This is a genomic window from Nocardia xishanensis NBRC 101358 (assembly GCF_001613365.1).
GTDB classification, from domain to species: Bacteria; Actinomycetota; Actinomycetes; order Mycobacteriales; family Mycobacteriaceae; genus Nocardia; species Nocardia xishanensis.
Map to the genome: position 1 here is coordinate 57214 of NZ_BDCF01000005.1, position 57671 is coordinate 114884.

Annotated in this window: 52 protein-coding genes, 1 pseudogene and 1 riboswitch (2 of these 54 only partly in view); of the genes and pseudogenes, 27 read left to right on the forward strand and 26 right to left on the reverse strand. The window is 68.4% G+C overall.

The window, feature by feature from the left end:
• Nucleotides 1-318, reverse strand: the 5' portion of a protein-coding gene (locus tag NX1_RS05645) for a GMC oxidoreductase (protein WP_068054858.1). 1377 nt of this gene lie to the left of the window's left edge; only the first 318 of its 1695 coding nucleotides appear in the window; the start codon lies at nucleotides 316-318; the stop codon falls past the left edge of the window.
• Nucleotides 319-447: 129 nt separating this feature from the next.
• Here NX1_RS05645 and NX1_RS05650 point away from each other — a divergent pair, with 129 nt between their 5' ends.
• The 7 genes from NX1_RS05650 to gcvP all read left to right on the forward strand — a co-directional run bounded on the left by NX1_RS05650 (nucleotide 448) and on the right by gcvP (nucleotide 7777).
• Nucleotides 448-1089 carry a CDP-alcohol phosphatidyltransferase family protein gene (locus tag NX1_RS05650; RefSeq protein ID WP_373864864.1) on the forward strand — a complete coding sequence of 214 codons (642 nt, stop codon included), beginning with the start codon at nucleotides 448-450 and terminating at the stop codon, nucleotides 1087-1089.
• Between the two features lie 42 nt (nucleotides 1090-1131).
• Nucleotides 1132-1530, forward strand: coding sequence for a glycine cleavage system protein GcvH (gene gcvH, locus NX1_RS05655; RefSeq protein WP_068054861.1), 399 nt, complete (start codon nucleotides 1132-1134; stop codon nucleotides 1528-1530).
• Nucleotides 1531-1694: 164 nt separating this feature from the next.
• A complete protein-coding gene (odhI, locus tag NX1_RS05660) occupies nucleotides 1695-2180 on the forward strand; it encodes an oxoglutarate dehydrogenase inhibitor Odhl (RefSeq protein ID WP_067839009.1) in 486 nt (161 codons plus the stop codon).
• Nucleotides 2181-2250: 70 nt separating this feature from the next.
• Nucleotides 2251-3054, forward strand: a complete 804-nt coding sequence (gene ftsR / locus NX1_RS05665; protein WP_157119567.1) for a transcriptional regulator FtsR — start codon at nucleotides 2251-2253, stop codon at nucleotides 3052-3054.
• A gap of 215 nt (nucleotides 3055-3269) precedes the next feature.
• Nucleotides 3270-3743 carry a bifunctional nuclease family protein gene (locus tag NX1_RS05670; protein WP_068054869.1) on the forward strand — a complete coding sequence of 158 codons (474 nt, stop codon included), beginning with the start codon at nucleotides 3270-3272 and terminating at the stop codon, nucleotides 3741-3743.
• Nucleotides 3744-3943: 200 nt separating this feature from the next.
• Nucleotides 3944-4537 (forward strand): MerR family transcriptional regulator, encoded by a 594-nt coding sequence (locus NX1_RS05675; RefSeq protein WP_068054870.1) that lies wholly within the window; start codon nucleotides 3944-3946, stop codon nucleotides 4535-4537.
• 133 nt (nucleotides 4538-4670) lie between these two features.
• A riboswitch (glycine riboswitch) is annotated at nucleotides 4671-4769 on the forward strand.
• A gap of 185 nt (nucleotides 4770-4954) precedes the next feature.
• The gene (gene gcvP, locus NX1_RS05680) at nucleotides 4955-7777 is read left to right on the forward strand and encodes an aminomethyl-transferring glycine dehydrogenase (RefSeq protein ID WP_068054873.1); all 2823 of its coding nucleotides are present in this window, start codon (nucleotides 4955-4957) and stop codon (nucleotides 7775-7777) included.
• Between the two features lie 70 nt (nucleotides 7778-7847).
• Here gcvP and NX1_RS05685 read toward each other — a convergent pair whose 3' ends face one another.
• Nucleotides 7848-8435, reverse strand: coding sequence for a TetR/AcrR family transcriptional regulator (locus NX1_RS05685; RefSeq protein ID WP_245668338.1), 588 nt, complete (start codon nucleotides 8433-8435; stop codon nucleotides 7848-7850).
• Nucleotides 8436-8506: 71 nt separating this feature from the next.
• On the opposite strand from NX1_RS05685, the gene NX1_RS05690 reads away from it, so the two are divergent.
• Nucleotides 8507-9982: an ABC-F family ATP-binding cassette domain-containing protein gene (locus NX1_RS05690; RefSeq protein ID WP_068055228.1), complete on the forward strand. Its 1476-nt coding sequence runs from the start codon at nucleotides 8507-8509 to the stop codon at nucleotides 9980-9982.
• The gene (locus tag NX1_RS05695; RefSeq protein ID WP_068054880.1) at nucleotides 9975-10832 is read left to right on the forward strand and encodes a virginiamycin B lyase family protein; all 858 of its coding nucleotides are present in this window, start codon (nucleotides 9975-9977) and stop codon (nucleotides 10830-10832) included. The genes NX1_RS05690 and NX1_RS05695 overlap by 8 nt, the downstream gene beginning before the upstream one ends.
• A gap of 24 nt (nucleotides 10833-10856) precedes the next feature.
• On the opposite strand, the gene NX1_RS05700 is transcribed toward NX1_RS05695, so the two are convergent.
• The 5 genes from NX1_RS05700 to NX1_RS05720 form a co-directional block, all read right to left on the reverse strand.
• Nucleotides 10857-12470, reverse strand: coding sequence for a VWA domain-containing protein (locus tag NX1_RS05700; RefSeq protein ID WP_245668340.1), 1614 nt, complete (start codon nucleotides 12468-12470; stop codon nucleotides 10857-10859).
• A 171-nt stretch (nucleotides 12471-12641) separates the two neighbouring features.
• On the reverse strand, nucleotides 12642-12914 hold the full coding sequence (locus NX1_RS05705) for a WhiB family transcriptional regulator (RefSeq protein WP_068054888.1): 273 nt from the start codon (nucleotides 12912-12914) through the stop codon (nucleotides 12642-12644).
• A 24-nt stretch (nucleotides 12915-12938) separates the two neighbouring features.
• On the reverse strand, nucleotides 12939-13484 hold the full coding sequence (locus tag NX1_RS05710; protein WP_068054892.1) for an HNH endonuclease: 546 nt from the start codon (nucleotides 13482-13484) through the stop codon (nucleotides 12939-12941).
• Between the two features lie 327 nt (nucleotides 13485-13811).
• A complete protein-coding gene (locus NX1_RS05715) occupies nucleotides 13812-14360 on the reverse strand; it encodes a DM13 domain-containing protein (RefSeq protein WP_068054895.1) in 549 nt (182 codons plus the stop codon).
• Nucleotides 14361-14476: 116 nt separating this feature from the next.
• Nucleotides 14477-15616, reverse strand: coding sequence for an acyl-CoA dehydrogenase family protein (locus tag NX1_RS05720; RefSeq protein ID WP_068054901.1), 1140 nt, complete (start codon nucleotides 15614-15616; stop codon nucleotides 14477-14479).
• Between the two features lie 93 nt (nucleotides 15617-15709).
• On the opposite strand from NX1_RS05720, the gene NX1_RS05725 reads away from it, so the two are divergent.
• Complete coding sequence (locus NX1_RS05725) at nucleotides 15710-16402, forward strand: winged helix-turn-helix transcriptional regulator (protein WP_068054904.1); 693 nt, start codon at nucleotides 15710-15712, stop codon at nucleotides 16400-16402.
• A 13-nt stretch (nucleotides 16403-16415) separates the two neighbouring features.
• On the opposite strand, the gene NX1_RS05730 is transcribed toward NX1_RS05725, so the two are convergent.
• From NX1_RS05730 to NX1_RS05755, 5 genes are all read right to left on the reverse strand, one after another.
• Nucleotides 16416-17297, reverse strand: a complete 882-nt coding sequence (locus NX1_RS05730; protein WP_068054909.1) for a hypothetical protein — start codon at nucleotides 17295-17297, stop codon at nucleotides 16416-16418.
• 496 nt (nucleotides 17298-17793) lie between these two features.
• The gene (locus NX1_RS05740) at nucleotides 17794-19083 is read right to left on the reverse strand and encodes an acyl-CoA dehydrogenase family protein (RefSeq protein WP_068054915.1); all 1290 of its coding nucleotides are present in this window, start codon (nucleotides 19081-19083) and stop codon (nucleotides 17794-17796) included.
• Nucleotides 19084-19085: 2 nt separating this feature from the next.
• Entirely contained in the window at nucleotides 19086-19721 is a 636-nt protein-coding gene (locus tag NX1_RS05745) for a TetR/AcrR family transcriptional regulator (protein ID WP_068054918.1), read from the reverse strand.
• Nucleotides 19718-20767, reverse strand: a complete 1050-nt coding sequence (locus NX1_RS05750) for a zinc-binding dehydrogenase (RefSeq protein WP_068054921.1) — start codon at nucleotides 20765-20767, stop codon at nucleotides 19718-19720. Before NX1_RS05750 ends, NX1_RS05745 begins: the two co-directional genes overlap by 4 nt.
• Before the next feature lie 40 nt (nucleotides 20768-20807).
• On the reverse strand, nucleotides 20808-21548 hold the full coding sequence (locus NX1_RS05755; protein ID WP_068054923.1) for an SDR family NAD(P)-dependent oxidoreductase: 741 nt from the start codon (nucleotides 21546-21548) through the stop codon (nucleotides 20808-20810).
• A gap of 267 nt (nucleotides 21549-21815) precedes the next feature.
• Between NX1_RS05755 and NX1_RS05760 the strand changes: the two genes are divergently transcribed.
• Entirely contained in the window at nucleotides 21816-23996 is a 2181-nt protein-coding gene (locus NX1_RS05760) for a malate synthase G (RefSeq protein ID WP_068054925.1), read from the forward strand.
• 53 nt (nucleotides 23997-24049) lie between these two features.
• Here the strand turns inward: NX1_RS05760 and NX1_RS05765 are convergent, their stop codons facing one another.
• From NX1_RS05765 to NX1_RS05780, 4 genes are all read right to left on the reverse strand, one after another.
• Entirely contained in the window at nucleotides 24050-24520 is a 471-nt protein-coding gene (locus NX1_RS05765; protein WP_068055231.1) for a hypothetical protein, read from the reverse strand.
• Nucleotides 24521-24548: 28 nt separating this feature from the next.
• Entirely contained in the window at nucleotides 24549-26999 is a 2451-nt protein-coding gene (locus tag NX1_RS05770) for an FHA domain-containing protein (protein WP_068054928.1), read from the reverse strand.
• A 556-nt stretch (nucleotides 27000-27555) separates the two neighbouring features.
• Entirely contained in the window at nucleotides 27556-28473 is a 918-nt protein-coding gene (locus NX1_RS05775; RefSeq protein WP_068054931.1) for a universal stress protein, read from the reverse strand.
• Nucleotides 28474-28675: 202 nt separating this feature from the next.
• Nucleotides 28676-29218, reverse strand: coding sequence for a helix-turn-helix domain-containing protein (locus NX1_RS05780; protein WP_068054934.1), 543 nt, complete (start codon nucleotides 29216-29218; stop codon nucleotides 28676-28678).
• 101 nt (nucleotides 29219-29319) lie between these two features.
• Here NX1_RS05780 and NX1_RS05785 point away from each other — a divergent pair, with 101 nt between their 5' ends.
• Nucleotides 29320-30120, forward strand: a complete 801-nt coding sequence (locus NX1_RS05785) for an aldolase (protein ID WP_068054936.1) — start codon at nucleotides 29320-29322, stop codon at nucleotides 30118-30120.
• Nucleotides 30117-31001, forward strand: a complete 885-nt coding sequence (locus NX1_RS05790) for a dihydrodipicolinate synthase family protein (protein ID WP_068054938.1) — start codon at nucleotides 30117-30119, stop codon at nucleotides 30999-31001. Before NX1_RS05785 ends, NX1_RS05790 begins: the two co-directional genes overlap by 4 nt.
• A gap of 96 nt (nucleotides 31002-31097) precedes the next feature.
• Here NX1_RS05790 and NX1_RS05795 read toward each other — a convergent pair whose 3' ends face one another.
• Nucleotides 31098-32438 carry a wax ester/triacylglycerol synthase family O-acyltransferase gene (locus NX1_RS05795; protein WP_068054940.1) on the reverse strand — a complete coding sequence of 447 codons (1341 nt, stop codon included), beginning with the start codon at nucleotides 32436-32438 and terminating at the stop codon, nucleotides 31098-31100.
• 303 nt (nucleotides 32439-32741) lie between these two features.
• Between NX1_RS05795 and NX1_RS05800 the strand changes: the two genes are divergently transcribed.
• On the forward strand, nucleotides 32742-33659 hold the full coding sequence (locus NX1_RS05800; RefSeq protein ID WP_068054941.1) for an ABC transporter ATP-binding protein: 918 nt from the start codon (nucleotides 32742-32744) through the stop codon (nucleotides 33657-33659).
• Nucleotides 33656-35263, forward strand: a complete 1608-nt coding sequence (locus NX1_RS05805; protein WP_068054942.1) for an ABC transporter permease — start codon at nucleotides 33656-33658, stop codon at nucleotides 35261-35263. Before NX1_RS05800 ends, NX1_RS05805 begins: the two co-directional genes overlap by 4 nt.
• Before the next feature lie 62 nt (nucleotides 35264-35325).
• Here NX1_RS05805 and NX1_RS05810 read toward each other — a convergent pair whose 3' ends face one another.
• Nucleotides 35326-36198 carry a universal stress protein gene (locus NX1_RS05810; protein ID WP_068054945.1) on the reverse strand — a complete coding sequence of 291 codons (873 nt, stop codon included), beginning with the start codon at nucleotides 36196-36198 and terminating at the stop codon, nucleotides 35326-35328.
• A gap of 253 nt (nucleotides 36199-36451) precedes the next feature.
• Between NX1_RS05810 and NX1_RS05815 the strand changes: the two genes are divergently transcribed.
• On the forward strand, nucleotides 36452-37420 hold the full coding sequence (locus NX1_RS05815; protein ID WP_068054948.1) for an Acg family FMN-binding oxidoreductase: 969 nt from the start codon (nucleotides 36452-36454) through the stop codon (nucleotides 37418-37420).
• Nucleotides 37421-37517: 97 nt separating this feature from the next.
• Here the strand turns inward: NX1_RS05815 and NX1_RS05820 are convergent, their stop codons facing one another.
• Nucleotides 37518-39218: a sensor histidine kinase gene (locus NX1_RS05820; RefSeq protein WP_157119560.1), complete on the reverse strand. Its 1701-nt coding sequence runs from the start codon at nucleotides 39216-39218 to the stop codon at nucleotides 37518-37520.
• 396 nt (nucleotides 39219-39614) lie between these two features.
• On the opposite strand from NX1_RS05820, the gene NX1_RS05825 reads away from it, so the two are divergent.
• From NX1_RS05825 to NX1_RS35080, 6 genes are all read left to right on the forward strand, one after another.
• Nucleotides 39615-40949, forward strand: a complete 1335-nt coding sequence (locus tag NX1_RS05825; protein WP_068054949.1) for a phosphoribosyltransferase family protein — start codon at nucleotides 39615-39617, stop codon at nucleotides 40947-40949.
• A complete protein-coding gene (locus tag NX1_RS36020; protein ID WP_157119561.1) occupies nucleotides 40946-41086 on the forward strand; it encodes a hypothetical protein in 141 nt (46 codons plus the stop codon). The genes NX1_RS05825 and NX1_RS36020 overlap by 4 nt, the downstream gene beginning before the upstream one ends.
• Before the next feature lie 154 nt (nucleotides 41087-41240).
• Entirely contained in the window at nucleotides 41241-41621 is a 381-nt protein-coding gene (locus NX1_RS05830; RefSeq protein WP_068054951.1) for a hypothetical protein, read from the forward strand.
• Nucleotides 41622-41732: 111 nt separating this feature from the next.
• Nucleotides 41733-44027 (forward strand): heavy metal translocating P-type ATPase, encoded by a 2295-nt coding sequence (locus NX1_RS05835; protein WP_068054954.1) that lies wholly within the window; start codon nucleotides 41733-41735, stop codon nucleotides 44025-44027.
• Nucleotides 44028-44205: 178 nt separating this feature from the next.
• Nucleotides 44206-44661 carry an Hsp20/alpha crystallin family protein gene (locus tag NX1_RS05840; RefSeq protein WP_068054957.1) on the forward strand — a complete coding sequence of 152 codons (456 nt, stop codon included), beginning with the start codon at nucleotides 44206-44208 and terminating at the stop codon, nucleotides 44659-44661.
• 143 nt (nucleotides 44662-44804) lie between these two features.
• The gene (locus tag NX1_RS35080; RefSeq protein WP_245668342.1) at nucleotides 44805-45101 is read left to right on the forward strand and encodes a DUF1918 domain-containing protein; all 297 of its coding nucleotides are present in this window, start codon (nucleotides 44805-44807) and stop codon (nucleotides 45099-45101) included.
• Nucleotides 45102-45200: 99 nt separating this feature from the next.
• On the opposite strand, the gene NX1_RS05845 is transcribed toward NX1_RS35080, so the two are convergent.
• From NX1_RS05845 to NX1_RS37730, 5 genes are all read right to left on the reverse strand, one after another.
• The gene (locus tag NX1_RS05845; RefSeq protein ID WP_068054960.1) at nucleotides 45201-46583 is read right to left on the reverse strand and encodes a wax ester/triacylglycerol synthase domain-containing protein; all 1383 of its coding nucleotides are present in this window, start codon (nucleotides 46581-46583) and stop codon (nucleotides 45201-45203) included.
• A gap of 58 nt (nucleotides 46584-46641) precedes the next feature.
• Entirely contained in the window at nucleotides 46642-47301 is a 660-nt protein-coding gene (locus NX1_RS05850; protein WP_068055236.1) for a DUF2267 domain-containing protein, read from the reverse strand.
• A 179-nt stretch (nucleotides 47302-47480) separates the two neighbouring features.
• Nucleotides 47481-47927: a CBS domain-containing protein gene (locus NX1_RS05855; RefSeq protein WP_068054963.1), complete on the reverse strand. Its 447-nt coding sequence runs from the start codon at nucleotides 47925-47927 to the stop codon at nucleotides 47481-47483.
• A gap of 131 nt (nucleotides 47928-48058) precedes the next feature.
• Nucleotides 48059-49039, reverse strand: coding sequence for a 1-phosphofructokinase family hexose kinase (locus NX1_RS05860; RefSeq protein ID WP_245668343.1), 981 nt, complete (start codon nucleotides 49037-49039; stop codon nucleotides 48059-48061).
• A gap of 87 nt (nucleotides 49040-49126) precedes the next feature.
• On the reverse strand, nucleotides 49127-49912 hold the full coding sequence (locus NX1_RS37730; RefSeq protein ID WP_245668344.1) for an AAA family ATPase: 786 nt from the start codon (nucleotides 49910-49912) through the stop codon (nucleotides 49127-49129).
• A 33-nt stretch (nucleotides 49913-49945) separates the two neighbouring features.
• Here NX1_RS37730 and NX1_RS37735 point away from each other — a divergent pair, with 33 nt between their 5' ends.
• The gene (locus NX1_RS37735; protein ID WP_245668345.1) at nucleotides 49946-50476 is read left to right on the forward strand and encodes a hypothetical protein; all 531 of its coding nucleotides are present in this window, start codon (nucleotides 49946-49948) and stop codon (nucleotides 50474-50476) included.
• A 172-nt stretch (nucleotides 50477-50648) separates the two neighbouring features.
• On the opposite strand, the gene NX1_RS05870 is transcribed toward NX1_RS37735, so the two are convergent.
• Nucleotides 50649-52052, reverse strand: a complete 1404-nt coding sequence (locus NX1_RS05870; RefSeq protein ID WP_068054967.1) for a wax ester/triacylglycerol synthase family O-acyltransferase — start codon at nucleotides 52050-52052, stop codon at nucleotides 50649-50651.
• A 219-nt stretch (nucleotides 52053-52271) separates the two neighbouring features.
• On the opposite strand from NX1_RS05870, the gene NX1_RS05875 reads away from it, so the two are divergent.
• Nucleotides 52272-53615, forward strand: coding sequence for a nicotinate phosphoribosyltransferase (locus NX1_RS05875; RefSeq protein WP_068054969.1), 1344 nt, complete (start codon nucleotides 52272-52274; stop codon nucleotides 53613-53615).
• Between the two features lie 83 nt (nucleotides 53616-53698).
• Here NX1_RS05875 and NX1_RS05880 read toward each other — a convergent pair.
• A pseudogene (locus tag NX1_RS05880) lies at nucleotides 53699-55077 on the reverse strand (erythromycin esterase family protein); the annotation flags it as partial.
• Nucleotides 55078-55400: 323 nt separating this feature from the next.
• Here NX1_RS05880 and NX1_RS05885 point away from each other — a divergent pair.
• The 3 genes in view from NX1_RS05885 to NX1_RS05895 are tightly spaced (at most 35 nt apart) and all read left to right on the forward strand, a layout consistent with a single transcriptional unit that may run on beyond the window.
• Nucleotides 55401-56153, forward strand: a complete 753-nt coding sequence (locus NX1_RS05885) for an SDR family NAD(P)-dependent oxidoreductase (protein WP_068055242.1) — start codon at nucleotides 55401-55403, stop codon at nucleotides 56151-56153.
• Nucleotides 56154-56163: 10 nt separating this feature from the next.
• Nucleotides 56164-57153 carry an Acg family FMN-binding oxidoreductase gene (locus NX1_RS05890; RefSeq protein ID WP_068054974.1) on the forward strand — a complete coding sequence of 330 codons (990 nt, stop codon included), beginning with the start codon at nucleotides 56164-56166 and terminating at the stop codon, nucleotides 57151-57153.
• A 35-nt stretch (nucleotides 57154-57188) separates the two neighbouring features.
• Nucleotides 57189-57671, forward strand: partial view of a universal stress protein gene (locus NX1_RS05895; RefSeq protein WP_068055245.1) — the 5' portion only. The gene runs 411 nt beyond the window's last position; the window shows 483 of its 894 coding nt (coding positions 1-483); its start codon is at nucleotides 57189-57191; the stop codon falls past the right edge of the window.

The following is a 57671-nucleotide window of genomic DNA, read 5'->3' on the forward strand; positions in this document are numbered from 1 at the left end:
CTGCTTGTCTGTGTAGAAGTTCGGCAGCGGCTCGTAGAGGGTGTTGCCGTAGATGAGCGAGCCGCCGCCCACCCCCGCGCCGGAGAACACCGCGCACTTGCCGAGGATGCTGATCCGCTGCGGTCCGGTCAGGCCGAGGCGGGGGGCCCAAAGTGATTTGCGCACGTTCCAATTCGTGCTCGGCAGGTCGTCGGCCGTCCAGCGCCGCCCGGCCTCGAGCACGCCCACCCGGTACCCCTTCTCGGTCAGCCGCAGGGCGCTGACGCTGCCGCCGAACCCGGAACCGATCACTACCACGTCGTAGTCGAATGCGGGCATGACATCCTCTCCTCACCTATCGATGATGAGATAGTTTCATAGTCATTCTTTCAGGGTGGGCATTGTGGCGTGAAACCGACAGCGAGCCCGGATGGCGCCGCCGGGGGTTCGTGCGGTAGGCAATGGCTTGTGACAACGGAATCGGGGACCACCGAACCCGGCGAGCGCGCCGACGCCGGCGGCGGCGTGTTCGACGACCGCATCCTCACCGTCCCGAACGTGCTGAGCGTGCTGCGGTTGATCGGCGTGCCGGTGTTCCTGTGGCTGCTGCTCGTCGAGGAGGCCGACGGCTGGGCCTTCGCGTTGCTGGTCGCGAGCGGCGTGACCGATTTCCTGGACGGCAAGCTGGCCAGGCTGCTCGATCAGGGATCGCGGCTCGGCGCGCTGCTCGACCCGTTCGTGGACCGGCTCTTCCTGGTGACCACCTTGCTGGCCTTCGTGATCCGCGGTCTGCTCCCGTGGTGGGTCGCGCTGCTGCTGGTCGGGCGAGACCTGATGCTGACACTCACGCTCTCGGTCTACAAACGGCGGGATCTCGACCCGCCCGAGGTCATCTATCTGGGCAAGGCCGCCACCTTCGCGCTCATGTCCGCGCTGCCCTGGTTGCTTGCCGGACAGATGGATTGGGCACTCGCCGGTTTCGGCCGGGCTTTCGGCGGGGCATTCCTCGTCTGGGGCACCGCGGTGTATCTATGGACCGGCGTGCTCTACGCGGGCAAGGCCATTGCGGTGGCGCGAGCGATACCGGCTGTGGGGCACCGTCGCCCATAACGGATAAGGTTGCGTGCAACGTTCACTACGAAAGGACGCCCAGTGTCCCTAACCCCCGAGGATCTGCGGTACACCGAGGAGCACGAATGGGTGCGCCGGATCGCCCCGAACCGGGTGCGGGTCGGCATCACCGATTACGCGCAGTCGCAGCTCGGTGATGTCGTGTTCGTGCAGCTGCCCGACGCGGACCGGCAGGCGGACGCGGGCGAGGGCATCGCCGAGGTCGAGTCCACCAAGAGCGTCTCGGACATCTACGCCCCGCTGGCCGCGAAAGTCGTTGCGGTGAACGAAGAACTGGCCTCCGCGCCGGAGACGCTGAACACCGACCCGTATGGTGCGGGGTGGCTGTTCGAGCTGGAGGTGGAGGACGCCGGCGGACTCGATGTCACGCTGGGTGAACTGCTGGATGCGGCAGGTTATCAAGGAGTTATCGGGGGCTGACGCGGCCTTCCCAGTTCTCCCTGCACGGGCACGCCCCGGCAGGGTACGGTCAAAGCCAACAGATGTACCGGCAGCCGATGCCGGTGTTCTAGCGACACGACCGGTCGTGTCGGCGAAGCATCACCTGCTTGCATGGATAATCAGGTTCGAGGAGGAGAGAAACGGTGAGCGAGAACAAAGACCCGGGTTACCAGGAGACCGCGGCCGAGACGACGTCGGTCTTCCGCGCGGATTTCCTGAACGAGGTCGACGCGTCGCGCTCCGGTGAGCAGACCGGTGAGCAGCCGGTCCAAGGGGTGGAGGGCCTGCCGGTCGGCGCCGCCCTCCTGGTCGTCAAGCGCGGGCCGAACGCGGGATCGCGGTTCCTCCTGGATCAGCCGACCACTTCGGCGGGGCGTCACCCCGACAGTGACATCTTTCTCGACGACGTCACCGTCAGCCGTCGGCACGCCGAGTTCCGCCAGGACGACGACACGTTCCAGGTGGTGGACGTGGGCAGCCTGAACGGCACCTACGTGAACCGCGAGCCCGTGGACTCCTCGGAGCTGCAGAACGGCGACGAGGTTCAGATCGGCAAGTTCCGGCTCGTGTTCCTGACCGGACCGCGCGCCTCCGTGAACGAGCCGTCAGCGGGTGCGGGCAGTCTATGAGCACGACGGCGCCGATGTGTGTGAAAGGCACGGCGCTGTGACGGGCGCGGCGCAGTGGGCGCGCGGAGGGATGTCGATCGGCTCCGTTCTCGACCTACTGCGACCCGACTTCCCCGACATCACCATCTCCAAGATCAGGTTCCTCGAATCCGAGGGCCTGATCCGGCCGGAGCGCACGCCGTCCGGCTATCGCAGGTTCTCGGTCGCGGACTGCGAGCGGCTCAGGTTCGTGCTGACCGCGCAACGCGATCAGTACCTGCCGCTGAAGGTGATCAAGGAACAACTGGAAGCGATCGACAGCGGGGCGGCCACGCTCGGCGTGCGGGAAGCCCGCGCCAGGGCGCATTCCGGCCGTCCGGGCGGTGCGGAATCGGGGCCGATCACGGGTGTCGATTCCGGCTCCGCCGTAGCGCAGGCAGGCCGCGTCCCGCGGGCGGCCGCGCCCCGCAGGCTGGGCGTCGTGCCCGGCGAGGTCTCGCCGGACGAGTTGCGCTTCGATCATGAAATCCGGCTCACCCGAGCGGATCTGCTCGAGCAGGCCGAGATCGATGAGCGGTTCCTCAACGATCTGATCCGGGCCAATCTGATCGTTCCCGGAGCCGCGGGCTTCTTCGACAGCGAGGCGGTCACGTTGGCCAGAACCGCCCGCGCCATGGCCGAATTCGGCCTGGAGGCACGGCATCTGCGCGCCTTCAAACTGGCCGCGGACCGCGAGGCCGCGCTGTTGGCCCAGATCGCCGCGCCGATCGCCAAGAGCCGCGACGCGGGCGCGCGAGCAAGGGCCGAGGAAACCGTGCGCGAACTCGCGGCACTGTCGCTGACCTTGCACACCTGCCTGGTGAAAGCCTCGGTACGCAACTCTCTCGGAAGCTGACGACCGAACCTGTATTCCACCCCGGCAACACGCCGATTTCGGCTGTGCACACCGATCGCAGCACCGCTGTGGGTTCGCCTAGACTCGTGGTACGGCGAGCTCTGCAGCGGTCAGGTCGGGCGGCCGGCGAATATGGGAGGCAGTGCTATGAGCGAGCGAATCATGTCACAGCGTGCTTCGCGCATGCCGGAACCGAGCGTTAGCGAGGCGCTGGCATGAGTGAAATGCGCGTGATCGGCATCCGCGTCGAGCAGCCACAGAACCAGCCCGTGCTGTTGCTGCGCGAGGTGTCGGGGGACAGGTACCTTCCGATCTGGATCGGCCAGGCCGAGGCGACCGCCATCGTGCTGGAGCAGGAGGGGGTGACGCCCATCCGCCCGCTGACCCACGATCTGATCAAGATCTTGATCACCGAGCTCGGGCACACCCTCAAGGAAGTCCGGATCGTGGATCTGCAAGAAGGCACGTTCTACGCGGACTTGGTCTTCGACAACGACCTGCGCATCTCGGCGCGCCCGTCCGACTCGGTCGCCATCGCTTTGCGGGTTGGTTGCCCGATCCACGCCGAGGAAGCGGTCCTCGAGGAGGCGGGATTGGTCATGCCCGACGAGCGCGAGGACGAGGTGGAGAAGTTCAAGGAGTTCCTCGAGTCGGTGTCGCCGGACGACTTCAAGGCCACCGACAGCTGAGGGTGCCGGAAATCTTCTAGACCTCAACTACAGCTACAGACTTTTACCGCGCGTCGCGTTTGGTCCGACGATGTCGCTCCCGAGAGAATCAACGGGAGTAATCTCGATAGTTGGGCCACGTCCGGAATGACGGGTTGTTGGTCATCACCGGAGCCGGGCCATCGTTGAGGCTAGGCGTCTGCGGAGCAAGGGAGTGGTCAGTGGCAGAGCAATCGCAGGATGTGCGGCGGCCGGACGTCCGTCCGTCCGAGGGCTCAGAGGTGCAGCCCGGCCTGTTCCCGGACGACTCCGTACCCGACGAGCTCGTCGGATACCGTGTGCCGAGTGCGTGCCAGGTCGCTGGGATCACCTACCGGCAGCTCGACTACTGGGCCAGGACCGGACTCGTCGTGCCGTCCATTCGCGGCGCGGCGGGCTCGGGTAGTCAGCGGCTGTACTCGTTCAAGGACATCCTCGTCCTCAAGATCGTGAAGCGGCTGCTGGACGCGGGGATCTCGCTGCAGAACATCCGCATCGCCGTGGATCATCTGCGCAGCAGGGGCGTCCAGGATCTGGCGGGCATCACCCTGTTCTCCGACGGCACCTCGGTGTACGAGTGCACCTCGCCCGAGGAAGTCGTCGATTTACTGCAGGGCGGGCAAGGCGTCTTCGGTATCGCCGTCAGCGGCGCGATGCGCGAGCTGACCGGGGCCATCGCGAACTTCCCCGCAGAGCGTGCCAGTACCTCCACCGAGCGTCCCGAGGACGAGCTGGCGTTCCGGCGCAAGGCGCGGATGAACAGGGCCACCGGCTGACACCGGGCGGCATTCGGCCACCGTCACCCGCATGGGACGGTGGCCTTTCTCGGTCCGTCGCGGCGGAGTGACGAGGGCGACACTCGGGCGGAGGCATCGTTTCGCGGCGCGTCGTCATAAACTGACGGTGCGTCGCCGCCGTGCGGGAGAGTTCCGGTCTCGAACAGACCGGGCGCCGAAGGAGCAGCACCTCCCCGTCAATCTCTCAGGCAACAGGGACCGTACGGGCTTCGGCGCCTCTGGAAAGCGGTGGTCTGCGCATGCGCAGGGCCGCCCGCCCATGGGGAAAGGGAACCGGCCTCGACCGGGCCGCCCGAATCTCTCAGGCACCACGACAGAGGGGGAGGGCTGGAACCCCGTCGACACCGCGTCCCTCCATCGACACGGCTCGACCCGCCCGACCTTGGAGCTGCTGCCGTGACTCGATCATTCGCCGACCGTCATATCGGACCCGACCAGGACGAACTCGCCCTGATCCTGCCCGTCGTCGGCGTCGACTCGCTGGACGACCTGGCCACCGTCGCGCTACCGGCGAGCATCCTCGACGACTCCGCGGCGGGCGCGCTGGCCGGGCTGCCGCCCGCGGCCACCGAACACGAGGTGCTCGCCGAGCTGGCCGCCCTCGCGCACGCCAACACCGTGGCCACCTCGATGATCGGCCTCGGCTACTACGACACCCTCACCCCGCCGGTGCTGGTGCGAAATCTGCTGGAGAACCCGGCCTGGTACACCGCCTACACGCCCTACCAGCCGGAGATCAGCCAGGGCCGCCTGGAGGCGCTGCTCAACTTCCAGACCATGGTCTCGGACCTGACCGGCATGGAGGTGGCCAACGCGTCCATGCTGGACGAGGCCACCGCGGCCGCCGAGGCCATGACGCTGCTGCGCAGGGCGGGACGGTCGAAGTCGGCGCGGCTGCTGGTCGACGCCGACCTGTTCCCGCAGACCCGCACCGTGCTGGAGACCAGGGCCGAGCCGCTCGGCATCGAGATCGTCGAGGCCGAGCTGTCCACCGGCGCGCTGCCGGAGGGGGAGTTCTTCGGCGTGGTGTTGCAAGCGCCGGGCGCGTCCGGCCGGATCGTGGACTGGACGAGCGTCATCGCGGCGGCGCACGAGCGCGGCGCGCTGGTGGCGGTGGGCGCCGACCTGCTCGCGGCGACGCTGATCACCCCGCCCGGTGAGCAGGGCGCCGACGTTTGTTTCGGCACCACCCAGCGCTTCGGCGTGCCCCTCGGCTTCGGCGGTCCGCACGCCGGGTACCTGGCGGTGCGCAACCAGTACGCGCGGCAGCTGCCGGGCAGGCTGGTCGGCGTATCGGTGGACGCCGACGGCGATCTCGCCTACCGGCTCGCGCTGCAGACCCGTGAGCAGCACATCCGTCGCGAGAAGGCGACCTCGAACATCTGCACCGCCCAGGTGCTGCTGGCCATCGTGGCCGCGATGTACGCGAGCTACCACGGTGCGGACGGCCTGCGGGCGATCGCACGGCGGGTGCACGGGCACGCCGCGGCCATCGCGGCGGGCCTGGACGGCGCGGTCGTGCACGACACCTTCTTCGACACCGTGCTGGCGAACGTGCCGGGCGGCGCGGAAGCCGTGGTGGCCAAGGCGAAGTCGCGCGGCATCAACCTGTGGCTGGTCGACGCCGATCACGTGGCCATCGCCTGCGACGAGGCGACGACCTCAGCGCACGTCGCGGCGGTGCTCGAATCCTTCGGCACCGCACGGTCGCTGGACGCCGACGGCGCCGCGGCGCCCGCCGCCTCGATCGAGACGCGCACCTCCGAATTCCTCACCCACCCCGCGTTCACCAGCTACCACACCGAGACCGCGATGCTGCGCTACCTGCGGCGGCTGTCGGACAAGGACATCGCCTTGGACCGCAGCATGATTCCGCTCGGCTCGTGCACCATGAAGCTCAACGCGACCGCGGAGATGGAGCCCATCACCTGGCCCGGTTTCGCCAGGGTGCACCCCTACGCTCCCGTCGAGGACGCGCCCGGCCTGCTGAAGGTCGTCGCCGACCTGGAGAACTGGCTCTGCGAGATCACCGGCTACGACTCGGTGAGCCTGCAGCCGAACGCGGGCAGCCAAGGCGAGTACGCCGGCCTGCTCGCCATTCGCCGCTATCACCTGGACCGCGGCGACACGCACCGCGACACCTGCCTGATCCCGTCCAGCGCGCACGGCACCAACGCCGCATCGGCGGCCATGGTCGGCATGCGCGTCGAGGTGGTCAAGTGCCGGGACAACGGCGACGTCGATCTCGACGACCTGCGCGCCAAGATCGCCGACCACGCCGACCGGCTGGCCTGCATCATGATCACCTACCCGTCCACGCACGGCGTGTACGAGCACGAGGTGGCCGAGCTGTGCGCGCTGGTGCACGACGCGGGCGGCCAGGTCTACGTGGACGGCGCGAACCTGAACGCGCTCGTCGGTCTGGCCCGTCCCGGCCGGTTCGGCGGCGACGTCAGCCACCTGAACCTGCACAAGACCTTCTGCATCCCGCACGGCGGCGGCGGTCCCGGCGTCGGCCCGGTGGCGGTGCGCTCGCACCTGGCGAAGTACCTGCCAGGCGATCCGCTGGAACGCGGTTCGCACGCGGTGTCGGCGGCCATGTACGGCTCGGCCTCGATCCTGCCGATCACCTGGGCCTATATCCGGATGATGGGCGCCGACGGCCTGCGTCGCGCCACGCTCTCGGCCATCGCCTCGGCCAACTACCTGGCGCGCAGGCTGGACGAGTACTTCCCGGTGCTCTACACCGGCGAGCACGGCATGGTCGCCCACGAGTGCATCCTCGACCTGCGCGAGATCACCAAGCGCACCGGCGTGACCGTCGACGATGTGGCGAAGCGTCTGGCGGACTACGGTTTCCACGCGCCGACCATGAGCTTCCCGGTCGCGGGCACGCTGATGGTGGAGCCGACCGAGAGCGAAAACCTCGCCGAGCTGGACGATTTCATCGAGGCGATGATCGCTATCCGCAAGGAGATCGATCAGGTCGGCGCGGGAGTCTGGCCGGTGCAGGACAATCCGCTGCGTGGCGCGCCGCACACGGCGGCGAGCCTGGTCGGTCAGTGGGATCACCCGTACAGCCGCGAAATCGCTGTCTACCCGCGGGGTCTCGCGCACGCAAGGGCGAAGGTGTGGCCGCCGGTGCGGCGCATCGATGGCGCGTACGGCGACCGCAACCTGGTGTGCTCCTGCCCGCCGCTGGACGCCTACGCCGACTGACGCACAGTGAGGCCGCTGCGCTCGAAGAATCCTCTTCGGCGCGGCGGCCTTTCGCGTATCCGGAGCTAGTTCACAGCGCCTTTGCGCGGGCTGCGGCGAGTGCCGCGTCGGCGGCATGGCGGGCGTCGTCGGCCGTCACCGGTTCGCGAGAGATGAACAGCCGGTAGAAGATCGGCGCGACCGCGAAGCGGACGACCTGCTCCGCGTCGACCCCGGGGTCGAGTTCGCCGCGGAGCACGGCCCGTCGCACTATCTCGGCCGACTGCCGGTGGCGAGCTCGATAGAAGTCGTGCAGCGCGGTCGCCGCGGCGGGATTCTGCATGGCGGCGGCGATGAACGCCGTGGCGACCGGACCCGCCTCCGGATCTGCGAATCCGGTGCGGACGAGTTCGGTGAGCGCGCGCAGATCGCCGGCGAGCGTGCCGGTGTCGGGAATGGGCCACGGCTCGGCGGCGGCCAGGTCGAGCGCGTCGGCGATCAGTCCCTCCGGGCTGCCCCAGCGGCGATAGACCGTGGTCTTGTGCACTCCCGAACGCTGGGCGACGGCGTCGACTCCGAGGCCCTGATAGCCGTGCTCGGCGAGTTCGGCGAGGGTGGCCGCGCGCACCGCGTCACGGACCCGTGCGCTGCGGCCGCCGGGACGTTTCCGAGTCTCCAAAGACAACTCCTGTTGCATTAGTGCGAATCATTTGTTAGCTTAAAGCTACACAAGTTGCGATTGGAGTGCATCTGACCACCCAACTGACCCTTCGGGGTGTCGCGAAGTCCTACGGCGAGCGTCGCGTTCTCGACGGCGTCACGTTCTCGATCCGGCCCGGCGAGCGGGTCGGGATAGTCGGTGAAAACGGCTCGGGCAAGTCGACATTGCTGCGCCTGATGACCGGAGCCGAACGGGTCGACGAAGGCGTCGTGACGGTCGCCGCGGCAGGCGGCGTCGGCTATCTGGCGCAGACGTTGGCGGGCGAGACCGTCGCCGACGCCATCGATCTGGCGCTCGCCGAGCTGCGCGACCTGGAGCGGCGCATGGGCGAAGCCGCCGCCGCGCAGGACATGGACGCCTACGGCGACCTGCTCATCGCCTTCGAGGCCAGAGACGGCTACGACGCCGACGCCAGGGTCGAGAAGGCCATGCACGGCCTCGGCCTCGCCGGTATCGGCCGCGACCGCGCCGTGGCGAGCCTCTCCGGCGGAGAACAGGCGCGGCTCGGGCTGGCCTGCCTGCTGGCGGCGTCTCCGGAGATCCTGTTGCTCGACGAGCCGACGAACCATCTCGACGAAGCCGCCCTGACCTGGCTGGAAGACCGTCTTCGCGCCCACCGCGGCACCGTCGTGGTGGTCTCGCACGACCGGGTCTTCCTCGACCGGGTGGTGACCGCGATCATCGAGGTCGAGCACGGCGGCGTCACCCGGTTCGGCGGCGGCTACACCGGTTTCCTCGCCGCGAAGGCCGCGGCGCGACAGCGCTGGGAGCAGGAATACGCGCAGTGGCGCGACGAGATCAGGCGGCTCGAGGAGTTCTCCGCGACCACCGCGCACCGGGTCGCGGCGGGCCGGGTCATGAAGGACAACAACAAGATGGCCTACGACCGCAACGCGGGACGGGTGCAGAGTTCGATCTCCTCGCGAGTGCGCCAGACCGCGGAACGGTTGCGTAGATTGACCGGCGATCCGGTGCCGCCGCCACCGAAGCCGCTGCGCTTCCGCGGCAGATTCGGTGCGGCACAGGCGAAGTCGTTCGCGATCGGCGAGCTCACCCTCGGCCCGCGCGACCGGCTGCTCATCGACGGACCCAACGGCTCCGGCAAGTCGACGCTGCTGGACCGGATCTACGACAGCGCCGAGGGCCGCGTCGGCTACCTGCGCCAGGAGGTCGCGTTCGATCCGGCGCACACGGTCGCGCAGGCCTACGGCCGCGACCGGAAGGCGCTGGTGTCGACAGGTCTTTTCCATTCGAGCGCGCTGGACGTGCCCGTCGGTGCGCTGTCGGAAGGACAGCGGCGCAGGCTCGCGCTGGCCAGGGTCCTGGCGGGCGAGCACGATCTGCTGTTGCTCGACGAGCCGACCAATCACCTGTCACTGGCGTTGGTGGAAGAACTGGAGCAGGCGCTCGGCGAGTATCAGGGCGCGGTGGTCGTGGTCAGTCACGATCGGGCGCTGCGCCGCCGGTTCCGGGGAGAACAGAAGGGAGTGCACGAATTTGCCTGAGATCCGCACGACGATCGAGGCGCCGGGTGCGCCGTACGGCGTGACCGTCGACGAGGCGGGCGCGTTGTGGTTCACGATGGCCGCGCAGGGCGCGATCGGCCGATGGACGGGCGAGCAGGTCGAGACCATCGCTCTCGACCCGGCCGACGGACAGCCGACCGTGGTCGTCGCCGGTCCCGACGACGCGGTGTGGTTCACCGAGTTCCGCGGCAACCGCATCGGCCGGATCGGCGCGGACGGCGCGCTGTCGTTCGTCTCCGCCGACGCGCCGTATGGGCTGTGCACCGGACCGGACGGCGCGCTGTGGTTCACCGAACTTCGGTCCGGCGGCCTCGGTCGGTTGTCCGTCGACGGGACGATCGCCCGGTACCCGGTCGACGGCATGCCCTCGATGATCACCGCCGGGCCCGACGGTGCGCTCTGGTTCACCCTGAATCAGGCGAACGCGATCGGCCGCGTCACCGCCGACGGTGCGATCACCACGTATGAGCTGCCGACCGAGCAGGCGAACCCCGTCGGTGTCACCGCGGGCCCCGACGGTGCGCTGTGGTTCGTCGAGATCGGCGCGGGGCAGGTCGGCCGCATCACCGTCGACGGCGCGATCGAGGAGTTCCCGCTGCCGGATCGCGCGGCGCGTCCGCACGCGATCATCGCGGGCCCCGACGGAGCGCTGTGGTTCACGCAATGGGGGAGCTCGCGACTCGGGCGGATCACCACCGCAGGGCAGATCAGCGAACTCGACCTGCCCGGGGCGGAACCGCACGGTCTTGCGCTCGGCCCCGACGGCGCGATCTGGATCGCTATGGAGTCGGGCGCGCTCGTCTGTGTCGAACTGGACGGGCGGGAGTAGTCAGCCGGCCTCCCGACTCAGCCCCTACGGGGTGGTCAGGGCTTGGACCACCGCGCTGCCGAAGCTGAGATCGTTCGACGTGGCCAGTCGCACGTAGCTGCCGCCGGTGCGCTGGGCGGCGGTCTGCAGCGTCTCGGTGCCGCTGCCGCCGATCACGATGACGTCGACGCGCACCGGGCGGTCCGGATCGGCGGCCGCCGCCATGTCGGCGAGCAGCTGCGCGCCGGTGAGCGCGGAGTCGTCGTCGGGGCCGTCGGTGATCAGCAGCACCGAGTTGGTCCGGCCGTCGGCGTAGCCCGCCACCGCGCTGCGGTAGGCAGCGAGCAGGGCGGGGTAGGCCTGATCGGTCTTGTTCTCGGTGGCGCGCACGCTGGTCAGCGCGGCGTCGATCGTCGCGCGCTGGCTGTCGGCGAGCGCGCCCGTGCGAGCCTGCACCCGGTACGGGTTGACGCCGTCGAGACTCTTGCCGAAGGTCCAGACGCCGAGGCCGAAGTCCGGCGGCATGACGTTCATGGTGGAGCGCAGCGCGCCGAGCGCGTTGGCCAGCCGGGTGGTCGTGCCCTCGGCCGTCGACATGGACGAGGACACGTCGAGCAACACCGTGGACTGGACGCCGAGCACCGGGTGCACGAGGGTGGCCCGCACCTTCTCCAGCGCGGTGCGGGACGCGCCGGGACCGGTCGGCGGCGGCACCGCGGTGAAGCCCGCGGTGGTGAAGAACGGCGACTGTTCGGGGTTGCGCAGGTAGTCCACGAAGAGCCCGGCGATCAGGTTCTGCGTCTGATCCACCCACGGCCCGGACATGAGCGCGGCGGGGTGATCGGCCACCGGCGCGTTGCCGACCGGACGGAAGACGGCCACGCCGGGGCGCCCGGTTATTTGCTGCTCAGTAGCGACTACCGCGTGGATGGCGGAGCCCGCGCCATGGGCCGGATCGGCGATCGTGGCGAGGGCGGTGGCGGTGTCCGCGGTCTCCGGAGCTCCGGACGCCAAGCCGGAGATCGCCGCGACCACTTGGCCGGACTGTGCGCCGGCGTCGGACAGCGGTTCCTCACCGGCTATGGCCGACCCGACCGCGACCGCGGCGGCCACCCTTGCATCGCCGGGAGGCAGCGCCAAGCGCAGTCCGCCCCAGCCGGGCAGGCCGATCTCGCCGAGCGAACCCTGTTGCAGGCGAGCCAGATCGCCCCACGCGACCCGCGCGCTCTCCAGCGCGGCGCGCACTTGCTCGGGCACACCGAGCGCGATCGGGCTGCCCGCGATCGGACTCGGTTCGCCCGCAATGAGTCCCGGCACCCGCATGGACTCCACGGCGCGGGAGGAATCCGGAATCCACAGAGCCGGTTGCGGTCCGAGCGCCGGGTTCCACGCGCCCGCGCGGAAGCCGTCGGCGATCTCGGCCGAGGGGCGTGCGGTCACCGTGACGCGCGCGCAGTGATCGCGCACCTGCGGCTCGGTCGCGTTGTACTTGTCGGCGATGGCGCGCACCGGCGCCTCGAGATCGGGATCGACGGTGACGAACAGGGTCGCGGGTCCCTCGACGCAGTCGGCGGCCGCCGCGCTGTCCCGGTCTGCGGCCCGGTCACGGAACTGGAACCAGGCGAAAACCGAGGCTAAGAGTAACAGCAGAGCGACCACCGCGATAACCGGACCTTTGCTGATACCTCGAGATCTGGTCCCGCTGCGATGAGTGCCCACGGCGCATCAGTGTATGGTCACCGCCGGTCAGCCCGCCCGGCGAGTCCAACTGTTTCGGCGGGCGACGCACGCGAGCCGCCGACACTGTCGTCCGTCGGCGGCTCACGGCGGTCATTCGCGGACCATCCGGCCGCGGTCGAACTCGTGCCCGCCCCACACGCCGGACTGGCCGGTGTCGGCCGCGAAATCGGCGCAGGCCGCGCGGATGGGGCAGCTCGCGCAGATGGTCCGCGCGTAGTCGAAGTCCTCGGACGGGTACGGGAACCAGGCTTCGTGATTCGGGTCGCCACGGCACGCTGCCCGATGCCACCCTCGGGCATCCGAGAGCGGCAGCAGTTCGGCGAGCGTCGACTCGGTTCCGGTCGGTGCGGTTCGGACGGTCATGGATCTTTACTCCTCTCTCGATTCTCAGGCGCTCGCCAGCTGCTTCCAGATCTGGCGTTGCCGTTTGGCCAGGTGATCGGGCGCCTTCGGTTCCCACAGCAGCCGCATGCCCGCCTCCTCCGGCGTGCGGTCGGCCTTGCGCGTGTTGCACGGAGCGCAGGCCGCGACCAGGTTGCTCCAGGTGTTGGGTCCGCCGCGGCTGCGCGGCCGGATGTGGTCGACGGTGCGAGCCCACCCGGCGCAGTAGCCGCACCGGTGCGCGTCCCGGCGCAGCACGCCGGCCAGGGTGGCGCGACTCTGATCGTCGACCCGGCCGGTGTGCTCGATGTACACGTAGCGCAGCAACCGGATGGTCTCCGGCAGCGCGATCTCCACCTGCCGCGACCGGATCGGGAAGTACGGCTCTCTGTCGGCGACGGACTCGGCCGCGCCGCTGATCAGCAGGACGACGGCGCGTTCGGCGGCGACCTCGTCGAGCGCCTCGTAGGAGGCGTTCAGAACGAGGACGCCGGTGTGTATCCAATTGTCGGCGGTCACCGCCGCCGGATCGGCGGCACGACGGAACATCATGGGGCTCACCATGTTTCGTGGAGAAAGTGGAAGATTCGGCGGAGCGCGACGTGACGCTCGCGATCAGGGCGCCGGTTGGATCAGCGTCCGGCCGGGAGGTGGCCTGCCGCGCCGCCGTCGCCGCGCGACGGCCGTTCGTTCTCGACGATCGAGAACCGCTGTACGGCTTTGCTATTCGCCGAATACGCGATCATCCGATGCACGGGCCACCTCCTCCTTCCAGGTACTCGTCGGATCGCCCCGGCGATCGGGGCGATCATCGTGGAATCACATGGTGGCACAGGGAACCCGGGTTTGTCGGGTCATTTTTTCGCGAGGGGGGAGCCTTCAGACCGCCTGCAACGCCGCCGCGCCGAAGGAGACGTCGAACCGGTCGCACCAGATCGAGACGCTGGTCATGGCGGCGAGATCGACATCGGCCGGTATGGCGTAGTTCTGGCTGCCCTTGTTGCCTTTGAGCCGGCCGAGATCGGTGTGGCGACCGTCGTCGAAGACGCCCCAGCCCGCCCTGTCTTCCAGCACAGGTGCGTCGGTGAGCCAGACGTGCAGGTCGGGCCCGTCGGAGGTGTCCAGATCCGCCAGGCGCAAGACCCGGCTGCCGTCGGCCAACTGGAGGACGCTGACGGTGCCCGACGTGCCGTGCTCATGAGAGATGAATGTGCCCGTCGCGAGGGTGCGCGGCGGCTGCGACGCCGGGTCGATCTGCGGCGATCCGCCGGGTGGCGCGACCACGGTGGGGACCGCTTCGTCGACCGTGGTGTTCGTGAAGAGCCGCCATGGCTCGAACAGGGCTAGCGCCACACCGAGCCCGACTACGACCAAGGCCGTGAGTACCCAGGTGAGCGGGGAGCGGGCGATCGTGCGCATAGACGCCATGGCTGTCCTTCCGGTCGCGCGGGCGCGGAATGACGCCCTGCTTCCCTATCGCGGAGCGCAGGCGAAACGCACCCCTGCTCAATCATCACCGAACAGGGGCGCGTCGTTCACCGGTTTCATCCGAGCGGGGTGTGTCCGAGCAGGACGTGTCCGCTGAACAGGGTCTGCTTGGCCCGCGGGAGCGGATGGAACAGGCAGCCGTGCACATCGCGGTAGCGCATCTCCAGCTCGCTGCTGCGCGAGTAGCCGACGCCGCCGACCGTCTCGATGGCCAGGCGCACCGTCTCGATCACCGCGTCCGCCGCGACGGTCTTGCGGCTGAGCGTGCGCGCCGCGTAGGCGTCGGTGTTGGCGAACCCGAGGTTCTCCGAGCCCGCGAACATGGCGTCGACCATATCTGCCGCGGTGGTGTGCGCGTTGGACAGTTCGCCCGCCAGCTGCACGATGTGCGAATCGCCGCGACCGGCCACCAGGTCGAGCGCGGTGCGCACCGCGCCGTCGGCGATGCCGAGGTACGCGGCGAGGACCAGCGGCATCGCCGCGCCGATCACCACGTTCAGTAAGGGCGGCCAGACGTCGGCAGGCCTGATCAGGGAGATGGCGGCGTCGGGGACGAACACGTTCTCCAGCACCACCGTGTGCGAGCCCGTCGCGCGCAAACCCAGAGTGTCCCAGGTCTTTTCGATGCTCACGCCGGGCGCGTTCAGCGGGATCGCGCAGTGCAGCACCTGCGGGCCTTCCGGTCCGTCCTCGTAGCGCACGCTGGTGACGAGCACGGTGCCGACCTCGCAGCCGCTGGCGGGCGCCTTGCGGGCCTGCACCAGGTAGCCGCCGTCGACGCGCTCGGCGCGGCCGTTGGAGCCCACCCAGTCCGAGGCGCCGGTGCTGACAAGCAGCGCGCCGTCGACGACCTTCCGAAACAGCGGGGTGGCGTCGGCGCCGTGCTTGTGCCGCCATACCTGGGTGGCGACCAGGTGCGCGTGCATGGCGAACGCCACCGCCGTCGACGGGTCGTGGCGGCCGAGCTCGCGCAAGATCTCGCCCATGTCGTGGTGGGTGGCGCCTCCGCCGCCGTATTCGGTGGGGACGAGGGCGGCCGAGAGGCCCGCGGTGCGCAGGAGGTCGAAGGCGGCCGCGGAGATCTCGCCGGTGCGGTCGCGGTCGGCGACCTCGGCGCGGAGGGTCTCGCCGATCGAGCGGGCGCGCTCGATCCAGTCGGTGGTGGTGATGACGTCGGGGGTAGCGGTCGTGGTCATGTTTCGAAGCTACGAAGCCACGCGATAACCGAATAGTGCAGAAAGTGGACCGACCCGGTCCACGAAAAGGACCGATGAATCGCGAGGTGCGGCGTGACGACAACGACTGCGGGCTACGGACAGTACTGCCCGATATCCCGGGCCCTCGACCTGCTCGGCGAGCGATGGTCGCTGCTCATCCTGCGTGACCTGCTGCTCGGCAGCACCCGTTTCAACGACCTCGCCCGCGGCCTGCCAGGGCTGTCGCGCACCCTGCTCACCAAGCGGTTGCGCCAGTTCGAGCGCGCGGGGTTGATCGAGAAGATCGGCGGCCGGTACCTGATGACAGAGGCCGGACGTGACCTCGAGCCGATCCTGTTCGGCCTCGGCGCTTGGGGCGCGCGCTGGACCTTCGGTGAACCCGACCCGGAAGAACTCGACGCCGACCTGCTCGTCTGGTGGATGCACACCCGCTTGGACACCTCCTCGTTCCCCAGCGCCCGGCAGGTGCTCGCGGTGCGGTTCACCGACGATCCGCGCCGCTACTGGATCGTCGTCGAACGCGGCGCGCCCTCGGTGTGCGTCACCGATCCCGGCTATCCGGTGGACGTCACGATTCGCTCCGATGTCAGCTCGCTCTACCAGGTGTGGCTCGGCCGAATTCCGGTGTCGCACGCGCTGCGCACCGGTCGGCTCGAATTCGCCGGACCGACGGTGCTGACGCGCAGGATGCCTGCCGTGCTGCAACTGAGTCCGGTTGCCCCGTATTCGGATTCGCGGGCCGAACTGACATCGATGTCGGCCTGAACGGGCCGGTGGGCTAGGGGTTGCGCGCGATATCGATGCGGATGGAATCGCTGTCCTTGATGACGAACACCCGGTCCTGCTTGGCTTTCCACTGCTGTGGGAGCAGGTAATAGCGGTCCGAGGTGCGTACGAGAAGCCACAGTCCGCTGTAGACGTAGCGGTATTTCTCGTTGGGCGCGGTGATCTCGCCGACCTGCGCGCCCGCGCCCTCGATGCCGAGACGGTCGACGCTGAACACGACGATGGCGGGCCGGTCGACGAAATGCACCGCCTCCTGGTGCACGGCGTCGTCCCGGCCCTTGCGGTCGGCGAAGGCGGCGACGGCCCAGATGTAGCCGATCATGACGATCGCGACGAGCGCGATGGTCCTGACCTGCATCACCGTCCGGCTCGGCCGCCGGATGCCGAGTACGGCGGGGTACCGCCAGAGCAGCCAGGTCGCGTAGCCGATCATCGCCGCGCCCGCGATCAGCAGGAACGGCGCCTCTTCCACGAGCGGAGCGGCGAACGGCGTCGGCGTGGAGGTGATGACGGCGACCACGGCGATGAGCAAAACGCCCGCCGCGGCCGACAGCCGGACCCACCACCGCAGCGTCTTGCGCGGACGCCCGCTTTTGAGCGCGTGCCAGACCGGCAATCTCCGGACGGCGAGCAGGCCGAGGATCCAGAACAGGGTGGTGAGCAGCGGCAGGAACATCGCGCCGACGCTGAAGAGGATGTAGTCCTGTGTGGTGAATCCGAGCGTTCCGGCGGACACGCCGAAGTGCCAGAAGAAGGCCCGGCTGTAAGCCCAGCCGAAGTAGTAGAGCACGCCGGTGACGAACGCCACCTGCGAGGCGACGGCTCCGAGCAGGGGAAGCAGCGCGAAGGCGCGCGCGTCGGTCTCGGAGGTCACTGGGATGGCGTGGGTACGGACGAATTGGACGTGGGAGCGGGCGAGTTGCTCGGACCGACTTCAGCGGCCGTCGGACCCAGCGAGTTCGTCGGAAGTGTCGTGGGCGGCCCAACCGTGGAGACGGTCGACGTCGGTCGGCTGACCGGTGTGGCGGTGTTCGGAATCAGACCTGTAGGCCCGATCGTCGGCGGCATCGGCGTGGGTAAGGACGCGGTCGTGACCGTCGGCGTCGGTGTGGCGGATACGGCGTTCGTCGTCGGCGTGGTCGTCGTACCACTGTCTCCGGTGTCCCCGTCCCCGCACCCGGCCACGGCGAGAGCCGACGCCAGTAGCACCGCGGCGATGCCATATCCGGTACGCACGATCGGAAATCCCCTCGTCGTCCGATCCACAATTGCCCCGAAAATTGTGGCACGGCACCCGCCCCGCGCGGGACCGTTCGCGGAGATCGAATCCCGCCGGGACCACGCCACGATGGTCCCGGCGCACCGTTCGGCTACAGGTTCCCGACGACGTGCTCCAGTCGCCGCGCGACCAGTTCCCGCGCCTGCTCCCGCAGCGCGGGCCGGTACCCGCTCGGGTAGACGGGATCGCCGGGGGCGTAGTTCTTCAGCACTTCCTTGGCGAGTGTGATCTTGTGGACCTCGGTCGGCCCGTCGGCGATCGCCATGACCTCGGCGTAGTTCATCATGTCGACGAACGGCAGGTCCTCGCTGACGCCGATGGCGCCGTGCAGGTGCAAGGCGCGCTGGGCGATGTCGTGCATGACCTTGGGCATGGCCACCTTGATGGCGGCGATGTCCTTGCGCACCTTCAGGTAGTCCTGTTCCTTGTCGATGCGCCATGCGGTGCGCAGCACCAGCAGCCGGAACTGTTCCATCTCGATCCAGCTGTCGGCGATGCGCTCCTGGGTCATCTGCAAGCCGCCGAGCGGCCCCTTGCGCATCTGCCGCGATACCGCGCGTTCACACATCATGTCGAAAGCCTTGCGCACCAAGGCGACCGTGCGCATGGCGTGGTGCACGCGTCCGCCGCCGAGCCGGGTCTGGGCGACGACGAAGCCCTGGCCCTCGGCGCCGAGCAGGTGGTCGGCGGGGACCCGTACGTCGGTGAAGCGCAGGTGACCCTCGTGCTCGCTGAAGCCGTGCACGTGGAAGTTCTTGACGATCTCCAGGCCGGGCGCGTCGGCGGGGACGATGAACATCGACATGCCCTGGTACGGGCTGACATCCGGGTTGGTGACGACCATGACGATGTGGAAGCTCGCGAACTGCGCGTTGGAGTTGAACCACTTCTCGCCGTTGATCACCCAGTGGTCGCCGTCGCGCACCGCGCGGGTGCGGAAGAGCGTCGGGTCCGAGCCGCCGGTGGGCTCGGTCATCACGTAACAGGAGCCGATCTCACCGGCCAGCAGCGGCTCGAGGTACTTCGCCTTCTGTTCCGGGGTGCCGTAGTGCGCGAGGATCTCGGCGTTGCCGGAATCCGGTGCCTGGCAACCGAATACCGACGGCGCCCAGACGGACGTGCCGAGCACCTCGTTGAGCAGCGCCAGCTTCATCTGTCCGTAGCCCTGGCCGCCGAGCTCGGGGCCGAGGTGGCAGGCCCACAGCCCCTGTTCCTTCACCTTCTCCTTGAGCGGCCGCATGAGCGCCATGGCCTCGGTGTTGCTGCGGTCGTAGGGATTCGGGTACAGCAGGTCGAGCGGCTCCACCTCGGTGCGGACGAACTCGGCGGCCCAGTCCAGCTTCCGCTGGAACTCCGGTTCCGTTTCGAAATCCCAAGCCATGATCAGCCTTTCGTGTGGTGGTCGGTGACGACGACGCCGTCCAGGACGGTGGCGGCGAGCAGTTCCGCGATCTCGCCGGGGGAGCGGCCGCCGTGCGGGCGATACCAGAAGGTCACCATGTTCAGCATGCCGAGGACGCTGTTGGTGATCACGTGGTCGGCGGTGCGCAGCAGGCCTGCGGCGTAACCCGCGTCGAGCACCTGCTGCCAGTGCAGTTGAATCCGGTCGCGCAATTCCTGTAGCTGCGCGCCACGCTCGCCGGTGAGCGCGCCCACGTCGCGCAGCTGGATGGCGACCTCGCGACGGTGGTCCACGATCAGTTCGACGTGGCTGTGAATCAGCTTGCGCAGCTTGGTGATCGGGTCGTCGTCGCCGCTCGTGATGCGTTCGGCGTCGGCCAGCATGAGCTGGATGTAGTCGCGCAGGATCTGCCAGAGCAGTTCTTCCTTCGACCCGATGTGGTAGTACAGCGCGCCGCGCTGCACGTCGGCGCGGTCGCCGATCTCGGCGACGCCGGTGCCGTGGAAGCCCTTCTCCGCGAAGAGTTCCACGGCGGCGCGGACGATACGACCCCTGGTGTCGCCCGCCGTCGATTCCGAGGCGGGCGGGCGTCCGCGACGGCGCGTGAGGCCGGTCATCCCCACGGATCCAGCAGGATCTTGCAGACCTTGTCGTCGCGCTCGGCGAACATGCGGTACGCCGCAGGCCCTTCCGACATCGGCAACCGGTGCGAGACCACGGCTTCCGGGCGCAGCCTGCCCGCGGCGGTGAGTTTCAGCAGCGCGGGCAGTTCGTATTGGACCGAGCACAGCCCGATGTGGAACTCGAGCTCCTTGACCTGCGCGAGCGGCAGGTGGAAGGGGAAGGCCCGGTTCTGGCTGACGCCGACGACGCTGACCCGTCCGCGATGGCCGACCACACTGGTCGCCAACGCGATGGTGGCGTCGGCGCCGACCGCCTCGAGCGCGACATCGGCGCCGCCGCCGAGCATTTCGCGCACGGCCTGCTTCGGGTCATCGGATTCGACGGGTTCCGCGCCCAGCTCGGCCGCCCTGGCGCGCCGGTCGGCGACCAGGTCGATGCCGAGCACCCGCGCGGCGCCCATCGCGAACGCGGACTGCACCGCCATCAGTCCGACCGGGCCCAATCCGATCACGACCACGGTGTCGCCCGGCGCGACGCGCGCCCGCCGGGCGGCGTACCAGGCGGTGGGGGCGTTGTCGGTCAGTACGATCGCCGCCTCGTCGCCGATCGCGTCGGGCAGTCGCACCAGGTTGCCGGTGGCGTGCGGCACCGCGAGCAGCTGCGCCTGCGCCCCCGGCAGCGAGCCGCCGAGCCCGTAGCAGGCGTCGACCGGCAACGGCTGCCGCTCGCACGCCGCGACGATGCCAGACCGGCAGCGGCCGCAGCGGTCGCAGCCCGCCGAAGCGGGCACAAGCACCCGGTCGCCGACCGCGAGGCCGTGCGCCTGGGGCCCGAGCTCCACGATTTCGCCGACGGCCTCGTGACCGACTCCGTAGCCGGTGCCGGGAGCGAATCCGTGACCCCCGTATATGTGCAGGTCGCTGCCGCAGATTCCGGCGGCGGTGACCCGCACGATCGCCCCGTCTTCGCCGGGCAGCACCGGGTCGCCGATATCGCCGAACGAGATCGCTCGAGGCCCGGCGTAGGTCAGTGCTTTCACGGGAGTGTCCCTTCGATCGTGAGTGCGTATGGCGTGCGGCTCATCGCCAGCCGCCGTCGAGCGCGAGGGTCGCCCCGGTGCAGAAGGACGACGCCTCGGTGGCGAAGTACATTGCGGCGCCGACGATTTCGTCCGGCCTGCCGACCCGGCCCATGGCGTTGTGGTCGGTGAGCGCGGCGCGCAGCTCGTCGGGCCAGGCCTTGGCGATGTCCGTCTCGAAAGGTCCGCACTGGATCGTGTTGACCCGCACCTTCGGCCCGTAGGTCTGTGCCAGGCCCGCGGTGAGCGCGTTGAGTCCGGCCTTGGCCGCCGCGTAGGGCACCGCGAGCGGTTCCGGCCTCGCGGCCTCGATGGAGGAGATGTTGACGATGCTGCCGCCCTCGCCCGCCGCCATCCTCGTCGCGACGAGCGCGGAGAGCCGGAACGGTCCCTTGAGGTTCACGCCGACGACCTTGTCGAACATCGCCTCGCTCACCTGGTCGAGGCTGGGATACAGCAGGGACATGCCCGCGTTGTTCACCAGCACGTCGACCCGGCCGAACTCCGCGTAGGCGGCCTCGACGAGCGCGTCGCACTGGTCCCACTCGCTCACGTTGCAGGCGACCGGGAGCGCCCGGCGGCCGTGCGCGTTCTTCACCTCGTCGGCCAGCGCGACGCAGCCCTCGAGCCTGCGGCCCGCGATGACGACGTCCGCGCCCGCGGCGGCGAAGGCGAGCACCATCTCCCGGCCCAGGCCGCGGCTGCCGCCGGTGACCAGAACGACCTTGTCGGTGAGCGACATCGGGCGCCCCTTCCGCAGCAGAAATGTTCCGGTCAGTACATTAATTGCGCTGAGCGTTACGATCAAGAGGTTGTTCGGCCGACCGCCGACATCGCGTGACGCGCCGACCGATCGACCCCGATCGACGGCGTGGCGAAATATCGCGAGCAGCCCTGGCGTTCACCCGACGCACTCGGCGTGCGCTGGCCCTCCACAGGGCATGGGCCTACCGACGGGTAACGTATAGCCCGTCTTTTTCACCCGGCTTTCTCAGAAGTGAGGCAGTAGATGACAGAGCGGATTCAGGTCGGCGGGCTCCAGGTGGCCAGCGTTCTCCACGAGTTCGTCGAGAACGAGGCGCTTCCCGGTACCGGCGTAGATTCCGCCGCGTTCTGGGCGGGCGCCGAGCAGGTGATCAACGACCTCGCTCCGCGCAACCGCGCCCTGCTGGCCGAGCGCGACGAGATCCAGGGCAAGCTCGACGCCTGGCATGCCGAGAACCCGGGCGCCGGCTACGACAAGGCCGCCTACAAGAACTTCCTGACCGAGATCGGCTACCTGCGCCCCGAGCCCGCCGACTTCGAGATCGAGACCGAGAACGTGGACGCGGAGATCGCCGTCACCGCCGGTCCGCAGCTGGTGGTCCCGGTCATGAACGCGCGCTTCGCGATCAACGCCGCCAACGCCCGGTGGGGCTCGCTGTACGACGCGCTCTACGGCACCGACGCCATCTCCGAGGCGAACGGCGCCGAGAAGGGCACCGGCTACAACAAGGTGCGCGGCGACAAGGTCATCGAGTGGGCGCGCAACTTCCTCGACGACTCCGTCACCCTGATCACCGGTTCGCACATCGGCTCCACCTCCTACAAGATCGTCGACGGCGAGCTGGAGGTCGGTCTGGAGGACGGCACCGAGATCGGTCTGGCCGACCCCTCGCAGCTGGTCGGCTACCTCGGTGACCCGGCCGCGCCGAGCTCGGTGCTGCTGAAGCACAACGGCCTGCACATCGAGATCCAGATCGACCCGAGCTCGCCCATCGGCAGCACCGACACCGCGGGCGTCAAGGACGTCGTGCTGGAGTCCGCGGTCACCACGATCATGGACTTCGAGGACTCGGTCGCCGCGGTGGACGCCGAGGACAAGGTGCTCTGCTACCACAACTGGCTCGGCCTGATGAAGGGCACGCTCGCCGAGAAGGTCACCAAGGGCGACAAGTCCTTCACCCGCACCATGAACCCGGACCGCGTCTACACCGCGCTGGACGGTTCCGAGCTGGTGCTGCACGGCCGTTCGCTGCTGTTCGTGCGCAACGTCGGCCACCTGATGACCTCCGACGCCATCCTCGACGCCGAGGGCAACGAGGTGCCGGAGGGCATCATGGACGGCCTGATCACCTCGTTGATCGCCAAGCACTCGCTGGGCGACGACACCGAGCTGAAGAACAGCCGCACCGGCTCGGTCTACATCGTGAAGCCGAAGATGCACGGCCCCGACGAGGTCGCCTTCACCAACGAGCTGTTCGGCCGCATCGAGGACGTCATCGGCCTCGACCGCAACACTCTCAAGGTCGGCATCATGGACGAGGAGCGCCGCACCACGGTGAACCTCAAGGCCTGCATCCAGGCCGCCAAGGAGCGGGTGGTGTTCATCAACACCGGCTTCCTCGACCGCACCGGCGACGAGATCCACACGTCCATGGAGGCCGGGCCGATGGTCCGCAAGGCCGACATGAAGGCCCAGCAGTGGATCCTGTCCTACGAGGACTGGAACGTCGACACCGGTCTGACCGCGGGTCTGCCCGGCAAGGCGCAGATCGGCAAGGGCATGTGGGCCATGCCTGACCTGATGGCCGACATGCTGGTCCAGAAGGTCGGTCACCCGAAGGCGGGCGCCAACACCGCGTGGGTGCCCTCGCCGACCGCCGCCACCCTGCACGCGACCCACTACCACCTGGTCGACGTGTTCAAGCGGCAGGCCGAGATCGCCAAGGGCGGTCGCCGCGCCACCGTCGACCAGATCCTGGAGATCCCGCTGGCCGCCGAGCCCAACTGGACCGCCGAGGAGAAGCAGCAGGAGCTCGACAACAACTCGCAGTCCATCCTCGGCTACGTGGTGCGCTGGATCGACCAGGGCGTCGGCTGCTCCAAGGTGCCCGACATCAAGGACGTCGCGCTCATGGAAGACCGTGCCACCCTGCGGATCTCGAGCCAGCTCATGGCGAACTGGCTGCGCCACGGCATCGTCACCGCCGACGAGGTGGTGGCCAGCCTGGAGCGGATGGCCCCGGTCGTCGACCGCCAGAACGCGGGCGACCCGAACTACCGCGCGATGGCCACGGACTTCGCGGGCAGCATCGCCTTCCAGGCCGCCAAGGAACTGATCCTCGAGGGCACCAAGCAGCCCAACGGCTACACCGAGCCCATCCTGCACCGCCGCCGCCGCGAGGCCAAGGCGCTGGACTGCGTGTAATACGCTGAGCGGCAAACGAATCCCCCGGTCGAGTCGGCCGGGGGATTCGCGCGTCATAGCCCCCTGTCGGCCATGGCCGCGTAGCTCAGGGCGGTGACCACGCCGTACGCCAGGTGGGGCACGAGGTCGCTGAGCCAATCGGAGCGCCCCCACCGGCGGGGATCGGAGACCTTCAGAGTGAACAGCGAGAACCCGGTGAGTGACATGGCCGCGGCGGTATTGGCGAGGCTCGCGGCCGGAATCGATGGCTGCCATCCGGTGGAACGGGCGAAACCGTAAACGCAGCCCACCGAGAGACCGGTCCCGGTGCCCAGCAGCGATCCCGCGCCGGAGATCCGGCTCTGCCGCTGTTCATCGTCACCGGGCACTTGCACGCCCAGCTTGTCGGCCATGCGCTGGACGCTCTCTTCCGGAGTGCGGCTCGGCGGCCGACCACGCGCCATCATGTCGAGGAAGGTGACGGCGTTCAACGCGGTGGTTCCGGCGGCCCCGGCGGCCGCGCCCCACAGGATGGCTCTCAGCACGGTGGTCACCGGCCGCTGGACCGGTGCGTCACAGCCTCGCGGCGGGGGCGCCGCGGCGCCGTGGGCGCATCTGGTAGAGGCGGTACCAGGCCAGCGCGAGGAAGACGATTCCCAAGCCGGCGACGACTCCCATATCGACGAACCAGGTTCCGATGGTGTGTTTCCACAGCGGGTCGGCCGCGCCGTCGTGTGGCGACAGGGTGTCGAGGTCGAGGGTGGCGGCTCCCGCGGCGAATCCCCACCGGGACGGCGAGATATAGGACAGCTGCTCCAGGAAGGGTGTGCCGGGTAGCCGCACCAGCCCGCCGGTGAGCACGAGTTGTGCCATCGACAGCACGATCAGCAGCGGCAGTGTCTTCTCCGAGGTGTTGACCGAGACCGACACCAGCAAGCCCAATGCCAGCGACGTGATGCCGAGCAGCGCCATCGCCAGGATCAGTTCGACTTCGACCGAGGTGAACAGTCCTTTGGGCGGCATGTCCACGCCGATGGTGCCGATCAAGACCAACACCGCCGCCTGAACGGTGGTGATCACCCCGAGCACCAGCATCTTCGACATCAGATAGACGCCCGCCGACAAGCCCGCGGCGCGTTCTCTTCGGTAGATCGTCTGCTCCTTGACGATCTCGCGGATCGAGTTGCCGGTGCCGACGAAGCATGCGGCGAACGCCAAGATCATCAGCTTGGTCGGCGCGTCGATGTTGGTTCCCGGCTCTCCGGCGAACCCCTGGCCCGGCGGCACCGCGGCGATCAAGCCGCCCAGCAGGATCGGCATCACGCCGAGCAGCGCCAGATAGCTTCGATCCGAGGCGATGACCGCCAAGTAGCGCCTGCACAACGTGCTGAGCTGGCTCAGCTTGGACTGCGGCGCGGGCGGCGGCTCGGGCGGCCGCACCTGCGCTGGGCCGACCTCATCGGTCAGTCCGACCGCGACGTACTGCTGGAAGTACGCCGAATCCCGGAACTCACCGGCCCAGTCGCGGTCCTCCTCGCGGTCGAAAGCCTGGAACACCTCGGCCCAGCTGCGCTGCCCGAAGTGCCGCAAACCCGCCGCGGGCGGACCGTAGTAGGCCAGCCTGCCGCCGGGCACCAGCACCAGCAGGCGGTCGCAGGCGTCGAGATTGGCCACGCTGTGCGTCACGACGATGACGGTCCGCCCGTCGTGCGCCAGCTCGGACAGCATCTCCATGACGGTCTTGTCCAGGCCGGGGTCGAGACCGGAGGTCGGTTCGTCGAGGAACAACAGCGACGGTTTGGTCAGCAACTCCAGCGCGACGTTCACGCGTTTGCGTTGCCCGCCCGAGAGCCGATCGATGCGGGTCTCGGCGTGCTGCGCCAAGCCGAGTTCCTCGAGCACCTCGTCGACCCGCTGCTCGCGCTCCTCCTTGCGTGTGTCGCCGGGGAACCGCAGTTCGGCCGCGTAGAGCAGGGCCCGCCGGGTCTGTAGCTGGTTGTGCAGGATGTCCTCCTGCGGGACCAGTCCGATCCGGTGCCGGAGCTCGTCGTAATTGGTGTACAGGTCGCGTCCGTCGTAGCGGACCGTCCCCTCCGTCGCGGGTCGCAATCCGGTGACCGCGCCGAGCAGCGTCGACTTGCCCGCTCCGGAAGGCCCGATGACGCCGACGAGCGAGCGATGCGGGATCGGGAAGCTCACCCCGTCGAGCAGTACCTTTCCGTCCGCTATCCGCACGATGAGGTTCTGCACCGAGACCGACACGTCACCGGTGTCGACGGACTCGCGCAGTTCGTCGCCGACCAGCCGGAACGTGGTGTGCCCCAAGCCGATCAGATCGGATTCGGTGAGGTCGGTGATTTCGGCCCGGTGGCCGTTGACGTAGGTGCCGTTGTGGCTGTCGAGGTCGACGATCCGGTATTTGCCTTCGCCGATCACCTGCAATTCGGCGTGATGGCGGGAGACCATGAGGTCGGGCACGACGATGTCGTTGTCGGCGGCCCGGCCGATCCGCATGGTGTCCGACGTGATCCTGACTACCGCGCCGGGATGGGCCGCCGGAGCCATCGCTCGGGAAACCGGCCGGAGGCTCTGGTGGGACTTCGTGACCGTCGGTTCGTCGTCCAGCTGGTAGCCGGGATCGGGGACGACCATCGTGTCGCCACCGCCGTCGCCACCGGGAACGTAGATGGGTGGCGCCTCCACCCAGCAGGTCAGCTCCTCGCCGTCCTTGGCATGGCCGAGCTGGAACGTCTCGTCGTGATCGATCACCATTCGTTCGACGCGGTGACCGTCGAAGAAAGTGCCGTTGAGGCTGCCGGCGTCCTCGATTTCCCAACCGTCCGAGCCTCGCTCCAGAACGGCGTGCACCGAAGAGACGCGGGGATCGGATACGACAATGTCGGCGGTCGGATCGCGACCGACATTATATGCGCCCCCGGCGCGTAGCCGATAGACGCGTTCCCTGGTCTGCACCACCAGAACCGGTGCTTCGGGAAATTCGATGGAGGACCGTTCATCCGCCATGAAGGGAGTATACGACCGACACGTGCTGTCGCCGCAAGGGTCGGGAGATCCCGAGCTCACTGCCTCCGGCCTTGCGCGACCTCCCGCTTCACCCGAGTTAAACCGCTTTGACCAGCGCAAACGGAACATCTCACGCGACCGCCGGAACCGGGCGGTCGGCACCTCGAGCAAGCCGCCGACCGCGTCGGTCGAGGGAAGCGCGGGGTACTTCGCAATTCGAATTCGGTGTCGGCGACCTGATCTTCACATTCGAAGTTCTGCGCGAATGATTCGAATTTCGACAATTCGATCGGAGAACGTCTTCGACGAAATCTCGACACGCGAAGCCGCCGTGGCGTTGAAATAGGAGTCGCTTCGCGCCGATCGAAGCGCGGATCCCCTGGCGAGCCACTTTCTTCGCGACATCGCGCGCGTCCGGATGGGTCAGCACGTGCTGATCAGCGGCGCGTCCGGAAGCATCGGGACCGATCGCCTCGTCGCGACAAGCCGGAAACGGTGGGCCGGCGGAGCGAATCTCGTTGGGCATCCACCGATTCGGCTGCGGTGACGGCGGCGATCAGTCCGGGTGGACGACCATGACCGGGCAGTGGGAGTGCTGGACGAGGTGGTTGCTGGTCGAGCCGAGCAGCATGCCGCGGAATCCGCCGCGACCGCGGCTGCCGACGACGACCAGTTGCGCGGTCTTGGACCATTCGACGAGTTGCTTGCGGGCGCCGGACAAGTGGACCCGGCGGGTGACCGTGACGGTGGGGTACTTCTCCTGCCAGCCCGCCAGCCGTTCCGCGAGCAACGCGTGTTCGGCGGTTTCCAGTTCGGCGATCGGAATCTCGAGGTAGCTGGTCCCGGCGAACCGTCCCTCCGACAGGTCGCTCCAGGCGTGCACCACGACCAGTTCGGCGTCGCGCGCACACGCTTCGTCGAACGCGGCTTCGATCGCGGGTTCGCCGACCGGGCTGCCGTCCACGCCGACGACCACGGGGCCGCTGCCGCGGAGCCGCTTGTTGTCGTCGTCGCGGGCGACCACGATGCGCCCCTTGCCTTGACTGGCCACCGCCAGCAAGGTCGAGCCCAGATGGGCGAAGGACCCCACTCCCGGCGTGGCGCCGAGGACGACCAGCCGCGCTGTCGAGGACAGATCGATGAGCAACTCGGCGGGGTTGCGCTCGGACAGTTCGGTGACGATCTCGAGATCCGGGTGGATCTCGCGAGCGGTTCGGTGCGCGCTGTCGAGGGTCTGGCGTCCGTGGTCGCGGAGGGTTTCGATGACCGAGGGCACCAGCACGTCGTAGGCACCCAGCACTGCTTGGGTGGCACCGATGTCGTAGCCGTGGACGACGATCAGACGACGTCCGCGATCGGCCGCGGTCCGGGCGGCCCACGCCACGGCGTGCGAGCCGGCGGCCGAGCCGTCGGTTCCGGCCACCACCGCTCCCGAGGCCAGGTCGCGTAGTTCGTCACGAGGAGAGGTGGTCATTGCTGCTGCCTTTCGGTCATGCTCACTGGCGATGTGACCCGCACACGGCGGGTAATGCTCGGGCCGCCGCGGAAGCACCGCCGATGGCCGCGACATCAGTATCGATCGCGCCGAATCGGTGAACCCAGGGCCGATGGGCCCCGACCGAAAGGCTCAACGGCCCAACCGCGCTGGAACCACGGCTGGATTCGGCGCCCCGGTTTCAGTCGGCGATCGGCTCTCGATCGCCGACGACGACGATGAGCTCGGCCCGTCGTGCGGAGATCGACCTGATCCGGTGTGGAGTGGTCGCGGCGAAATAAAGGCTGTCGCCCGCGTGCAGCACGATGTGTTCACCCGGGACCGCGATCTCGACGCTGCCGCTGTGCACGAAGACGAACTCGTCGCCTGAGTGTTCCAGGTATTTCGTGTCCGGCTCGGTGGTCGGCCGAACTACGAACGGCTGCATGGTCTTTCGGGCCACGTTGGTGGCGATGGCGAGGTAGTGCGCGGCCGGCGCCTTCGGCTCGTCCATGCGCTCGGCGGCGCGATCCACCTGCATCAACGTGGGATCGGGATCTTCGGAGAACAGTTGTCCCACATCGGTGTTCAGCGCGCGGGCGATCTTCAAGGCCACGGCGATGGACGGGGTGCTCAGTCCGCGTTCGATTTTGGACAGGTAGCTCTTGGTCAGCCCGGTCCGCTCCGCGAGCGCGTCCAGCGTCAGGTCGGCGCGCTTGCGGTGCGCCCTGAGATACGCGGCCACCGGTCTCCTTTCGCTGGTGACGGTCACAACAGGACACAAGACTAGCGCGATGACACAAAGTGTCCTATCGTCAACAGGTGTCTTCGATAAGGAGGTAGTCGATGGCCACCACCATGAACCTCGGAAAGTCCGAGCTGATGACCATGGCGACCAGGTCCATGCAGACCGAACTGTCGCCCGGCGACTGGAACGACCGCCAGAAAATCGCCCTGACCTGCCGCGCGCTCTACGACGCGGGGCACGACTCCGGGCTCGCGGGGCAGATCTCCGCGCGCGGCACGGAACCAGGCACCTTCCTCACCCAGCGGCTCGGTCTCGGTTTCGACGAGATCACCGAGGCCAACCTGCTGCTGGTCGACGAGGATCTGACCGTGCTGGAAGGCGCGGGAATGGCGAATCCGGCCAACCGTTTCCACAGCTGGATCTATCGCGCGCGCCCGGATGTCAACTGCATCGTGCACACCCACCCGCTGCACTGCGCGGCGCTGTCCATGCTCGAAGTGCCGCTACAGGTTTCGCAGATGGACATCGCCCCGCTCTACGACGACTGCGCCTTCCTGCCGGACTGGCCCGGCGTGCCGGTCGGCAACGAGGAAGGCGAGATCATCTCCGCCGCCCTGGGCGACAAGCGGGCGATTCTGCTCGCTCACCACGGCCAGCTCGTCGTGGGGGCGACGATCGAGGAAGCCTGCTCGCTGGCGCACCTCATCGAACGCGCGGCGCGGCTGCAACTGCTCGCGATGGCCGCGGGCGAGATCAAGCCGCTGCCGCCGCGCCTGGCCAGGGAGGCGCACGACTGGACGCTCACGCCGCGGCGCAGCCAAGCCAACTTCGCCTACTACGCGCGCAAAGCGCTGCGCAACCACCCCGACGCCATCGAAACCCCAGGAGCCACCGCATGACTCACACCATCGAAGGAATCGTCGCCTACCCCGTCACGCCGTTCGACGCGTCCGGGCGAGTCGACACATCGGCGCTGGCGCGACTGCTCGACCGGATGATCGAGGCGGGTGTGGACGCGATCGCACCGCTCGGCAGCACCGGCGAAAGCGCCTACCTCGACGAACGCGAATGGCAGCAGGTCGCCGCCGCCTCCGTCGAACACGCCGGGGGCCGGGTGCCGACGGTGGTCGGCGTCTCGGACCTGACCACCGCGGCCACCGCGCGCCGCGCCCAGTTCGCCGAGCGGGCCGGCGCCGCCGCGGCGATGGTGCTGCCCATCTCGTACTGGCCGCTCACCCAAGCCGAGCTGCGCGCGCATTTCACCGCCGTGGCGGAATCGACCGCGCTGCCGGTGATGGTCTACAACAACCCGGCCACCACCGGTATCGACATGACCCCGGAGTTCCTGGTCGAGCTCGTGCACGAGGTGCCGAACATCGCCATGATCAAGGAATCCAGCGGCGACATCGGGCGCATGCATCGGATCGTCGAACTCGGCGGCGGCCGGGTGCCGTTCTTCAACGGCAGCAATCCGCTGGCATTGCGCGCGTTCGCCGCGGGCGCGGCCGGATGGTGCACCGCCGCGCCATGTCTGGTGCCGGAACGGGTGGTGGAGTTCTGGCGACTGCTGCGGGCGGGGGAGGACGACCGCGCCGCCGCGATCTTCGGCAAGCTCGAACCGTTGCTGACCGCGCTCGTCAGCCGCGGTCTGCCGACGACGGTGAAGTCCGCGCTGCGTTCGACGGGCTTGGATGCCGGTGACCCGCGCATGCCCCTGCTCCCGTTGGAGGCCGAACGCACACGCGAACTCGATGCGCTCGTCGCCGCGGTGAACGGCTGACTCGGCAGCTCGCCGGGGCCGTCGCCGGGGCGAGCGCTCGGCGGCGTGTGGCCTGGGCATTCCGATCGACCCATGCCCCGGGGAGCCTGCTGCTGGTCAGGGGCAGCGGTCGAGGAGCCGGTCGATCGTGGTGGTGATGGTGTCGGCGAGCAGGTCGAGGTCGGGCGTGGTGTCGTAGTCGCCGGTGATGCCGAAGCCGAGGTGGTCGCGGTAGCTCAGGACGGCGATGGAGGTGCGCAGCCGCATCGCGATCGGTGCGTAGGGCAGGATTTCGAGGACTTCGCGCCCGCGCATTCGCAGAGTGCGGGCCGGGCCGGGCACATTGGTGGCCAGCCCGGCGATGCTGTGCTGCGGGAACCGCAACGCGGTGCGCACCGCCCATGCCAAAGGTGCGAACGGCACCCATCGGGCCAGCGACAGGATCGAATTCGCCGCGCCCGCTTCGCCACTGGCCTTGTGCTCGCTCATGCGCGCGTGGACGGAGCGCAATTGGTCAACGGGGTCGTCGAGCTGGATCGGCAGCTGCGGCAGCATCGCCGAGACCCGGTTGTCGAGCATCCCGTCGGCGCCGGTCGCGCGCACCGACACGGGAGCCAGGATGCGCACCGTCTCGGTGTCCGGTTCCTCGTTGCGGGCGAGCAGCATCGCGCGGAACGCGGCGGTCACGGCGGCGAGGGCGACGTCGTTGACCGTCACGTCGAAGGCGGCGCCGATCCGTTTGACCTGCGCCAGCGATACCCGAGCGACGGTGTAGCGGCGTTGGCGTCCGATCGGCCCCGTCAGCGACGACCCGCTTTCCGGCACGATCGCGTTCCACGCCAGCGGCGCCGCCGCGCGCACGGTGCGCAGCAGTGCGCCCGGGGCCTGAATGGGCAGCCGCAATCCGTCGGCGAGCATCGTTCGCCAATCCCAGCCGCCGTCACCGCCACCGTCCGGCTCGTGGTGACTCGTCGGGATCGGAGTGTCGGGGTTCGGGTCGCACAGGCGCCGGAACAGCGAAATGCCCGAGACGCCGTCGAGCATGCTGTGGTGCGCGGTGATGATCAGCGCCCATCGGTCGTCGGCCAGGTGCTCGACGATGGTGCAGTGCCACAGCGGGTAGTCACGGTCGAGGCGTTGCTCCATCACGGTCGCCACCATCTCCCACAGCATCCGCTCGTCGCACGGTTGCGGCAGCGCCGCCCAGCGCAGGTGATGCCCGAGATCGAAATGCGGGTCGTCGACCCACTGCGGGGCGCTCAGATCCCAGCGCGCCCGTCGCAGTTTCTGGTGCAGTCGCGGGTTGACGCCGATTCGCTCGGCCATGTGAGCACTGAATTCCGCGCGCGTGCCGGGATTTCCGTCGAGAATCGCCACCGCGCCGATACCCGCGTTGACGTGTTGATCGCTGTCTTCGAGTTCCATGAATCCCGAATCCAACGGACCGAGTTCACCCATCCGATCATCCTATTTCGATTCGACTCCTGATTGTTCACGAACGGCGTACCCGATCGGCGCGATTCACACCGGACGCGGTCCAGGTCGCTGTGATCGGGCGCGCAGGCGAGCATGTGTGACCTTGGGCCTCGGACTTCGGGCCGATGTCCTCCTCTCTGGTAGTTACCCGGACCGCACGCTGGTATCAGCGCTCGCCGGACGGCGAGACGCGAGCGGAGGAACCGTGGACGTGGCCGAAAATCTCTCGCCGACTCCGCGGAAGAGCGGGCATCCGGCATCGATGCGACCGGAAGGGGTATCGCGATGACCGGCGACGCCGCCATTTTCATCGCAGGCCTGACGAAGACGTTCGGCGCGGCCAAAGCCCTCGACGGCTTGGACCTGACCGTGCGCACCGGCGAGATTCACGGATTCCTGGGTCCGAACGGTGCGGGCAAGACGACGACGATCCGGATTCTGCTCGGCCTGCTGCGCGCGGACTCCGGGACGGCGCGCATGCTCGGCGGCGATCCGTGGGCCGACGCGGTCGCGCTGCACGCGCGGCTGGCCTATGTGCCCGGCGAGGTCATCCTGTGGCCCGGGATCACCGGTGGCGAGGTCATCGACTTGATGGGGCGATTGCGCGGCGGCCTCGACCGGCGGCGGCGTGATGAACTGCTGGACAGGTTCGACCTCGATCCCCGGCAGAAGGCGCGAGTGTACTCCAAAGGCAACCGGCAGAAGGTCGCGCTCGTCGCGGCTCTGGCCTCGGACGCGGAACTGCTGCTGCTCGACGAACCGACCGTCGGCCTGGACCCGCTGAAGGAGGCCGAGTTCCAGCGCTGCATCGCCGAGGCGAAGGACGAGGGCAGGACCGTGCTGCTGTCCAGCCACATACTCGCCGAGGTGGAGGCGTTGTGCGACCGGGTGAGCATCATCAGGAGCGGGCGCACGGTGGAGACCGGCACTCTGTCCGAGCTCCGGCATTTGACCCGCACCACCATCACCGTCGAAACCGCCAGGCCCGCAATGGATCTGGAGACGGTAGCGGGTGTGCACGATCTCGTTCGCGACGGCACGCGCGCCGAGTTCGCGATAGACGCCGCTCACCTCGACACAGTGATGCGCATGCTCGCCGATCTGGGCGTGCGCAGTCTCACCAGCGCACCACCTACCGTGGAGGACATCTTCTTGCGGCACTACGGCCCCACCGCGGTGGAGGCAGGACAGGACAGCTCGTGAATACCACGGCGACGCTGCGGGAGAACACCTCCGGCGTGCGCACGTTGCTGGGATTCGCGCTGCGGCGCGAGCGATTCTCCCTGCCGTGCTGGCTGCTCGGCGCGGGCGCGCTGGTCGCTCTTCAATCCCTCGGCAGTCAGCGTTTCTATGGCACGCCGCAGAAGCTCGCGCAGATTCGCGAGACGATGAGCGCGAGCGCGGCAACCATCGCCATGGGCGGGCCCGCCCGCCTGCTGGACACGATCGGCGGCGAGATCGTCTTCGAGATCTTCGCCTACCTGGCGGTCGTGGTCGCGTTGATGAATATGTTCCTGGTCGGACGGCACACTCGCTCGGACGAGGAGACGGGGCGGGCGGAACTGTTTCGTTCGGCGCGGGTGGGACGTCGGGCTCCCGCCGTGGCCGCGCTCGCGTTGGCCGGCCTGGCCGATATCGCCGTGGCGCTGGTGATCTTCGCCGCCGCGGTGGGCACCGGGCTTCCCGTTGGCGGGTCGCTGCTGCTCGGCGTGGCGACCGCGGGCGTCGGGGTCACCTTCGCCGCTGTCACCGCCGTCGCCGCGCAGGTCTTCGAGAACCCGCGCAGCGTGTACGGGGCGGTTGGACTCGCGCTGGCGGCCGCGTACGTGGCCCGCGCTGTCGGCGACGTCGGCAACGGGGTGGCGTCCTGGACTTCACCCATCGGATGGGGGCAGCGTAGTTACCCGTACGCAGGCGACCGGTGGTGGACGGTGCTGCTGTTCGCCGCCGCGACGGTCGTGCTCAGCGCCGTCGCGTTCTTCCTGCTCGACCGGCGTGATTTCGGCGCCGGACTCTTGCCGTACGGCACCGGTCGCGCCGACGCCTCCTGGGCGCTGGGGTCACCGCTGGGCTTGGCGTGGCGGCTGCAACGCGGATCGCTGGCGGGGTGGACGGTAGGGATCTTCGCCTTGGGTGCGTCGTACGGATCGTTCGCGGACAGCATCGAGGACTATCTCGGCGACAATCCCGAAATCGCCGCCTACCTGCCAGGCGGCGCCACCGAAGCGGTGGATTCATATCTGGCACTTGCCATTTCGATCGTCGCGCTGCTCGCCGCCGCGTTCGGCGTCACCAGTGTGCTTCGGGCACGCGGTGAGGAGACCGGTGGCCGCGCGGAACCGATCCTCGCCGCACCCGTGAGCCGGGATCGCTGGCTGGCGAGCCACCTCACCGTCGCGTTGGGCGGCGCCGCGTTCGTGCTCGCCTGCGGCGGCCTCGGCGCCGGGCTGTCCTACGGGTTGACCATTGCCGATGCCGTCCAGCCGCTACGAATGACCGGCGCCGCGCTCGTGGCGCTGCCCGCGGTCTGGACGGTCGTCGCGGTCGCGACGATAGCTTTCGGCTGGGCGCCGAAGGCCGCCGTTCCGCTGGCGTGGACGGTCTTCGCCTACTGCGCAGTCGCCGCCCTCTTCACGACCGCCTTCGACCTGCCCGACTGGTTCGACGAGGCGTCGCCCTTCACGCACATTCCGCGAGCGCCGCTGCAATCCGTCACCGCCGCGCCGATACTCGTCACCGCCGCGGTAGCGGTAGCCGGTTCGGCGGCCGGATTCGCCGGGTTCCGCCGCCGAGATACCGGCTATTGACCACCCGGACGTCCGCGGCGGATTGCGCGGACATCCGGTGGATCACATAGCCCCGGCACCGATCAGCGGTCGGTGTCGGCGCGCACGACGATCAGCGGACATTCCGCCCCGTGCAGCACCGCTTGGCCGACCGAACCCAGCGTCATACCGGCGAATCCGCCACGGCCGTGGCTGCCCACGACCAGCAGCTGGGCCGATTGCGCGCTGTGCAGCAGGAGCCGGGCGGGTCGTTCCTCCGCCACGACGCGCTCGACGGGCACGTCGGGATACTTGTCGTTGTAGCCCGCGAGGTTCTCCGACAGCAGCGCTTCGGCTGCGACTTGCATCTCGGCGCGCGACAGATACCGGTTGAATTCCGACCAGGCGTGCACTGCCACCACACCGACGCCGCGGAGCGAAGCTTCCTCGAACGCCATGCCGACCGCTTCGACGCTGCACGGTGAGCCGTCGACGCCCACAACGATCGGTCCGTGCGAGATCGGCTCCGCCGCTTCGGGAATCACCGCGACCGGGCTGTCGGCATGCCTGACCAGCGCCGTGCTGACCGAACCGAGCAGGGTGCGGCGGAACGCGCCGAGCCCTCTGCTGCCGACCACGATCAGCCGCGCGCTCTCGGAGCGATATCGCAACGCCGGCACCGGCGCCGAGTTCACCACGGCGGTGGACACCTCGATAGCTCCAGCCGAGGCGGCCGCCGCGCTCGCGACCTCGGCCGCGGCGGCGACTATCTCTGCGCCCGCCCGACGAAACGCTTCGTAGTCGACCACCGGTCCGGCGAGACCCGGGCCGTAGTCCACCGGTATTCCGATCGCGTGAACGAGGTGCAGCGGCGCACGGTGACGCGCCGCGTACACCGCCGCCCAGCGCACGGCGGTGAGCGACTGTTCGGAGCCGTCGACTCCGGCCACAACCGGTGGGTTCGTCTTGGCGGACATATGCGTGCCTTTCCTCCAAAGAGTTTCCGCAAGGGGGATATCCGCACGTTAGGTCGCGACAGGTCGATGCCGCGCCGGTCTTTCGTCACCGATGAGCGGGTCCAAAGACGACCGTGGTGATCTGCTTCGTCAGTGCTCGGTGTCGTCATCTGAGAGTGCGCCCGAAGTCCCTACGACTGGGGTCGTCCTGCCCTTATACGACGGAGGCCGGGATGCCACGGTGTAGTGGACCATTCGATGAAGGGCGGACATCATGGACCGCGGGCTGCCCGACGACAACATTGTCAAGACGGCATTGGCGCTGGCCGGACGCGCGCCATCGGTCCACAACGCGCAGCCGTGGCGCTGGCGGATCGCGGATCGCGGCGTCCATGTTCATGTCGATCCGGGGCGCGAATCGCCGTCGATGGACCCGGAGCGGCGTGACATCGTGATCAGCTGCGGGGCCGCGTTGCATCACCTCGCCACGGCGTTCTCCGCGCTGGGATGGGCCCCGGTGATCCACCGCCTGCCAGACCCGGACGATCCGAACCATCTCGCGGCACTGACCCTGGTGCCGCATCGTGCCACGAGCCGAGACGCCTCGCTGAGCGCGGCGATCGCGCGGCGCAGAACCGACCGTCGTCCCTACACTTCGCTGCCGATACCACCCGGCTACCTGGGCCTGTTCAGCGAGCGGGCCGCGGCGCTCGGCGCGATCGTCCGGCCTGCCATAGGACGTGACCGCGAGCGCTTGGCGGCCGCAGCTCATGCGGCGGCCGAGCGGCACGCAGGTGACGAGGCATACCGGTTCGAGTTCGCGACGACGTCGGAACGGCATGGCGGCCTCGGTGGTGTGCTCCGACCGGACACGCCCCGGACGAGGACCTGGGAAGACGATCCCGCTGGTTCGGGGCCCGCAGCTCCCACCGAGGGACTGGACCACGCCGAACTGCTGGTCTTCGGCACGTCGGCCGACGACCGCCTGTCGCGTCTGCGGGCGGGCGAGGCGATCAGCAGCGTGCTGCTCACGGCCGCCAACATCGGGCTCGCGACCTGTCTGCTCACCGAACCACTCGAGATCGCCGAGCATCGCGGCGAGATCCGAACCAGCGTGCTGAACGGCACCGCTTATCCGCAGGCGATCCTTCGTGTCGGCTGGCCCCCCACGAGCGTTGAGCCGCTTCCCCTGACTCCTCGGCGTCCGGTCGAGGAGCTGCTGCTTTCTTCCGATGCGGGCTGACGACGCCGCGACGTCCATTCATCGCGGCCGACAGAGACGCTGGATTGCTCCTGACGATGGCTGCCAAAGGGATGCCGTCGGCGGCACGGCCGCCGGGTCAGGGCAGCGGGACCGACCAGCGCAACACGGTTCCTCCCGCAGGGGCGTTGCGGACCTCGAAAGTCCCGCCTGCTTGTTCGGCTCGGACGGCCAGGTTGGCCAGGCCGCTGCGGCGGGTGATATCACCGGAGATGCCGATTCCATCGTCGGTGATCTCGATGGTCACGTCGTTTCCGACGCGCAGCTCCACCGCGAGCGTGCTGGCCCGGGCATGTCGGACGACGTTGCTGATGGCTTCGCGCAAGACGGCCTCGACGTCGTCGGTCAGGGGAGGGGCCAGCACGGTCATCGGTCCGGCGAGCCGGACGCTCGTGCGCAGCCCGCTGTCGGCGGTCATATCGACGACGATTCCGTGGAGGTGCTTGCGGTACTTCGACGAGTCGGCGGCGTTGTTGCTCTGCAGGTCGAAGATCGAATGCCGGATGTCCTGCGCGATGGCCTGGATGTCGTCGATGGTCTCCGTCAGGCGGGATTTCACCTCCGGTACACGTGCGCGTTGCAGGGTCCCCTGTAACGACAGTCCTACCGCGAAGAGGCGCTGGATGACCTGATCGTGCAGTCCACGGGCGATCCGATCCCGGTCGGACAAGACGTCCAGCTCGCGCATGCGCCGCTGCGTGTCGGAAAGATGCAGTGCCAACGCCGCTTGATTCGCGAACGCGGCGACCATCGCTTGCGCCGCGGCGTCCAACGGTTGGGCGTCGGCCGGCCGCGCCGTCGTGAGCACGCCGATCACCGTGTTCCCTGCGCGCAGCGGGAACACGAGTACCGGGCCGAATCGTGTTCTGGCGCGCGGGAACAGGCTGTCGGGGAGGTTTTCGGCCGCGACCGTTCCGCCCGTGCGATAAGCGGATCCCGACTGGGAGTCGTCGATCGGGAGTCGCTGGCCGGTGACTGCGTCGGCGTCGACGCCGGCGGCCGCGACGACGACCAATTCGGTGACGTCGTCGTGTGGCTCGTCCGGGTCTTCCGGGAGCGCCACGAATGTGCACACCGAATCGGTCAGCACGAGCGCCCGCTGCGTGATGAGCTCGAGCACTTCGTTCCGGTCACCGCCGGCAAGTAGTTCGGTCGCGACGTCTCCGGTGGCTTCCAGCCATTGCTGGCGAATGCGAGATTGCTCGTAGAGCCGGGAGTTTTCGATGGCGATGCCCGCGGCCGCGGCGAGCGCCTGCACGACGACTTCGTCGTCTTCGGTGAATTCTTGGCCGTCCGCTTTCTCGGTGAGGTAGAGGTTGCCGAAAACTTCGTCACGTACCTGCACCGGAACGCCGAGGAAGGTGTGCATCGGAGGGTGATGAGCGGGGAAACCGACCGAGGAAGGGTGATCGGACAAATTCGCCAACCGAATCGGTTTGGGCTGTTGGATGAGCAGTCCGAGGACACCGTGCCCACGCGGCAAATCGCCGATGAGTACGCGGGTGCGGTCGTTTATCCCTTCGTAGACGAACTCGGCGAGCTGAGTGCCCGTCTTGTCGGTCTCACGGACGCCCAACGCCCCGTATCGTGCGTCGACGAGTTCGATGGCGGCATGCACGATCGACCGCAGCGTGTTGTCCAAGTCCAGACCTGCGGTGACGATCAGCATCGCTTCGATCAGCCGATCCATTCGGTCACGTACGTCGAAGATCTGCGTGATGCGGTCTTGGACCTGGCCGAGCAGCTCGTGCAACCGCAGCTGGGACAGCGTTTCGGTCACCGGCGGGCGCCGGCTGATCGACGAGTCGTCATTCCGCCCATCCACGGTCGCAATTCTTCCACGGCTGGATCACGGATACGCGAACTCGTAACCAAGGTGAAGGGAGCCGGCGCGCACACGAGAACTTTCGCGCCTCTCATCTCGCCCGATGGTGCTCAGACGACGGCGTTGCCCGAGCGCTGCACAGAGTGCTTGCATCCCGTCACCGATATCGTCGCCCGCCCGGTCGGCGCGGACGGTCCGTCGCGGTTCGAGCACGGTGTGAGGTGTCGCGCGGTCGACCGCGAGGTGAGCACCGCTGCACAGGTCCGGGACCAACGGCTCTCCACTCGGCGACGATCGGACCTGCCATGACGCCGCGCCGAGGACCACGCTGGTTTCGTGAGGAGGTTTGCGATGGTGTTCCACGATCGCCGTGACGCCGGACGTCAGCTGGCGGAGCGGCTTGTTCATCTTCGAGACGAGGATCCCGTGGTCGTCGGCCTGCCGCGCGGCGGCGTTCCCGTGGCCTGCGAGGTCGCGCGGGTGCTCGACGCGCCGCTGGATGTGATCGTGGTGCGCAAACTCGGCGTCCCGTATCAGCCGGAGCTGGCATTCGGCGCGATCGGCGAGGACGACGTCCGTCTGATCAACGACGGCGTAGTCGCGTACGCGCAACTCACCGGCGCGGACATGGCGGCAGTCGAGCGCCGGGAACGCGAGGAACTCGCCCGGCGAACTCAGCGACTGCGGCGCACACACCCGCGTATTCCGCTGGCGGGCCGCACCGTCGTCATCGTCGATGACGGGATCGCCACCGGCGCGACCGCCCGCGCTGCCTGCCAGGTCGCGCGTGCGCACGGCGCTCAGCGGGTCGTGCTTGCGGTTCCGGTGGCGCCCCGCGACACGCTGGCGATACTGAAAGACGAAGCGGACGAGGTGGTTTGCCTGGAGTTGCCCACCTGGTTCGACGCGGTCGGCTCCTGGTATCGCCGTTTCGGCCAAGTCTCCGACGCCGAGGTCACCGAATTGCTCCGCCGAGCCGCTGAAGCCGCGCGTGAGCCGCTGAAGGACGCCGAGGATGATCCTCCGCCGCGTGACGAGGACGTTCTTGTCCGGGCCGGAGAGGTCGAGCTGGCCGGTCATCTCACCATTCCGGAGAACCCGAGCGGGATGGTGGTGTTCGCGCATGGTAGCGGCAGCAGCCGCCACAGCCCGCGCAATCGCTATGTGGCCGAGGTGCTGAATCGATCCGGACTGGCCACGCTGCTGTTCGACCTGCTCACACCGGACGAGGAGATCTATCGGGCACGAGTCTTCGATATCGAGCTGCTGTCACGACGGCTGGTCGATGTCACCGGCTGGCTGACTCGGCAGGACGACGTCACCGGACTGCGCATCGGATACTTCGGTGCCAGCACGGGTGCTGCCGCGGCGCTTCGCGCGGCGGCCGATCCCAGGGTCGAGATCGCCGCGGTGGTGTCGCGTGGCGGACGGCCGGATCTCACCGGGCCGGCTCTCGCGTCGGTGCGCGCACCGACCCTGCTGATCGTGGGTGGTGACGACCTCGCCGTACTGGAGCTGAACCGTCTCGCCGCGGAGGCGATGTCGTGCGAGACCGTGCTGACGGTGGTGCCAGGGGCCACCCACCTGTTCGCCGAGCCGGGGGCATTGGAGAAAGTCGCCGAACTCGCCCGCGACTGGCTTGTCAACCAGCTGGCGCCCGCGCCCGATGATTCGTCGATGACATGATCTCCACCGGCGCCACCGTCGTGGCCGCGGTGCGACTGCTACGCCACCACGCGAGCGACATCGTGGTCGCCGCGACGCACGGGCCTGGCCCCCGACGCGCCACTTGCGTGACCTCGTCTTGCGCCGCGTACTGGTGACCGACACCATCGCACATCGGGACACTGCCGCGGCCGATCGAAGTCGGCTCGATCGCCCCCGGCCGCGACTGCCGCGCGGGGATGGGCCGTTCGTCACGCGAGTGGGTGATTTCGGCCCCTGTCGAGGCCGGTGAACCCGAGCAATAGTGATGTCATGGCCAAGACTTCGAATCTCTCGGCGCCCGAACGGCGGCGCATCGCAGAACAGGCCCTTGATTCGCCAGAGCAGCGTACCGAGGACGTGCTCGTCCGGGTCCAGTGCGGACGTGGTCATCATGTGGCGGCAGTGCTCGGCACCGCCGTGGGCCCGGTGTTCCGATCGGTGACCGGCTTACACGCCCACGGTGATCGCGACTATGTCGACACCGGACATGGCTCCCACCAGAACGGCACCCGATACGTCGATCTGCTGGCGGCCGACGACTTCACCGACGACGCACTACCTGCCTCCTGCGAATGCGGCCCGCACACCCTCTCGCGGGCTCGTTTGGTGAAGGCGATCGCGGATTACGAGCGTGTGATTCAGTTGCCCTGATAGTCGTCGACCGGAACCGGCCGGCCGTTCCCGCCATTCTTCCGAGGCCCGCCGAAGCGCCTCGCGCGAGCGGTGGTGCCGGGGCATCGCGTATCGAGACCGAAAGACGCTATGAACACGACCGACACCGAGCCGAAGACTGACCCGCGGCTGTTTCGTGAAGCGATCCTCCTCGCCGCGGTCGGCGGGCTGGCAACGGCCGGGTTTGCGGCCCGTCCGTTCGATGAGGCTGTCGCCGACGCGCTGTGGCTGGCCGCGACCGTGGCCGCGCTGGTTCCTGCGGTCGTGTGGGTTCTCCAGGATTTTCGGCGCGGACGGTACGGCGCCGATCTCTTGGCGCTGATCGCGCTGGTGGGCGCTGCCGCGGTCGGCGAGTATTTCGCGGGTGCGCTGATCGCGTTGATGGTGGCCACCGGCCGGGTGCTGGAGGCGTACGCGGGGCGGCGGGCCGGACGAGATCTCTCCGCGTTACTGGAGCGGGCGCCGATGCTGGCGCATCGACGGTGTGCGGGCGATATCGAAACCGTTGCGGCCACCGCGATCCGCCCGAATGACGTCGTGGTCGTGCTGCCCGGCGAGACGGTGCCTGTCGATGGCGTTCTCGCGACGGCCGGGGTCTTCGACGAATCGGCGCTGACCGGCGAGTCGGTCCCGGTGGTGCGCCGGGTGAGCACCGAGGTACGCAGCGGTGTAGTGAATGCCGGTGCGGCCGTGGATATTCGAGCTTCAGCGACGGCGGAGGCCAGTACCTATGCCGGAATCGTCACCCTGGCACGACAGGCGGCAGCCATGGCGTCGCCGACGGCGCGGCTGGCCGATCGCGTCGCGGTGTGGTTCCTGCCTCTCGCGCTTCTGCTGGCCGGTACGGCCTGGGTACTCACGGGAGATCCTGTGCGCGCGGTCGCGGTGGTGGTCACGGCGACGCCCTGTCCGCTGCTGCTGGCGGTTCCGGTCGCGATCACTGCCGGAATGTCACGGTCGGCGCGAGTGGGTGTGGTCGTGAAGGACGGCGCCGCGCTCGAAAACCTGGGGCGTGCCCGGTGCCTGGCGATGGACAAGACCGGCACCGTCACCGTGGGCAGGCCCGCGGTGATCGACATCGTCGCGGCGCCGGGCGCCGACACCGATCGAATCCTGCGACAGGCCGCCGCGGTGGAACGGTTCTCGCCGCATGTGCTCGCCCACGCCGTCACCGCCGCGGCCGCAGTTCGTGAGCTGGATCCCGTTGACGCACAAGATGTTTCCGAGCAACCCGGTCGGGGCGCGAGAGGGATCGTCGACGGCCGCACGGTGCGTGTCGGGCGGCTGCCGTCCCTGGCCGAGCTCGCGCCATGGGCACAGGCCGCGCAGCGGCGGGCGCGGCTGGATCTGGCGGTCCTCGTCTGGGTGAGTGTCGACGAGGTACCTGTGGCGGCTCTGCTGGTGCGCGACCGTATCCGCGCCGACGCCGCCCGCACCATGCGCAGGCTGCGATCCGCGGGTTTGCGTCGGCTGCTCCTGCTCACCGGCGATCGGGTCGACAACGCCGCCGAGGTGGCGCAGCTACTCGGACTCACCGAAGTCGTCGCGGACGCCGATCCGGCCGACAAGATCTCGGCCATCCGCGCGGAAAGGCACGACGGTGTGACTGTCATGGTCGGCGACGGTGTGAACGACGCTCCGGCGCTCGCCGCGGCGGATGTGGGTGTCGCTCTCGGCTCGCGCGGGTCGACGGCCGCGGTGCAGGCCGCCGACGCGGTGATCGTGGACGACCGCATCGAACGGCTCGCCGACGCGATCGAGGTCGCCCAGCGGTCGCACAGGCTCGCCGTGCAGAGCGCGGTCGCGGGCATGGCGCTGTCACTTGCGGCGATGACAGCCGCCGCGTTCGGACTGCTCGTCCCGGCCGCAGGTGCGCTGGTGCAGGAAGGGATCGACCTCGCGGTGATCCTGAATGCGATGCGGGCCTTGCGAACTCGTGGTGAGCGCCGCACCGACGCGATCGACCCTCTTGTCGCTCGCTTCGCGCGGGAGCACGACCTGCTCCAGGCCGCACGCGCTTCGGTACGGCAGGCGGCCGACGCGCTGTCCCGCGGTCCCGGCCCGAGCGCCGATGCCGCCGTGCGCCGCGCATTCGATCTGCTCGTCGAGTCCATACTGCCGCACGAACACGCCGAGGAATCGCAGCTGTATCCGGCCCTGGCCGACTATCTGCGCGACCCGGAGGCAATGGTGACCATGAGCCGCGAGCACATCGAGATCGATCGGCTCGCCGACCGGATCCGCCGCCACCTCGACGACGCCGGGAACGGAATCCGCGCCGACCAGATCGATGATCTGCGTGCCACCCTCTACGGACTCGACGCGATCCTCACCTTGCACTTCGCCCAAGAGGACGAAGCGTTGTTCACCCTCGCGCGGACTTGACGCGGCAGGAAGAGCCTGTCGAGGCATCGGCAGAACGGCGCTGGTTGGCGGGTGGTGTACTCGAAGGTGGGTGAGGGACCGGAGTCCTCGAAGGAAGGACCGTCGGCCCTACTGCTCGACGCGGCCGCCGCGTGGAATCGAAGTGTCATCAATTCGCACTCTGCGTTGGAGTCACGTTATGAGCACCCTTTCTCCCCGCCAGGCGTTGCTGCCGTCCTGGCCTGCCATGCCCGATTGGTCGGACCTGATGGCCCGTTTCGAGTCGAGGCCACCGTGGTCGTCGCTCGAGGGTCACATGATTCGAGTCGAGGAACATCTCGAGAAGGACCGGTACACGTTGCGGGCCGAGTTGCCCGGGGTGGACCCGGCCAAGGACGTCGATATCAGTGTCCGGGAAGGACAATTGACGATCAAAGCCGAGCGCACGGAGCGGAAGCAAGAGGGCACTCGCTCGGAATTCCACTACGGCAGTCTCTACCGGTCGCTTCCCCTTCCGGTCGGCGCGAAGGAAGACGACATCGACGCCACCTACACCGACGGCATCTTGACGGTGACCGTGCCGATGTCGGAGTCGGAGAAGCCGGAGAAGCACATCGCGATCAAGAAGACCGAGACCGGCAACGGACACAGCTGACCGGTGTGGAACCGGGACCGGCGCGGACCAGGTACCGCGACCGCACCCGTTCTCCCGGAGCCGGGACCTCGGTTCGGCTACCCGGTAGCTATCGGGTAGCCGGTCCGCGGTGATGTCGGACCACGACGGCTCTGGTCCTAAGCATGAGGAGGTACGCGCAAGTGCATGCGAAACCAGGGGACTGGCTGATCGTGGAAGGCCGCAATGTCGGTGGCACGGTCAGGCACGGTCTCATCGAGGAAGTGCACGGGAAGGATGGAGCGCCGCCCTATCTTGTGCATTGGACGGATACCGGGCGCCGGGCGCTCACATTCCCCGGTCCGGATTCACATGTGGTCACCAGCAATGAGCTGCATGCGCAGGAAGAGATCGCGGCCGCCCACCTCTCGTCGAGGCATTACCGGTCGACTGCTCACGCAACCGAATCCCCCGGAAGCTGAGCGCCCCGAAACGGTGACTACCCGACGGACGATCGGGACTCTGCCCCGTGCCTGCTTACATCGGTTCCGCGGACCGCGCCAGCAGCAACTCGGTGTGGGCTACGGCGTGTCGTGGACCCGGCCGGATTTCCGGTCGGGATTCTTCGGTGTTTCGATGCCGAGCCGGAGCACGGCGTCGAAGCCCGAGGCGAGGCAGTCGGTCAGGTTCACGAGGTCGGGGACGGCGGCCTCGTCCGCGTTGATGCCGAGGCAGCAGCGGCCGGCGTGGGTGGTCAGCGTGATGTTGAACGATGCGCCGAGGGTGGGGCTGAAGGCGTAGACCCGGTCGATCCGCGCACCGGCGAGGTACAGCGGCACAGGGGAACCCGGTACGTTCGAGGCGACGAAGTCGACGTGCTCCAGCATGTCGGCGATCAGCCGGATCGGGACGCGATTCAGGACGGCCGCGACAGCGCCGGAGAACGGAATCGCGCGTTCGTGGCGTTGGGCCTCGACGGCGGTATCGACGGCGCGCATCATCTCCGCCGGCTCGGCGATGTCGACCGGCAGCACGAAGCGAGTCAGCGTGATTCGATTGCCGCCGAGTCGATCGGCTGCGGTACGCAGACTGATCGGCATGGTCACCCGCAGTTGGCGCAGCGGTGCGTCGTGGCGGTCGTGATAGGCGCGCAGGCCGAGGAGCACCGCGGTCAGAAAGGCGTCGTTCATCGTGCAGTGCGCGGCGTTCGCCACCCGGTGCAGCGGCTCGGCGGGAATATCGAAGACCGACAGGCCGCGTCCTGTGCCGCGTTCGGTCATCACCGGTGACAGGGTCGATGTGATCGGCCGGACCAGACGAGCCACCGAGGCCGCCAGCGCGGCGCCATCGCGTGCGGACCGGAGCGGGTGGAACAGACCGCGGGGTACGGCGCGCAGCGGTCCGCTGACTCGCTGCCATCGTGTTGCGCCGCTGGGCCGTTCGAGAGTCACCGATGACGACTCGGACGGGCGGCTCCGATCGGTTCCGGCGCGATCGAGGTCGCACATCTCGGCGAGGATCCGGACGCCGCTGACGCCGTCGGTGAGGCTGTGATGCACCGTGAGCACCAGCGCGGACGCGTCACTGCCCGCACCGGTCAGGAGCGTCGATCGCCAGAGCGGCCGAGCGAGATCGAACGCTGTCATCGCTTCGACGGCCGCGAATCCGAGGACCGAGTCCCATGTACATCCTGCGGCACCGCGCCGCAGGTGCCAGGACAGCTCGAATTCCGTGTCGGGAACCCAGCGGGGCGGGGCGAGACCGAACGGCACACCGACCAGTCGGCTGCGGAATTCCTTCACCGCCCGAGTGCCGCGATCGACGGCTAGGACCAGACGATCCCAATCGGGTTCCTCGTCCAGCTTCAGGACGGCGACGATGGTCGGGCGCAGGATCGGATTCTCCTGCAGGCGCCAGGTGAGCAGGTCCGTCTGTGAGAGGTGGGAATCGCGGGCTCTCGGCATCGTCGTCTCCGGAACAGCCGTGTCGCTGGGGCGAGCGTCGCCGTCCTGCGACGGCAGCTCAGTGCTGCCGCGCAGTGGAAACCAAGCCCTCGGCCAGCAGGATCCGGTGCGCCTCCTGTGCGGCCGAGGCCATGCGATTCGTGTCGCCGGTGTCGATCGGCAGTTGCTCCAACCCGCGGGCGAGCGCGGCGACCGCGTCGCCGAGCGCGCGGACTCGATCCCGCAGGAGCATCGACTGATCGGCGACCGCGCGCTGCCTCGTGCGGTGCCCGGACGAGAGGGCACTCGCGTCGACGCCGGCGCGGCAGAGGATGTCGTAGAGGTGCGCGGGCAGCACCGCGAATACGCGGTTCAGCTGGCCAGGGGAGAATCGGTCGGACAACACTGCCGTGATCGCCCCTGCGACCTGGGGAACCTCGTGCCTGCCGATTCCCGCGGCCCTGGCGAACTGTTCGATGAATTCGGCATGACCATGGTGCACAGGTACGTGACTTGGCACCCATCCCTCGTAGTAGACGCCGCGGAGCAATTCGGGGAGCTGCGCGGTGAGATGAGCGGAGTTGGCCATGCCGATTCGGTCACGGACGACGTGCATCCACGCCCGCAGCGCGCGGTAGGCGAAGGCCAGGTCGTCGGTGTCGAGACCGGCGGCAACGGCGCGCAGCCATTCGTGCGCGGTATGCACGGTAGCGGCGAACGGATCGTCGGTATGCGGCATGGCGGCTTCCTTCCGATATTTCACCCAGTGCGACACGGGATACGGTTCAGCCTGCGCCGATCACGGCGCGGTCCCAAGGGCCCAAGGTTTCCGGACGGTGGGTCGATGGTCCCGTCCGTGTCCTCGAGCGACACACCGGCATGCCGCCGGAGACGAACCCGGCGCGCGAGGTCTGTACTTCAGACCTCTTCGGTGACCGGCAAGTGAGGCGCGCAGACAGCCTCGACGAATTCGCCCACCGTGTTCTGGGGCAGATGACGAGCCAGGTCGGCCTCCGTGATGATGCCCGCGAGCACGCCCTCGTCGACAACCGGCAGCCGCCGGATCTGGTGCTGCTCCATCAAGGCGAGGACATCGTCGAGGTCGGCGCCGACATCGACGGTATAGAGCTGGTCGGCGCCTTGCGCCAATTCCCCCGCCATGGTGGTCTTCGGGTTGGCCCCTGTTCCGAGCACCTTCACGACGATGTCGCGATCGGTCACGATGCCGACCGGATGACCTTCGCCGTCACAGATGGGCAGCGCGCCGACGTCGAGTTGTCGCATGCGCTGGGCGGCGGCCGCCATGGAGTCGCGAATGCCGATGCACTGAACTTGGGAACGCATGATGCTCTGCGCGGTTGTCATGTCGAATCTCCTTCCTGACGTGACCCTGTTCGCTCATCATTCGACGCCGCCGAAGATGCCGACAGGGCAGAAGGTCATCGGGCATCGGTCCATTCGGCGGCAGCATCCTCGTGAAATCGGCGTGGATGGCGTCATTCCGTCGGTCGAGACCGCCGGATCTGCCGGGTACGAACCGCGGTGCCGAGCTGGTCGACGATATCTCGCTCGAATACCCGGGTTCCTGGCAGCATGACGGTGGCGGCCGCGGCTGCCACGCCGTACTCGCAGGCGCGCAAGCACGAGTCGCCGACTGCCAATCGCGACGTCAGCGCCGCGACCAGACTGTCGCCCGCGCACGCGTCGCTCCGCACTGGGTCCGACAACGGCGGTGCGGATATCTCGTGGTGGAACTCTCGATTGGAATACACCGCGCCGAGAGCGCCGACTGTGGTGACCACGTTGTCGGTCGCTCCCGTGTCGAGGACGGACTGATTGGCGGCGCGGGCGTCGGCGAAGTCCTCGATCGCTCGCCCGATCAGCGCGCCCGCCTCCGTCCGGTCGAGGCGAATCAGAAAAGCCTTCTCCTGCAACGCTTTTCGTAGCTGATTTCCCGCGATGTCGAGTACGGTCGTGATCCCGTCGGCGTGGGCCGAGCGAACGATGTCGGCTGAGAAGTCATCGCGCAACCCCGGGGTGGCGCTGCCGGTCAGTACGAGATACGGGAAGTCGCGGGCCGCGGACACGATCGCCGCCAAGCATCGTGCCGCTTCCGCCTCGGAGAGGCGAGGCCCCGGCGGTACCACGTGGTAACTGTGCCCAGACCATTCCTCGCCGATCACGACGGCTTCCCGGGTGTCGGTCTCGATGTCGATGCCGCGGTGGAGCAGGCCTTCCTCATCGAGCAACCGGTTCAGTCTGTGACCGACCTCGAGACCCGATGTGTGCAGCGACACGGCCGGAACCCCGAGCCGGGCGAGGCATCGTGCGACGTTGATCCCGCCGCCGCCGGCTTGCACCGAGCTCAGGTGCGCGCGGTTCTTGCCGCCACTGACCAACCTTTGGACGTCGAACGAGAGATCGACGGTCGGGTTGAGGGTGACCGTGAGAATTCGGGGCTGCTCAGCGGAAGACACGGCTGATCCCTTCGATTCGGATGCGGGTGGAGCGCGTCGGATCGTCCTCGGAGACACGGCCACAGCGGCTGCGCTGGATCCGGCTGCTCATGACAGGACGTCCGCTTCGACATGAGGATGGGCGCACCAGGCTTGGGAGGCGACAGCGACGGTGTCGTCGATCGGGCCGACGGTATGGAGGGCGGTGGCATCGTTCCAGGGCGCCGCCGTGGCCACCATGGCTTCCGCGATGGCAGGCGTTGCCTCGGAATCGCCGCGCGGACGCTCGCGGATTCGACCGGCCGCAAGCTCAGTAGGGCACGTGCAGTGCAGTTGGACGAGGTCGCTATGGGTCCGCTCTGCGAGCTCGGCCGCGCGGCGGCGTTCATCCGTGTCGACCCAGCTGGCGTCGAGAATCACCGAAACGCCCGAAGCGAGCAGGGTGCGGGCACGGTTCAGCAATTCGTCGTAAACGCGGGCCTTGTTCGCCGGGGAGTACCTACCCGCACCGAACTCCCCACCCTCGCCAGTCAGGATCCGCGCCGCCAGTTCGGTGCGGATCCGGTCGGTGGAGAGCACCGTCGCACCCGTGTTCGCCGCGAGTCGCCGCGCCACGGTGGATTTCCCGGTTCCGGGCAGGCCCCCGACGAGCGCGAGGCGAACGGTCCCGCGCTCGAGGTGGTCCAGGGCGATACGCAGATGACGGACGGCACGCTCACGGGCGGCGCCGTCGCCTTGGCTCAGACGGATAAGGTTCACCTTCGCCCGGACGGTGGCGCGATAGGCGATGTAGTGGGAGCGCAACGACATCGGCGCGGAGTCGCCCGTCGCCCGCACGTAGTCGTCGAGCAGGCGCACGCCGAGTTCCGGATACCCGAGAAACTCGAAATCCATGGCCAGAAAGGCGATGTCGTCGAGGCAGTCGAGGTGACGCAGCCGGTCGTCGAAGTCCAGGCAATCGAGGACACGGAAGCCGTCGGGGAGTGCGAAGATGTCCTGGGCGAGCAGATCTCCGTGTCCATCGATGATGCGCCCTTCGGCGATCCTATTGTCGAACAGCTGGATGCGGCCGTCTATGTACCGCATCGCGAGGTGGTCGATCCGATCCGGCAGGATGGGCGCGACCCGGCACGCTGGTTCCTCTCGAAGCGGGCGCAGCAGCGTCTGCCACCGGTCGCGCAACGCTCGCGCGGTGCCCGCCCGGTCGACATCGGGGCCGCGGCGTGCCAGGCGATGGAAACCGACGAGCAACTCGACCAGCGGTGTCAGCTCCTGCCCGTGCGCGGCGACGTCGGCGAGGATGTTCGACAGTCTGCGGTCCTCGGGCATGCGGCGCATGACGAGAACCGGTTCGGCGGGCCCTCCCTCCGGGTCGCTCAGGTGCGCGACGCCCAGATAGACATCGGGCGCCATCCGCCGGTTGAGCTCGAGTTCGCGAGCGCAGGCCTGTTCTCGTAGCGCTGGCGTGCCGAAATCGAGGAAGTCGGTGGTGATCGGTTTCTTCGCCTTATAGGCACGCTCGCCGCAGAGCAGGACGAGTCCGGTGTGCGTCTCGTGGACCTGCGCTCGCGCGGTGGACGTGGAGAGCAATGTCATGTCCTTTCGAGGCGGCATCGGTGGCGGGCGGAAGCTACTTCACGTGTCGTGAGCGCGCGGTGCCGATGGCGCGGACGACCGGCCGTGGCCGCCGTGATGCCTGCCGGTCACGGGCGTGAGCCAGCAGCACCGCGATCTCGGTCGTGATGCTCGACGAGATCGTCTCGATGTCGGGGGTCGTGTCGTAGTCCCCGGTGATGCCGAAGGTCAAATGGTCGAGATAGCTGAGAATCGCGATTGTCGTGCGCACCCGCATGGCGATCGGGATGCACGGCCACAATTCGATGACCTCTCGCCCGCCCAGCGTCAGGCGGTGCCGAGGGCCGGGGATGTTGGTCGCCAGCGCGACAACGCCGCGCTGGGGGAACGACACCGCCAGGCGGAAGACCTCTGCCACGAGCCCGAACGGCAGCCGCCGCGACAGTGCGAGCAGCGATTTCTCGGCGTCGGTTTCACCTCGCGATCGGTGCCTGCGGATCTGCTCGTGTGCGGCGAGCAGGCGCTCCACCGGATGGTCGACCTCGATCGGCAGATGAGCGATGACCGCGGAGACACGGTTGTCGAGTACGTGTTGGGCCTCGGTCGTTCGGGTGGAGACCGGCACCACGATGCGCAATTCGGTGGGTGTCGGGTGTTCGCCGCGGCTCAGCAGCAACCGGCGGTAGGCGGCGGCGATGGCCGCGACGGCGACATCGTTGACCGTGACATCGAATGCCGCCGCTATCTCGCGCACTTGCGGAAGCATGGTCCGCGCCACCGCGTAGCGACGCTGGCGCCCGATCGGACCGTTCAGCGACGACTCGCTCGCCGGCGCGATCGCCGCGTACAGAACCGGCGCCAGGGTGCGCACGGCTCCCACGGCGGAGCGCGGGATGGTCACGGGCGCCCGAATCGCTTCCTTCAACAGTCGCAGGAGTCCGGTGCGTGCACGTTTTCCGTTCGGCCTACGGTCTTCGCCGACTTCGGTCGCGGCGGGATCGCAGAAGCTTTCGAGCAGCGTGATCTCGGAGATACCGTCGGCCATGGTGTGGTGAGCCTTGAGGATCATCACCCAGCGGTCCTCGGTCAGCTGGTCGACCACGACCACCTCCCACAGCGGATGATCACGATCCAGCCGCTCGGTCAGCTCGGTCGCTATCAGCTCCTTCAGTTCCTCCTCGCCGCCCGGGGCCGGTAACGCGGTCCAGCGGACGTGGTGAGCCAGATCGAAATTCGGGTCGTTCTCCCACACCGGTGCTTTCAGGTCCAGCGGCGTGCGCCGGACCCGCTGCCGCAACCGTGTGTGCCGCTCCAGCCCACGATCCAGCCAGCCGCGCAGCTCGTCCTTGGCCGGGGGCGGCCCCTCGATGATCGCCACGGTTCCGATACCGAGGCTGACCCGGCGGTCGGTGTCTTCCATCTCCATGAAGCCCGTGTCCAGCGGGCCCAATTCCGTCATCGCGAACCTGTCCCGGCAGCGGTCGCACGCTGCTGCCTATGGCTGGAACTGCCACTGCTATGCAAAGAATCGTCGCGCGAACCGCACTGTGCCAGTGAGATGCCAAGGTCACCGGCACAGGTGACGTTGGGCCCATACAGCTGATCACGCGCCGACCGGGCCGTCATCCGAGGACCTTCGCCTCTGCAACCCCGATCGTCCGCGCACGATGCTGTACGCATGTCCGGTGCACTGCTGACCGACTTCTACGAACTGACCATGGCGGACAGTTACCTCCGCAGGCAGATGACCGCGCCGGCCACCTTCAGCCTGTTCGTCCGAAAACTGCCCGCCACCCGCGGGTTTCTCGTCTCGGCCGGGGTGGGCGATTGCCTCGACTGGCTGGAGCGGTTCAGCTTCACACCCGCTGACTTGGACTATCTCGCCAGTGTCGGTTTCGGCCGGGACAGCCTCGAGTCGTTCGCCTCGCTCCGCTTCGGCGGCGAGGTGTGGGCGGTGCCAGAGGGGCGGATGGTCTTCGCGGGTGAACCCATTCTCGAGGTGACAGCTCCGATCGCCCAGGCACAACTGGTCGAGACCTACCTGCTCAATCAGGTAAGTGTGCAGACAACCCTCGCCACCAAGGTGGCGCGCTGCCGCATCGCGGCGGCGGACCGGATCGACCTGGTGGATTTCGCCTTTCGTCGCACCCAAGGCAAAGAAGCCGGGCTGATCGCCGCACGACTGACGGGCTTGGTGGGGTTCGCCGCGACCAGCAACGTGGAAGCCGCTCGCCGGTACGGTCTGCGTCCGGCCGGCACCATGGCCCACTCGTACATCGAGGCATTTCCGGCCGAGCTCGACGCCTTCTACGCCTTCGTCGCCGATCACCCTGGGCGAGCAACATTCCTGGTCGACACCTACGACACGCTCGGCGGTGTCGTGCATGCCATCGAGGTCATCGATCGCCTCGGCCTCCAGAGGAGCGCGGCCATCCGGCTCGACAGCGGCGACTTGGCCGAACTGGCGATCCGCTCACGGCGAATGCTGGACAGCGCCGGCCTGCCCGAGGTCCGCATCTTCGCCTCCGGCGGGCTGGACGAGCACGACGTGGCAGCTTTCGTCGCCAAGGGGATTCCGATCGATGCGGTCGGCATCGGCACCCGCATGGGGGTCTCTGCGGACGCGCCTTACCTCGACAGCGCTTACAAACTGGTCGCCTACGACGGTCGTCCGGTTGCGAAGTTGTCCACCGGCAAAGCCACGATGCCCGGTCCGAAGCAGGTCTTCCGCGGGCCCCGCATGCACGACGTGATCGCCCGGCGTGACGAGCCGGCGCCGCACGACAGCCGCCCGCTCCTCGAACCGGTCATGCGCGCGGGCCGGCGCGTCGAGCAGGCGGACACCGTCACGGCCGGGCGTGCCCGGTTCGAAGCCGACCTCGCCGACCTGCCGGAAGAAGCGCGTGACCTGCGCTATCCGGTCGCTCCGATCGCCGCGATCACGCCGCGGCTGAGTCGGCTGACCAGCGAAGTCCAAGCCGCCGCGCGCCGTTTGGCGGGAACGGTCGAAGACCGCCCGTAGCAGGTCGGGGGCGCAGCCTGCGCGACGTAGGGCACTCGAACCGCAGCTTTCGTCGCGGTGCGCAGGCTCGCACCTTCCCTCGCTCACAGTCCAGTGGGATACGTTTCCGGAGTGACGCCGGATATCCAACGTCTACCGGGGTCGAGGGGTTCGACGGCGGTGGTGTTGTCGATGTGGACGATCGCGTCGTATCGGTCGCCGAGACGGCTGTAGAAGTAGTGGCTCCTGCGTTCAGTCCCGGGCTGGTAGATGACGCCGATGGCGCGTTCGAGGCGCGGATTGCGCAGCAGATCCCGGCATCGCTCCCCGTGCCGGTGCGAATCATGAAGGACCGGATACCTGTGTCGTGCATCAGTTCCTCGGCACTGCTGGGCAGGGACATACGTACGAGCTTGTGTTCGGCGGGGCCGTCCCATTCGCTCGCTGCCGTGACGGTCCCGTGGCAGGTGGTGAATCCGATGATGCGGCAGCTGTTATGGTGCCGTTCGCGGACCAGCTGCCCGAGCGAGAGCTGGCCCTCGGCGGCGAGTTCGGTGGCGCGGGCGTCTCCGACGTGGGAGTTGTGCGCCCACACCACGAGTCGTGCCGGCGACCCGGGACGGTCGAGATGATCGGCGAGAGCGTCGAGGGTCGCGGCCATGTGCTCGTCTCGCAGATTCCACGAGGAGACGCGGTCTCCGAACATGGCGCGGTAGTACGCCTCCGCGTCGCGGACCGTCCATGCGTTGCGCAGAGCGTCGAAGTGCGCTTCGCCATCGTTCACATCGATGTGGTCGGCGGCGCTGCGCTGAAGGTCGACGAGTTGGCGCACGACTTCGGCCTGGCAGGACTCGCCCGCCCCGAACGCGGCGATGAAACCGTATGCCTGACCATCGTCTTCGGAGGTGCGGTCGAAACAGCTGTAGCGTCGTCGCGCGCGTCCGGCCGCGGCGGGGTCGACCGTCTCCAGGTAGGAGATCACGCGCCGCATGGAGCGGTGCATGCTGTATAGGTCCAGGCCGTAGAACCCGGTGAGCGCTCGCCCCGCGCGGCGCTGTTCGTCGTTGTGCTGACGCAGCCAGTAGACGAATTCCCGCACCACCGTGTTGCGCCACATCCATGCCGGAAACCGTTCGAAGCCGCTCAACGCGTGCGCCGCCGATTCGTCCGTCCCGAGCCCGCGGACGTAGCGGTCGACCCGGTGAGCGTCGGGCCAATCCGCCTCGGCCGCGACGCCGTCGAATCCCTTCTCGGTGATGAGCCAGCGGGTGATCGCGGCTCGCGCGGAATAGAACTCGTGGGTGCCGTGTGAGGCTTCGCCGATGAGCACGAACCTGGCGTCGCCGACGAGATCCTCCAGCGCCTCCTCGGGTGGCAAGCCTGCGGGCGCCGCGATCGCTGCCCGGCGCAGCGCCGCGACCGGGTCGGCCAGTGCGGTCGTGGCTTCGGCCGGGGAAGTCGTGAGCAGGTCCCTGACCTGTTGTCGGTGCGGGGCGCTGTACGGATCTGCGGCAGCTTCGCGATAGCGGCGGCTGCGCGGAAGTCGTCATCAGCGGGTCTTACGTCGCTTGGTGTTCCCTACCGTCGAGCCTGCTCGGGGGTGCGCCGCCGGGTGAGAGGCATCGTGCCCGCGCCGAGTGGATCATGGTCACCGCATCGGAGTGATGGTCGGCGCGGGCCGGCACCGCGCGACGATCGTGGCCAGAGGACCCGGCGATCGGTGACCTTCGGCCGTCACATATGCCCTCGGTACGCACGATGCTGAATTTCGAAGGAACCGGGCGCAGCCGAAAGGTGTTGATCGTCATGGCCGAACTCACAGGCAGAAGCGCCGTCGTCACCGGCGGGGCGCGCGGAATCGGCGCCGCTGTCGTAGCCGCCCTGGCCAAGGAGCGACTCTCGGTCGTCGCAGGCGATCTGCTCGACTCCCAGGGCAGGGCGCTGGCGGAATCACTGGGCCCGAATGTGATCTTCCGCCGCTTGGACGTGACCGACGAGGCGGGCTGGTGTGCGGTCCTGGATGACGCCGAGGCGGAGTTCGGTCCGCTGGCGGTACTGATCAACAATGCCGGAATCGCCGACTTCGGCACTGTCGAGTCCGAGCCTCCCGCTATGTTCCGTCATGTCATCGATGTCAACCTCTACGGCGCCTGGCTTGGCATGCACCTGGCCGCGCCGCGGTTGCGGGCCGCGGGCGGCGGGGTCATCGTCAACGTCTCGTCCGCCGCCGGGCTGATCGGCTACGCGGGCGTCGGCGCCTACGTCGCGAGCAAGTGGGGTTTGCGAGGCCTGACCAAAGCCGCCGCCCTGGAGCTGGGACGCGCGAACATCCGCGTCTGTTCGATACATCCCGGCCCGATCCGCACGCCGATGACCTCGGCGATGGACGAATCCGTAGTCGCGAACCAGCCGCTGGCACGCTTCGGCCAACCGGAGGAGGTCGCCGCGATGGTGCGCTTCCTGGTCACCGAGGCCACCTTCTCGACCGGCTCGGAGTTCGTGCTCGACGGTGGCGCCACCGCCGGTCAGGTACTCGACCTGCCGGACGAATCCCGATGAGAGGTAAGCGATGACGAGAACACATCCCGATCAGGAGACGCTTCGAGCCGCGTTGGCTTTGGCATCGCGGGCGCCGTCGGTGCACAACACCCAGCCGTGGCTGTGGCGAGTCGGGCACGAGACCGTGCACCTGTACGCGGACGACAGCCGGAGGCTGCCGCACACCGACCCGGATGGACGCGACCTGCTGCTGAGTTGCGGTGCGGCGTTGCATCATCTGCGAGTGGCGGCCCGCGCGGAGGGGTGGGAGACGACGATCCATCGGCTGCCGAATCCGGCCGCGCCCGAGCATCTCGCGTCGGTGGAATTCCGTCCCACCACATGCGGCTCCGAAGATGTCGAGCTGGCGCGCGCCATCAGCAAGCGAAGCACCGATCGTCGTCGCTACAGCTCCTGGGAGGTGCCGGCCGCGCACATCGAGGCCATCATCGCCGCGGGAGCTGAGACCGGCGTGCTCGTGCGCGATGTCGAGGCCGAACCCGCGCGGACCCAGTTGCTGCGAGCGTTCGAACAGGCGGCATCGCAACACGCGCGCGATGTCTCCTACGGTGCCGAACTCGCGCAGTGGAGCGGCAGGCACGTGTCACCGCAAGGTGTGCCGGCGCGGAATGTGGTGGCGACCGGCTCGGATCCGGCGGTGCGCCGGTTCTCGAGTCCAGGATTGGCGCAGGCTGTGGTGCGCGATATCGACGCCGCCGACCGGATGCTGCTGCTGAGCACGAGCAGCGACGACCGGATGTCCCAGTTGCGAGCCGGTGAGGCCGCAAGCGCGGTGCTGCTGACCGCCACGAGACTTGGGCTGGCGACGTGTCCGCTGACCGAGCCGATGGAGTTGCCCGACACCAGGAAACGCATTCGCGCCGACGTTCTGGACGACACCGGATTTCCGCAGATCGTCGTCCGGCTCGGTTGGGCGGTGACGAGTGCCGATCCGGTCCCGTCCACGCTGCGCCGCCCGCTCGACGAGGTGGTGCGTCCGCTGGATTCGCCTGGTTCGTGACGGGCGTGCCGCGCATCGGACCGGAGGACAATGCGATGACCGAGAGCTCGACCGCGCACACCGGACCGAGCGACCAACCGATCGTGGTCGCCGTCGACGGTTCGGCCACCTCGTATCACGCGGCGGCGTGGGCGGCCGCCGATGCCGCACTGCATCGGTGCACGCTGCACATCGTCACCTCGGTCGCTGTCCGGCACGGACACGGCGCGATGCCGACCGATACCCATGTGGAGTGGCTGCGCAAGGATGGGGAACGGGTGCTCACCGAGGCCGCGCGCGTGGCCAGGACGACGGCGCCGGGTGAAGCGCTGACGATCGGTACCGAACTGACTCTCGAGCCGATCATCCCGGATCTGATCGAGAGATCCAGACGCGTCAGAACACTGGTTGTCGGCAGTCGCGGGCTCGGGGCGTTCCGGCGTGAGTTGCTCGGCTCGGTGAGCACGGCGGTGACCCGGCACGCGCACTGTCCGGTCGCGATCGTGCGCTCGACTTCGGCGACCGACGCCTTCTCCTCG

Excerpts from the sequence above, each read along its gene's own strand:
- ftsR (WP_157119567.1), top strand. The coding sequence starts at position 2,251 with ATGTCGATCGGCTCCGTTCTCGACCTACTGCGACCCGACTTCCCCGAC.
- NX1_RS05670 (WP_068054869.1), top strand. The coding sequence starts at position 3,270 with ATGAGTGAAATGCGCGTGATCGGCATCCGCGTCGAGCAGCCACAGAAC.
- NX1_RS05705 (WP_068054888.1), bottom strand. The coding sequence starts at position 12,914 with ATGACCGTCCGAACCGCACCGACCGGAACCGAGTCGACGCTCGCCGAA.
- NX1_RS05710 (WP_068054892.1), bottom strand. The coding sequence starts at position 13,484 with ATGATGTTCCGTCGTGCCGCCGATCCGGCGGCGGTGACCGCCGACAAT.
- NX1_RS05715 (WP_068054895.1), bottom strand. The coding sequence starts at position 14,360 with ATGGCGTCTATGCGCACGATCGCCCGCTCCCCGCTCACCTGGGTACTC.
- NX1_RS05720 (WP_068054901.1), bottom strand. The coding sequence starts at position 15,616 with ATGACCACGACCGCTACCCCCGACGTCATCACCACCACCGACTGGATC.
- NX1_RS05740 (WP_068054915.1), bottom strand. The coding sequence starts at position 19,083 with ATGGCTTGGGATTTCGAAACGGAACCGGAGTTCCAGCGGAAGCTGGAC.
- NX1_RS05745 (WP_068054918.1), bottom strand. The coding sequence starts at position 19,721 with ATGACCGGCCTCACGCGCCGTCGCGGACGCCCGCCCGCCTCGGAATCG.
- NX1_RS05755 (WP_068054923.1), bottom strand. The coding sequence starts at position 21,548 with ATGTCGCTCACCGACAAGGTCGTTCTGGTCACCGGCGGCAGCCGCGGC.
- NX1_RS05760 (WP_068054925.1), top strand. The coding sequence starts at position 21,816 with ATGACAGAGCGGATTCAGGTCGGCGGGCTCCAGGTGGCCAGCGTTCTC.
- NX1_RS05770 (WP_068054928.1), bottom strand. The coding sequence starts at position 26,999 with ATGGCGGATGAACGGTCCTCCATCGAATTTCCCGAAGCACCGGTTCTG.
- NX1_RS05775 (WP_068054931.1), bottom strand. The coding sequence starts at position 28,473 with ATGACCACCTCTCCTCGTGACGAACTACGCGACCTGGCCTCGGGAGCG.
- NX1_RS05785 (WP_068054936.1), top strand. The coding sequence starts at position 29,320 with ATGGCCACCACCATGAACCTCGGAAAGTCCGAGCTGATGACCATGGCG.
- NX1_RS05790 (WP_068054938.1), top strand. The coding sequence starts at position 30,117 with ATGACTCACACCATCGAAGGAATCGTCGCCTACCCCGTCACGCCGTTC.
- NX1_RS05795 (WP_068054940.1), bottom strand. The coding sequence starts at position 32,438 with ATGGGTGAACTCGGTCCGTTGGATTCGGGATTCATGGAACTCGAAGAC.
- NX1_RS05800 (WP_068054941.1), top strand. The coding sequence starts at position 32,742 with ATGACCGGCGACGCCGCCATTTTCATCGCAGGCCTGACGAAGACGTTC.
- NX1_RS05810 (WP_068054945.1), bottom strand. The coding sequence starts at position 36,198 with ATGTCCGCCAAGACGAACCCACCGGTTGTGGCCGGAGTCGACGGCTCC.
- NX1_RS05815 (WP_068054948.1), top strand. The coding sequence starts at position 36,452 with ATGGACCGCGGGCTGCCCGACGACAACATTGTCAAGACGGCATTGGCG.
- NX1_RS05825 (WP_068054949.1), top strand. The coding sequence starts at position 39,615 with ATGGTGTTCCACGATCGCCGTGACGCCGGACGTCAGCTGGCGGAGCGG.
- NX1_RS36020 (WP_157119561.1), top strand. The coding sequence starts at position 40,946 with ATGATCTCCACCGGCGCCACCGTCGTGGCCGCGGTGCGACTGCTACGC.
- NX1_RS05830 (WP_068054951.1), top strand. The coding sequence starts at position 41,241 with ATGGCCAAGACTTCGAATCTCTCGGCGCCCGAACGGCGGCGCATCGCA.
- NX1_RS05835 (WP_068054954.1), top strand. The coding sequence starts at position 41,733 with ATGAACACGACCGACACCGAGCCGAAGACTGACCCGCGGCTGTTTCGT.
- NX1_RS05840 (WP_068054957.1), top strand. The coding sequence starts at position 44,206 with ATGAGCACCCTTTCTCCCCGCCAGGCGTTGCTGCCGTCCTGGCCTGCC.
- NX1_RS35080 (WP_245668342.1), top strand. The coding sequence starts at position 44,805 with ATGAGGAGGTACGCGCAAGTGCATGCGAAACCAGGGGACTGGCTGATC.
- NX1_RS05845 (WP_068054960.1), bottom strand. The coding sequence starts at position 46,583 with ATGCCGAGAGCCCGCGATTCCCACCTCTCACAGACGGACCTGCTCACC.
- NX1_RS05850 (WP_068055236.1), bottom strand. The coding sequence starts at position 47,301 with ATGCCGCATACCGACGATCCGTTCGCCGCTACCGTGCATACCGCGCAC.
- NX1_RS05855 (WP_068054963.1), bottom strand. The coding sequence starts at position 47,927 with ATGACAACCGCGCAGAGCATCATGCGTTCCCAAGTTCAGTGCATCGGC.
- NX1_RS37730 (WP_245668344.1), bottom strand. The coding sequence starts at position 49,912 with ATGGATTTCGAGTTTCTCGGGTATCCGGAACTCGGCGTGCGCCTGCTC.
- NX1_RS05870 (WP_068054967.1), bottom strand. The coding sequence starts at position 52,052 with ATGACGGAATTGGGCCCGCTGGACACGGGCTTCATGGAGATGGAAGAC.
- NX1_RS05875 (WP_068054969.1), top strand. The coding sequence starts at position 52,272 with ATGTCCGGTGCACTGCTGACCGACTTCTACGAACTGACCATGGCGGAC.
- NX1_RS05885 (WP_068055242.1), top strand. The coding sequence starts at position 55,401 with ATGGCCGAACTCACAGGCAGAAGCGCCGTCGTCACCGGCGGGGCGCGC.
- NX1_RS05890 (WP_068054974.1), top strand. The coding sequence starts at position 56,164 with ATGACGAGAACACATCCCGATCAGGAGACGCTTCGAGCCGCGTTGGCT.